Source organism: Propioniciclava sp. (assembly GCF_029977985.1).
Taxonomy (GTDB): domain Bacteria; phylum Actinomycetota; class Actinomycetes; order Propionibacteriales; family Propionibacteriaceae; genus Propioniciclava.
On sequence record NZ_JARKOT010000015.1, the window covers coordinates 1 to 56,753 of the forward strand.

Genomic DNA, 56,753 nt, shown 5'->3' on the forward strand with positions numbered 1-56,753 from the left:
CGGCGACATGGACCAGTTGCCGAGCGAGTCCCTCGTCCGGGCGAGCGACACGACGATGATCGTCACGGACGGTGTCCTGCATCCCCAAACCCGGGAACTGGACCCGCGCATCTGGGCCCGGGGAAGCAGCGGCTTCGACAGGTTCCCGGTCGCCTTGGCCGACACCGCGTATCGCGATCTCGAACGGCTCGAGTACACGCACACCCCCGAGGCAGGGCCTTTGTCGAGCAACGTCTTCACGTTCGACGTCGTCGGCAAATACGACCCGTCGCTGATCGGTCGCACCAACAGCCTCGGCGAGGTGCCCCTGGACACCTATCGGGCGCCCGACGTGCGTGCCGCGGATGCGGCTACCGAGGAGGCGCTCGGCGACGAGGTGCTGCGTTCGGACCTGAATCCGGCGGGCTACCTGCAGAATCCGCCCGCCCTGTTGATCGCCCTGTCCGGTCTCGACTTCTTCACCCACGGGCGCTACACCGACATCAAGGACACACCGCCGTTGTCGAGCGTGCGGGTGCGGGTCGCGGACGTGACGGGCCCGGACGCCGCGAGCCGCGAGCGCATCCGGCTGGTGGCCGAACGCATCCAGGCGGCGACGGGGCTCGACGTCGACATCACGGTGGGCTCGTCGACGACCCGGCGCACCGTCGTGCTGCCGCCTTCGGCGCTCGGCGTGCCCGAGCTCAACCTCACCGAGGCGTGGACGGCCAAGGGCGTCGCCGTCGCCATCGTGGAGGCGTTCGACGTGAAGTCGATGGCGCTGTTCCTGCTCATCCTCGCCTCCTCCGCGCTCACCGTCGCGGTCGTGGCGCGGGCGTCCGTCGCGGCCCGGCGGCGGGAGTTGGGGGGTGCTGGCGGCGTCCGGCAGGCCGGGGCGGAGCATCACCGGGGCCCTCCTCACCGAGGCGGCGCTCATCGGCGGCGCCGCGGGGGTGCTCGGAGCGTTGGTGGCCTGGCCGCTCACGGGCGTGCTCGGCGTGGCGTTCGACCCGGTCCGGGCGGCGTTGGCCATCCCGGTCGCCGTGGTGCTCACCGTCCTGGCGAGCCTGGCGGCGGCCCTGTCGGCCGGCCGTCTCACCCCGGTCGCCGCGCTGGCGCCGGCCGTGCTCGGGGGGCGCCGCGCGTTGTTGCGGGTCGGTGGCCCGGTGCGCCTCGGCCTCGTCACGATCGGACGCCGCCCCGGCCGGTTGGCCGCCGGCGTGGCCGGGGTGGCGCTGGGCGTCGGCTCACTGTTCTTCCTGCTCGTGCTCAGCCAGCTGTTCCAGGGCGCCGTGGTCGGCACGCTTCTGGGCGATGCGATCGCCGTGCAGGTGCGGACGCCCGACCTCGTCGCCGGCGTGCTGCTCGCGGTGCTGGGCCTGATCGCGGTGGGTGTGATCCTGTTCCTCGGCCTCACCGAGGACGCCCCCAGTTACGCCTCCCTCACCGCGTCCGGGTGGCGACCGGGCATGCTCGCCGCGGCTGTCGTCACCCAGGCGCTCGTGATCGCCGTGCTGGGCGGGCTGGTGGGCATCGCCGTGGCGCTCGTGCCCATCGGGGTCCGCACCGGTGGGCTGCCCGCCGACTGGTGGGGGCTGGCTCTGGCGATCCTCGCAGGCACGTGCGGGGCAGGCGTCCTCGTGGCGCTTCTGCCCGCGCTCGGCCTCCAGCGCCTGCCCGTGGCCCAGCTGTTGTCGGGGGAGTGAGGCGCGCTCAGGGCAGGCGGGCGGCGACGATGACGCCGTCGCGCACCTCGGCCACGAGGCGCTGGCCGACGCGCAGGGAGCGCAGGGTGGCGTCCACCGCGCCGGCGGGCAGGACCAACGCCCGCCCGTGGTCGTCCACCACCCGCCAGCCGTCCGCCACCGGCGGGCCGACGGTGATGCCGCGCCGCTCGGCGCCGGGCGCAGTTGGTGTTCCTTCCACGAGCCGTGAGCCTAACGTCAGCGGGGCTCGCTAACCTGAGAGGGCACTTCGTCCGGAAGGGAACCCACATGCCCGAGGCCACGCGCACGCGCGTCGCAATCATCTTCGGGGGCGTCAGCTCCGAGCACGACGTCTCCTGCCTGACCGCCGGTGGGGTCACCCGGGCGATCGACGCGGACCGCTTCGGGGTCGTGGGCATCGGTATCACGCCGAGCGGCCGGTGGGTCCAGGTGTCGACCGACGACATGGCGGCCATGGAGGTTGCCGGCGGTGTTCTGCCGCGGCTCGACGAGAGCCGCCCGACGGCGCTGCTCGTGCCGACGGAGCACGGCGGGCGTGTCGCCACGCTCGACGGCGACCGGCTCGTTGATGCCCGGGACTTCGATGTGGTCTTCGCGCTGTTGCACGGACCCTTCGGTGAGGACGGCACCATCCAGGGTCTGTTCGAGATGCACGGGCTGCGCTACGTCGGGTCGGGTGTGGCGGCGTCCGCGAACGGCATGGACAAGGACCTCATGAAGGCTGCCCTCCAGTCCGCCGGGCTGCCCGTCTGCCCGTGGGTGAAGATCACGCAGCAGACGTGGGCCGAGGACGCCGATCGCCTCCAGCGCCGCATCGAGGACTCGCTCGCGTTCCCCGTCTACGTGAAGCCCGCCCGCGGCGGCTCGAGTGTGGGCATCTCACGGGCGGCGACGCCCGCCGACGTGGCTCCGGCTGTCGAGGAGGCCCTGCGCTGGGATCCGAAGGTGATCGTCGAGGAGGGCTTCGTCGGCGCGCGCGAGATCGAGCTCGCGGTGCTCGACCGTCTCGACGGCCCCCCGCGGGTGTCGCTTCCCGGCGAGATCCGCATGCACACCGAGGATGCCTTCTACGACTACGAGGCGAAGTACACCCCCGACGGCCAGGTCGACCTCGACATTCCGGCCCACGTGTCCGACACGCTGCTGGCGCGCGTCCAGAAGATCGCCGCGCGCACGTTCCGCGCGTTGGGTTCGGAGGGTCTCGCCCGGGTGGATCTGTTCGTGACGCCCGACGAAGAGGTCTTCGTCAACGAGCTCAACACGATGCCCGGCTTCACCTACCTGTCGATGTACCCGAAGCTGTGGGAGGCGTCCGGCCTGTCCTACCCCGACCTCATCGCCGAGCTGATCGAGTTGGCCGTCCACCGGCCGACCGGGCTGCGCTGATGGCGGCTCGCACGGTCGCAGACCTCGGGGAGTTCGGCCTGATCAGCGTGATCACGGCCGGCTTGCGGGGGTCGGACGCCGTCGGCGTGGGCCCCGGCGACGACGCCGCCGTGTTCACCCCGTCCGGAGACGTGGCGGTGAGCACGGACGCGATGGTGGAGGACGTCCACTTCAAGCGGGTCTGGTCGGGTCCCCACGATGTCGGACGCCGCGCCGCCGGTTCGGCGCTGGCCGACCTTGAGGCCCTGGGCGCTCGCCCGGTGGGCGTCGTGGTCGCGCTCACCTGCCCGGCCGACACCCCTGCCGACTGGGCGACCGAGTTCGCCCGGGGCGTCGAGGAGGAGTGCGGACTCGCCGGGGCGGTGCTCCTGGGCGGCGACATCACCCGGGGGGACAAGATCGTGGTGGCCGTCACCGTTCTCGGCGATCTCCAGGGCCGGACGCCGCTGCTCCGCTCGGGTGCGCGCCCGGGCGACGTGGTGGCCGCCGTGGGCCGCTTCGGGATGGCTGCGGCGGGGCTGGCCGTGTTGGCGCGGGGCTTCCGGTCGCCCGGCGCCGTCGTGCGGGCGCAGCGGGTGCCCGAGGTGCCGTACGGCCAAGGAATCGTGGCGCACGACGCGGGGGCGACGAGCCTCATCGACTGCTCCGACGGACCCCTTGCCGACCTCGGACACGTCGCGGCGGCGTCCGGTGTGCGGATCGACCTCGACAGCGCGGCCTTCGACGTCAACGAGGCCCAGAAGACCGTCGCCGCGGCGATCGGTGGGGGAGACCCGCTCACCTACATCCTCACCGGCGGCGAGGACCACGCCCTCCTCGGCACCTTCCCGCCCGGTACCGTGCCCCCGGGGTGGACCGTCATCGGCCGCGTCCTCCCGTCGGTCGAGCCTGAGTTGGTCGAGCCTGTCGAGACCCTGGTCACCGTCGACGGCGCCCCGTGGGCGGGTTCGGACGCGCCGGGGTGGCGTCACTTCTGACGACGGGGAGCGTTTGCGCCATCGGGATGCCCCGAAGATGTGGCAACTTCGCGGCCTGCTCATCCGTAGTGCATGTGACAATCCTGTGCAGGAGGTCACCCGCTCCCTCCGGTCCGGGTTCCAAGGAAGGAATCTGAGATGATCATCCGCCGTTCCGTCACCGTCTTGACCGGTCTCTCCCTCGCCGCGCTGACCCTGGCCGCCTGCGCCCAGTTGCCCAGCGCCACTACGTCCCCGTCCGGGACGACCCCCGCCACCACGCCGGCCTCCACGAGCCCGGCCTCCACCACCCCCACCACGTCCAGCCCCACCACGGCGGCATCCTCGCCCGGCATGACGCCGAGCGATGAGGCCAGCGTTCCGGGGCACCCGGAGTTCACCACGGTGCCAGCCGAGGACTTCCAGGCCGTCGAACTGGCCGGAGTCGGCGGCTGGGTGGCGCAGAATTCCGCCGGCACGGTGGCCTGTGGGGTGTTCTCCGCGCCGACCGGCACGGTGGCCGCCGGCTGCCAGTCGAAGTTCGAGGTGCCCCAGATGCTCGACTGCGGCAAGGATCCCGACTTCATGGCCCCGTTCATCACGTTCGACACCGCCGGCCAGGTCGTGTCCACGTGCGGCACCGAGGGTGTCTTCTGGCTGCCGAACACGAAGACCCTCGAGGACGGCCAGATGTTCGCCGCCAACGGCTACACGATCTTCGCCGAGGACGACGGCCTCGGCATGGTGCTCAACAGCAAGACGGTCGTGTTCCACCTCAACGAGTCCGAGGGCATCACTTACCCCGAGGCGTGACGCCCACCCCCAGGGCCCCGGCGTGGTCGCTCGACCGCGTCGGGAGCCCTTGTTAGGCTCCCGTCCATGGCGACCCGCGCGTCTTCCCCCACGCGGAGCCGATCGAACGCGTCTGGTTCGACGTCTTCTCGTGGCCGAAGCAACTCCAAGTCCAAGCGCACCCCGGCGAAGAAGTCCGGCGGTGGTGGTTTCGCTGCGTTCTTGGCGGCCGTCGGCCGCGGAGTCCGAGCCGTGTGGATGGGCCTCGCCCACCTGCTCGGCACGATGGTCCGCAGCCTCGGCTCCGGCGTGCGCTCGCTGGATCCCGAGCGGCGCCGCGACGGAACGGGCCTCGCGCTCGTCGCCCTCGGCGTCGTGATCGCGGCCGCCTTCTGGTTCATGCTGCCGGGCGCCTTCGGGGACGCCGTCCGCGTCGGTGTCGCCACCATCGTCGGCGCGGCGTCCGTCGTCGTGCCGCTCGCATGCTTCGCCCTCGCCTTCCGGACGCTGCGCGACCCCGAGGCCAACGGCCCGGCCGGACGCCAGCCCGTCGGCTGGTTGACCCTCGCCCTCGGCGTCCTCGGGCTCGTCTCCATCGCCAAGGACATCCCGTCGCCGACCGAGCCCGAGCGTCTGCAGGCCGCCGGCGGCGTGCTCGGTTTCATCTCCAGTTCGTTCCTGGCCGATCTGCTCACGGTGTGGGTGGCGATGCCGCTGCTCGTCCTCGTCAGCGTGTTCGGTCTGCTCGTGATCACCGGCATTCCGCTGCGCGAGTTCCCGGAGCGACTGGCCGCCCTCCGCGCACGGCTCCCGCAGCGTCCCGAACGGTCCGAACTCACCTACGGCGTGGACGAGGCCTACGACACCCCGCTGCTCGAAGAGCCCGACGAGGCCTACGACGTCGAGGACGCCGACGTGGTCCCCGGCGAAGTGGTGCCGGACGAGCCCAGGGCGCCGGTCACAGCAGGCAAGGCGCCGGGCGCGGTCACGGTCGACGAGCCGAAGGATCTCCAGCCGCCCGAACACTCCAACGAGCCGCTGCGCGCGGAGCAGTTGGTCCTCACGGGCGACGTCCAGTACGTCCTGCCGGAACCCGGCGTGCTCAAGGCGGGGACGGCACCCAAGGCGCGCACGGCGGCGTCCGATGCCATCGTGAGCAGCCTCGCGGAGGTGTTCGAGCAGTTCGGCATCGACGCGAAGGTGACCGGTTACACGCGCGGCCCGACGGTGACTCGCTACGAGGTCGAGTTGGGCACGGGGGTGAAGGTCGAGAAGGTGACGGCGCTGGGCCGCAACATCGCGTACGCGGTGGCGTCGGCGGACGTCCGCATCCTCAGCCCCATCCCGGGCAAGTCCGCGATCGGCGTCGAGATCCCGAACGCCGACAAGGAGATCGTGAGCCTCGGCGACGTGCTGCGCTCGAACCGGGCGCGCAACGACCACCACCCGATGACCGTGGGCCTCGGCAAGGATGTCGAGGGCGGCTACGTGCTCGCCAACATGGCGAAGATGCCCCACCTGCTCGTGGCCGGTGCGACCGGTTCGGGCAAGTCGAGCTTCGTGAACTCGATGATCACGAGCCTGCTCATGCGGTCGACGCCCGACGAGGTGCGCATGCTCCTCGTCGATCCGAAGCGCGTCGAGCTGACGCACTACGAGGGCATCCCGCACCTGGTCACGCCGATCATCACGAATCCGAAGAAGGCCGCCGAGGCGCTGCAGTGGGTGTGCCGCGAGATGGACGCCCGCTACGACGACCTCGCCGCCTTCGGGTTCCGCCACATCGACGACTTCAACAAGGCGGTCCGGTCCGGGGCGCTCAAGGTGCCGCCGGGCTCCGAGCGGGTGCTCGCCCCCTACCCGTACCTGCTCGTGATCGTCGACGAGCTGGCCGACCTCATGATGGTCGCCCCGCGCGACGTCGAGGACTCGATCGTCCGCATCACGCAGCTCGCCCGCGCGGCGGGCATCCACCTGGTGCTGGCCACGCAGCGGCCGTCCACCGACGTGGTCACCGGCCTGATCAAGGCCAACGTCCCGAGCCGGCTGGCGTTCGCCACGTCGTCGATGACCGACAGCCGCGTCATCCTCGACCAGCCGGGCGCCGAGAAGCTCGTCGGCCAGGGCGACGGTTTGTTCCTGCCGATGGGAGCCTCCAAGCCGGTCCGCGTGCAGGGCGCGTGGGTGACCGAGGCGGAGATCCGCCAGGTCGTGAAGCACGTCACCGAGCAGCTCGCCCCGCAGTACCGCGAGGACGTCGCGGCACCCCAGGAGTCGACGAAGGTCGCCGAGGACATCGGCGACGACCTCGAGCTCGTCCTCGAAGCGGCGCAACTCGTGGTCAACCTGCAGCTGGGGTCGACGTCGATGCTGCAGCGCAAGCTGCGCGTGGGCTTCGCCAAGGCCGGACGCCTCATGGACATCCTCGAGACCCGCGGCATCGTGGGCCCCTCGGAGGGCTCCAAGCCGCGCGAGGTCCTCGTGAAGCCGGATGACCTCGACGAGGTCCTCGCGAACCTCGCCGAGGGCTGAGTTCGCCCCGGCCGGAGGCGCTGGGCGGGAGATGCCGTTTCGGCATGTCACGCTCAAGGGGGTGTTCTTGCCGTGACACTTCCGGACGCCTCCTCTGCCCGGCCTGGCGCGCCACGGCGCGGACCGGCGCGGGTCATGGGTGAGGGACGCCTCGGCTAGCCTTGGCGGGTGACCCAGACCCGCGTCCACATCGTCTCCCTCGGCTGCGCACGCAACGAGGTCGACTCCGACGAGTTGGCCGGACGCCTCGAGGCCGGCGGGTTCGCCCTCGTCGAGGAGCCGGCGGACGCCGAGGCGATCGTCGTGAACACGTGCGGCTTCATCGAGTCAGCGAAGAAGGACTCCATTGACACGGTGCTCGCCGCCGCCGACCTCAAGGGATCGGGGCCCACCCAACGCGTGGTGGCTGTCGGCTGCCTCGCCGAGCGCTACGGCCGCGAGCTCGCCGAGGCCCTCCCCGAGGCGGACGCGGTGCTCGGGTTCGACTCCTACGCCGACATCGACCAGCGGCTCCGCCTCATCATGGCCGGCGCCCACGTCGAGGCGCACACGCCCACCGACCGCCGCCGGCTGCTGCCGCTCGCACCGGCAGCGCGGCGAGCGGCGGCGTCCGACATCTCCGTGCCGGGCCTCGGCGGCCCGCGCCCGGTGCGCCGCCGGCTGCACGGCGGGCCGTCGGCGCCGGTGAAGATCGCCTCGGGCTGTGACCGGCGCTGCGCGTTCTGCGCCATCCCGAGCTTCCGGGGCTCGTTCCTCAGCCGGCCGGTCGAGGACGTGGTGGCCGAGGTGCGCGCGCTGGTTGAGACCGGCGTGAAGGAGGCGTTCCTCGTGAGCGAGAACACCTCCTCCTACGGCAAGGACCTGGGCGAGTTGGCCGCGCTCGAGCGCCTGCTGCGCGAGCTCGACCGGGTCGACGGCCTCGTGTGGATCCGCGTGAGTTACCTGCAGCCGGCCGAGATCCGCCCCGGCCTGGTGGAGACCATGTGCTCGCTCGACAAGGTCGTTCCCTACTTCGACCTGTCGTTCCAGCACGCCGCGCCGGCGGTCCTGCGGCGCATGCGCCGCTTCGGCGACCCCGACTCGTTCCTCGCCCTGCTCGACCGCATCCGGCATCTCAGGCCGGAGGCGGGCGTCCGGAGCAACGTGATCGTCGGCTTCCCCGGCGAGACGGACGCCGACGTGGACGTCCTCGTCGACTTCGTCGAGGCGGCCCGGCTGGACGCCCTCGGCGTCTTCGCCTACTCCGACGAGGAGGGCACCGAGGCGGCAGGCCTCGCCGGTCACGTGGACACCGACGCGATCGCCGCCCGCTTCGAGCGGGTCAACGACCTCGCCGTCGAGCTCGTCGACGCCTGCGCCGCCGAGCGCGTGGGGGAGCGGGTGCAGATCCTCGTCGAGGCCCACGAGGGTGGGGACGCAGTCGGTCGCTCCGCCCACCAGGGGCCGGAGGTGGACGGGTCGACGTACCTGCAGGACGCCGCCGCGCGTCTGTCGGTGGGCGATCTCGTGTGGGGTAGGGTCGTCGCGTCGGACGGTGTCGACCTCGTCGCTGTGGAGGAGGGTGCGTTGTGACCACGGGCGCCGGGGCCGCCAAGCCCAGCAATTGGAACGTGCCAAACATCCTCACGGGCCTGCGGCTCGTGATGGTGCCCCTGTTCGGCTGGGTGTTGCTCGCGTTCCCCACCGACCCGGTGATGCGGTGGCTCTCGACGGCGATCTTCGTCATCGCGATCGCGACCGACGCGGTGGACGGCAAGATCGCCCGCAAGTACAACCTCGTCACCGACTTCGGCAAGCTGTGGGACCCGATCGCCGACAAGGCCATCACCGGCATGGCGTTCATCGGGCTCAGCATCCTGGGCGAACTGCCGTGGTGGATCACCCTCATCATCCTCGTGCGCGAGTGGGGCATCACGGCCCTGCGGTGGGCGATCATCAAGTACGGCGTGATGGCCGCCAACCGGGGCGGCAAGTTGAAGACGGTCATGCAGTCCGTGGCGATCATCATGTTCCTCCCCGGGCTGGCGTTCCTGCCCGTGTGGTGGGGCTGGATCGCGTGGGCAGCGATGATCGTGGCGTTCGTGCTGACCGTCGTGACCGGGCTCGACTACCTGCGTGAGGCCGCGAAGCTGCGGGCCCGCTACTTGGCCGAACACCCGGGGGAGGACCGATGAGCGACCTCGCTGAACGGGTCATCACCGTGATGACCGAACGGACCCTGAGCCTCGCCACCGCCGAGTCCCTCACCGGGGGCCTCATCGGGGCCACGCTGACGGGCGTGCCGGGGGCGTCCCGGACCTATCTGGGTGGCACCATCGCCTACGCCAGCCGCCTGAAGACCGACCTGCTGGGCGTGTCGGACGAGCTGATCGACCGCGTGAGCGTCATCAGCGAGGAGGTCGCCCTCGCCATGGCGGTCGGCCTGCAGGAACGCACGGACGCCGACTGGGTGGTCGCCGTGACGGGCGTGGCGGGGCCGACGCCGCAGGACGGGCACGAGGCGGGCGAGGTGTACGTGTGCGTCCGCGGGCCGGTGATCCCGTCGCTGGAGCCGGTCACGCGCGTGGAGCGCTACCAGTTCGAGGGTGACCGGGCGGCGATTCGCACGCAGACAGTCGACGCCGCGCTCAAACTGCTCCTCGGCGCCCTCGCCCCCGTGTAGGGTCGGGAACAACATCGGGCCGGCGGGCGTTGGGGCATGCGCTGGCATCCGGAATCGAGAGGGGGGGCCGTGGCTGTGCTCATGCGCGAGATGCTGGGCGAGACGCTGCGCGAGCTGCGCATGTCGTCGGCGAAGACCCTCCGCGAGGTCTCCGGTGAGGCCCGGGTGTCGTTGGGTTACCTGAGCGAGGTCGAGCGCGGCCAGAAGGAGGCGTCCAGCGAACTGCTGAACGCCATCTGCGGCGCGCTCGACGTGCCGCTGGCCGACGTGCTGCGTCTCGTCAGCGACCGCGTCGAGGCCCACGCCACCGTCACCCCGCTGCCGTTGCGGACGCCGCAGGCTGCGGCCTGAACGCGTGCGCGAAACCGAACTCTGGCGCCGTCTCGAGGCGCACCTGGGGCGCGCGTACGCCCGCCAGTGGGCCGAACACACCGCCTTGCCCGACCTCGGTGGGCGCACCGTCGTGGAGGGTCTTGCCGCCGGGCTCGGTGCACAGTCGGTCTGGCGCGCGGCGTGGGCCTTCCTGGACCTGCCGGCCTCCGAGCGCTGAGTGCCCGGACCCTTTCACGAGGTGACCGGTTCGCGACACGCGGGCGTGTCGGTTGGGCTTCGAACACGTGTTCGGTACTGTGGGTCACGTCCACACGGACAGGGTCGCGAATCCAGACCGGCGTCAACACGATGACGGATTGTCGGAGCCGATGCCTAATGTGAACGGTGACACGGGAGCTGGCTCCCACGAGGTCCACGCGGTGGGCGGAACGAAGGAGACGACGATGGCGGTTGCGGATCGCGAGAAGGCCCTCGAGGCGGCGCTGGCGCAGATCGAGAAGGCGCACGGCAAGGGTTCGGTGATGCGGCTGGGCGAGGAGACCCGGCAGCCGATCGAGGTGATTCCCACGGGGTCGATCACGCTCGACGTGGCGCTCGGCATCGGCGGCCTGCCGCGTGGCCGCGTGGTGGAGATCTACGGTCCGGAATCCTCGGGGAAGACCACGGTGGCCCTGCACGCCATCGCCAACGCCCAGGCGGCGGGCGGCATCTGCGCGTTCATCGACGCCGAGCACGCGCTCGATCCCGAGTACGCGGCCAAGCTGGGGGTCGACACGGACGCCCTCCTCGTCAGCCAGCCCGACAACGGCGAGCAGGCGCTCGAGATCGCCGACATGCTGGTGCGTTCCGGCGCCCTGGCCCTGATCGTCATCGACTCGGTGGCCGCGCTCACCCCGCGCGCCGAGATCGAGGGTGAGATGGGCGACAGCCACGTGGGTCTGCAGGCCCGCCTCATGAGTCAGGCGCTCCGCAAGATGACAGGCGCGCTCTCCGGTGCGGGCACCACGGCCATCTTCATCAACCAGCTGCGCGAGAAGATCGGCGTGATGTTCGGCTCGCCCGAGACCACCACCGGTGGCCGCGCGCTCAAGTTCTACAGCTCGGTCCGGCTCGACGTGCGCCGCATCGAGACGCTCAAGGACGGCACCGAGATGGTCGGCAACCGCACGCGCGTCAAGGTCGTGAAGAACAAGGTGGCGCCGCCGTTCAAGCAGGCCGAGTTCGACATCCTTTACGGTCACGGCATCAGCCGTGAGGGCAGCCTGATCGATCTGGGCGTCGACGAAGGCATCATCCGCAAGGCGGGCGCCTGGTTCACCTACGAGGGCGATCAGCTCGGCCAGGGCAAGGAGAACGCCCGAAACTACCTCAAGCGCAACCCCGAGGTGGCCAACGAGATCGAACAGCGCATCAAGACCAAGCTCGGCATCGGCGTGAAGGCCGACGGCGCGGCGGCCGATCCCACCGAGGTGCCTGAGGGCATCGATCCGGTCACCGGCGAGGTGGTCTTCTGACGCCCACGGTGTCCGGGCGCCGCCGGGCCGGCCGCGAGGAGCCGGAAGGCCTGCTCGACGACCAGCCCGAGGCCGACCAGGAGTCCGTGGCGCGCGAGATCGCGCTGCGCCTTCTGGAGGTCAGGGCCCGGTCGCGGGCGGAACTGGCGCAGGCCATGGCCCGCAAGGGCGTGCCAGGGGAGGTGGCCGAGGGCGTCCTCGACCGCTTCACCGAGGTAGGGCTCATCGACGACGCCCAGTTCGCGAGCCTGTGGGTGGAGGGGCAGCAGCGCCGCATGAAGTCGACGCGGGCCCTCAAGCAGGAGTTGCGCGCGAAAGGCGTCGACACCGAGGTGATCGACGAGGCGCTGGCCGGCACCGACGACGACTCCGATCATGCGGCCGCGCTCGCGCTGGCGCAGAAGAAGGTGCGCTCCATGGGCAACCTCGAGCCGCACGTCCGCTACCGCCGCCTCGCCGGCGCTCTGGCTCGGCGCGGGTTCTCACCCGGCCTGTGTCATCGCGTGGTGAGCGAGGTTGTCGAGGGGATCGACGATACCCGGGAATCCGGCGTCGTCAGCCCTGGGTGACGTCCTCAGCGATCTCGGCGGAGTCCTTGTGGGACAGGTCGTGCTCACCCGCATCGGGCACGGGATCGACGGCGTCATCCGGCTCGGCCGTGGGCTCGGTGCCGCCCTGCCCGTGGAGGGGACGCCGCCCGGTGAGGTCGTCGATCTCGGCGGGGTGGTGCAGCGAGGGGTCCTCGGCGGCCTGTTCCATGGTGGGTTCGGCGCGCTGGTCGAAGTGCGCGGCGCCCGGGAGGTCGGTCATGGTGGTCTCCTGTCGGTTGGCCTCCACCCTCGCGGGGCCAGGCGCTTCTCGCAAGGGCTTTCGTCGCGATGTCGCTCCCGCTCGTGCGGCCGGTAGACTCGCCCGTCGACATGACTACGCACGCCACGCCTCGCACGTACGAGGTCATCACCTACGGGTGTCAGATGAACGTCCACGACTCCGAGCGCATCTCGGGGCTGCTCGAGGATGCGGGCTATGTGCGCGCGCCTGAGGCGTCCCGCGGCGACATCGTGGTCTTCAACACGTGCGCCGTGCGTGAGAACGCCGACAACCGTCTCTACGGCAATCTCGGCCACCTGCGGCCCGAGAAGGTGGCGAACCCGGCGATGCAGATCGCCGTGGGGGGGTGCATGGCGCAGAAGGACCGCGAGACGGTCGTCGCCCGCGCCCCGTGGGTCGATGTGGTCTTCGGCACCCACAACATCGGCTCCCTGCCGGTGCTGCTCGAGCGCGCCCGCATCGAGCAGGCATCCCAGGTCGAGATCGAAGAGGCGCTGACCCGGTTCCCGTCCACGCTGCCCACACGCCGCGAATCGCCGTACGCCGCCTGGGTCAGCATCTCGGTCGGCTGCAACAACACGTGCACGTTCTGCATCGTGCCGCAGTTGCGCGGCAAGGAGGCCGACCGGCGTCCGGGCGACATCCTCGCCGAGGTGCGGGCGCTCGTCGCCGACGGCGTCCAGGAGATCACCCTGCTCGGCCAGAACGTCAACAGCTACGGCGTCGAGTTCGGCGACCGGTTCGCCTTCGGCAAGCTCCTGCGTGCGTGCGGTGAGGTGGACGGGCTCGAGCGCGTCCGGTTCACCTCGCCCCACCCGGCGGCGTTCACCGACGACGTCATCGCCGCCATGGCCGAGACGCCGAACGTGATGCCCAGCCTGCACATGCCGTTGCAGTCCGGGTCGGACGCCGTCCTGCGGGCCATGCGCCGCTCCTACCGCAGCGAGCGGTTCCTCGGCATCCTCGACCGGGTGCGCGCCGCCATGCCGGAGGCCGCCATCACCACCGACATCATCGTCGGCTTCCCCGGAGAGACCGATGCCGACTTCGAGGACACCTTGAGCGTCGTGCGCGCCAGCCGGTTCGCCGCCGCGTTCACCTTCCAGTACTCGATCCGCGCCGGCACACCTGCGGCCACCATGCCGAACCAGGTGCCGAAGGAGGTCGTCCAGGAGCGGTACGAGCGCCTCGTCGAGCTCGTCGCCGACATCGCCTGGTCGGAGAACAGGCGCTTCGAGGGCCGGGCCGTCGAGGTCTTGTTCGCCGACGGGGAGGGCCGCAAGGACGCCGCGACGAACCGCCTGTCCGGACGCGCCCGCGACAACCGGCTTGTCCACGTGACCATTCCCGAAGGCATGGAGCGTCCGCGCCCCGGCGATCTGGCTGAGGTCGAGATCACCCACGCGGCGCCGCACCACCTGAACGCCGACGGCGCGGTGACCAACGTGCGGCGGACAGCCGGCGGGGACGCCTGGGCCCGCTGGCACGAGGCCGGTCCGGAGAACAAGCCGTCGGTGGGGCTGGGCATGCCGCGGCGGAACAGCACTCAGGGCCGCCCCGAAGGGCGACCCTGAGCGAGATGGATCTGCGTCTTGGACGGAATCAAGCAGCGCCTGGATCCGTGGGCTCGGCGGGCGCCTCGTTCGGCGCACCGACCTGGTCCTTCAGGAACTCCTGAGCCTGGTCAACCTGCCCGGCGTACTGGCCACCGGTCTTGCTGTCGACGAAGTCTCCAGCCTGGTCGACTCCAGCCTCCACCTTCGCCTCGTTGGCGTCGGCGGCGCCCTTGATGTCGTCGAAGATGCCCATGAGGCCTCCTTTCTCCCGTCCGGTGCCGGCCCTGCTTGTTCCCGGCATGAAACACCGTACGCGTGCTCTGCGGAATCCGGAAGCCCCCTGAGACACAATGGACCGGTGCCCGCCACGCCACCGTCGCTGCCCGTCGTCGCCCTCAACGGGCCCACGGCGAGCGGTAAATCGAGCCTCGCCGTCGACGTCGCCCTCCTCCTGGCCGCCGCGGGGCAGCCGGCGGAGATCGTCAACGCCGATTCGATGCTGGTCTACCGCGGCATGGACGTCGGCACGGCCAAGCCCAGCGCGGACGAACGCCGCGGCGTCCCGCACCACCTCGTCGACATCCTCGCCGTGACGCAGACGGCGACCGTTGCCGACTTCCAGGCCAGGGCACGCGCGGCGATCGACGAGTGTCGCGGCCGAGGCGTCGTTCCGATCGTCGTCGGCGGATCGGCGCTCTACATGCGGGCCATCCTCGACGTCTTCGAGTTCCCCGGCACGGACGCCGACGTGCGGGCTCGCTGGGAGGCGCGGCTGGCCGAGGTCGGGCCGGAGGCGCTCCATGCGGAGTTGGCCCGCCGCAGCCCGGCGGCCGCAGAGATCCACCCCGGCAACGGGCGGCGCACCGTCCGCGCGCTGGAGGTGCTCGAGCTCACGGGGGACCACCAGCCCCATCTGCCCGCGTGGACGTACGCGGTCGACGGCGTCCAGTCCTGGGGGCTCGAACTGCCGCGCGACGTCATGGACGCCCGCATCGCCGAGCGCGTCGACGCCATGTGGGCGGGCAGCCTCGTGGACGAGGTGCGTGGCCTCATCGGGCAGGGCTTGCGGGAAGGCCGCACGGCCGCGCGCGCCATCGGCTACGCACAGGTGCTCGCCTACCTCGACGGGCAGTGCACCGCCGGCGAGGCCCGGGAGGAGATCGTCCGGCGCACCCGGCGCTTCGCCCGCAAGCAACTCGGCTGGTTCCGCCGCGACGGCCGCATCACGTGGCTCACCGCCGGCGACCCCCGCAACGCAGCGACCATCGCCGACGGCGTCCTTGCTGGCCGTGTGCAACCATGAACGGGTGCTTCACTTCGCCAAGGGCCACGGGACCCGCAACGATTTCGTGCTGCTCACCGACCCCGATGACGCCCTCGATCTGACGCCCCAGCTCGTCTCGTTCCTCTGCGATCGTCGCGGCGGGATCGGCGGCGATGGCGTCCTGCGCGTCGTGCGCGGGGCCCACGTCGAGGGCTGGGGTGGTGACCCGGAGGTCTGGTTCATGGACTACCGCAACGCCGACGGGTCGATCGCCGAGATGTGCGGCAACGGCGTGCGCGTCTTCGCGCGCCACCTCGTCGACGAGGGCCTCGTCGAACCGGAGACCCGGACCATCCCGATCGGCACCCGCGCCGGGCTGCGCGAGGCCGAACTGCTCGACGACGGCCGCGTCCGGGTCTGGATGGGCCGGCCCGAGTTGACCGCCGGCACGCACCCGACGGTCGCGATGGATGAGACCGACTGGGCGGCATACCAGGTGAACGTCGGCAACCCGCACGCCGTCATCCCGCTCGGACAGGAGCACGACCTGCTGGCCCTCGACCTCACCGGCTCGCCGTCGGTCGATCCGGTCGATTACCCCGACGGGGTCAACGTCGAGTTCGTCGAGCAGGTGAGCGAGCGGCACGTGCGCATGCGCGTGTGGGAACGCGGGGTCGGTGAGACCGAGTCGTGCGGCACCGGGACCGTCGCGGTGGCGGTCGCGATGGCCGAACACGAGGGCGTCGCCACCGAGCCCACCACCTGGACCATCGACGTGCCCGGCGGCACGGTCGAGGTGGAACTGCGCGACGGCCAGGCGTGGCTCACCGGCCCGGCGGTGATCGTGGCCCGGGGCGATGTGGCGGTGCCCGAACCCCGCTGACGAGGGGCGCTGGGGCCCGACCACTATGCTGGACGGGTACGCCACGATCTGTGGCCAGCAGGAGGATGAGTGACCAACGACGCGATCGACCCCGAAGAGCTCGACTACGACGGGGATCAACTCGACCTCGCCGAACGCCTCTCCCTGCGCCGCGTGGCGGGCATGTCGACCCAGCTGGCCGACATCACCGAGGTCGAGTACCGCGAACTCCAACTGGAGCGCGTGGTGCTCGTGGGCGTGTGGACTTCCGGCACCCAGGCCGACAGCGACAACGCCATGGCCGAGCTGAAGCTCCTCGCCGAGACGGCGGGCTCGGAGGTGCTCGACGGTCTGGTCCAGCGCCGCAGCCACCCCGATCCGGCCACGTACATCGGCCGCGGTAAGGTGGACGAGGTGCGCGAGGTGGTGCTCGCCACGGGCGCCGACACGGTCATCTGTGACGGCGAACTCGAGCCCGCCCAGCTGCGCAACCTCGAGGACCGCATCGGCGTGAAGGTCATCGACCGCACCGGCCTGATCCTCGACATCTTCGCCACCCACGCCAAGTCGGTCGAGGGCAAGGCGCAGGTCGAACTCGCCCAGCTGCAGTACCTGCGCCAGCGTCTCCGCGGCTGGGGCGGCAACCTGTCCCGCCAGGCTGGTGGCCGTGCGGCGGCCGGCGCCGGCATCGGTGGCCGCGGCCCCGGCGAGACCAAGATCGAGACCGACCGGCGCCGCATCGGCAGCCGCATCGCCCAACTGCGCAAACGCCTGCGGGAACTGGACGCCGTCCGGGACACCAAGCGTGCCGAGCGGCGCCGCAACCAGATCCCGTCGGTGGCGATCGTCGGCTACACCAATGCGGGGAAGTCATCGCTGCTCAACCGGCTCACGGGTGCGGGCGTGCTCGTTGAGGACGCCCTGTTCGCGACGCTCGACCCGACCACCCGGCGCAGCCAGACCGCCGACGGTCGCGTCTTCACCCTCACCGACACGGTCGGGTTCGTCCGGCACCTGCCGCACGACCTCGTCGAGGCCTTCCGCTCGACGCTGGAGGAATCCACCGAGGCCGACCTGCTCCTCCACGTCGTCGACGCCTCCGACCCCGACCCGGCCGGCCAGATCGACGCCGTGCGCGCCGTCCTGAACGAGATCGGCGCCCACGACATCCCCGAGCAGATCGTCTTCAACAAGACCGACCTCGCCGACCCGGACGCCCTCGTGCCGCTGCGCACCCTCGCCCCGGACGCGCTGTTCGTCTCCGCACGCACCGGCGCGCACCTCGATGCGCTGTGCGCCCGCGTGGAGGAACGCCTGCCGCGGCCGGCCGTGGAGGTGCGCGTGCTCATCCCGTACGCCCGCCACGACCTGGTCGACCGCATCCACAGGGAGGGCGAGATCACGACCACCGAGCACACGGCCGACGGCACGGCCGTCGTGGCACGGGTGAACGACGACCTGGCCGGCGAACTGGCCCCCTTCGTGAGCCAGCGCGCCTGAATCCGGTGCCGGTGCGCCACTACGATGAAACCATGCGTTACAGCAGCCTCGTCCTGATCGGAAACGCCAAGGAAGGCACGATCGGCGCCTACAGCCTCGACGGCGACGCACTCGTCCACATCGTCGACTCCGCCGTCGGTGCCGGGTGCAGTACGTTCGCCGTGGATTCGGTCCGCGACCTCGTCTACTCTGCCACCAAGGAGCCGGAGCCGGCCATCGTCACCCTGCGGCTCGACCGCGAGACCGGTGCGCTGAGCGAGGTGTCCCGGGCGGTCGTCCCCCACAACCTCGCCTACCTCGCCCTCACCCGCGACGGCGCGCTGCTGCTCGCGGCGTCCTACCACGGCGGCTGGGGTGCCAGCTGGCCGGTCAGCGACGGGGTGCTCGGTGAGCGCAGCGCCCCGATCGAGCACGCGAACATCCACTGCGTGGCCGCGGACGCCGCCGGTCACTTCGCCTACTTCGTGTCCCTCGGCGACGATCTCGTCGCCCAGTGCCGCATCGAGGAGGACGGCTCCCTGACGCCGCTGGACGAACCCGCCGCCCACGTGGCCCCCGGCTCGGGCGCCCGGCACCTCATCCTTTCCGCCGACGAGCGTTCCGCCTACCTCATGACCGAGTTCACGGGCATGGCGATCCGCTTCGACCGCAATCCGTTCACCGGCATGCTCGAGGTGGCCGAGTCGGTGAAGGCCTACGACACGACCCGCGGTCTCACCCACAGCGCGTTCGGCGCCGACCCTCAGGCGGGGCACCTCGTCTGGGGCGCCGACCTGCACCTCACGCACGACGGCCGCTACCTCGTGTGCTCCGAACGGACCGAGTCGACGCTCGCTGCGGTCGGCCTCGACGGGGACGGACGGCTGACCCAGGTGGTCGCAGTCACCGACACCGAGGCGCAGCCGCGCGGGTTCAGTGCCACGCCGGACGGCGCGCGGCTCGTCGTGGTCGGCGAGGGCTCCGGCCACGCCGCCCTGCACGCGATCGCTTACGACGGCACGTTCACCGTCCTCGATCGCGTCCCCACGGGCGCTGGCCCCAACTGGGTGCGCTTCGCCTGAGCGTCGTTGTCCACAGGCCCCCGGTGTCCTACGGACGCGGGGGCCTTGGCGTCCCCTAGTCTGGCCGGATGACCGCCCCGCACGCGACCACCGAGGCCATCCTCGCTGCGTCCGTGGCGCGCATCGGCGGAGCGACGCGCGAGGGTCAACACCGCATGGCCCGAGCCGTCGCGAGCGCCCTCGCCGACGGCGAGCACCTGCTCATCCAGGCGGGGACGGGCACGGGCAAGTCGCTCGGTTACCTCGCACCGGCGCTCGCACACCTGCACGCGCACCCCAGTGAGCGCATCGTCATCGCCACGGCCACGCTTGCCCTGCAGGCCCAGCTCGCCCACGCCGACATCCCGGCGGCCGTGGCGTCCGCGGAGCAGGTGACGGGGGAGCGCATCACGCACGCCGTCCTCAAGGGTCGCACCAACTACGCGTGCCTCCACCGTGTCATCGAGGGCGTGGGGGAGGAGGCGCAGGCCAGCCTGCTCAGCGGCGCGGAGACGGCCGACAGCCTGCGGGCGGCCCCGCGCGCCGACGCCGCGTCCGTCCTCGGCGCGGAGGTGCTTGCCCTGCGCGAGTGGGCGCGCGATCAACTGGACGTCGAGGGTGCCGGCGACCGCGACGACGCCCCCAGCCACACGGCGGCCGCGTGGGCCCAGGTGTCGGTGCCGGTGCGCGAATGCCTGGGCGCGGCCAACTGCCCGTTCGGCGACGTCTGTTTCGTCGAGAAGTCGCGGGAGGTCGCGCGCGGCAGCCAGCTCGTCGTCACCAACCACGCCCTGCTCGCCATCGACGCCATGCACGGCCACACGGCCCTGCCCGAGCACGACCGCCTCATCATCGACGAGGCGCACGAGCTGGTCGCCCGGGTGACCGGGGCGGCCTCGCACGAGCTCAGCCCCCAGCAGGTCGAGCGGGTTGCGCGTCGGTGCCTCGCCCACCTCGATGACGACCTCGCCGTCGAGTTCCTCGACCTCGCCGACCAGTTGCAGGGCGCCCTCGACGCCGCCGAGCCCGAGCGCATCACCGACCCGGACGCCTCCGTGTTCGCCGTCCTTGCACGCCTGCGCGAGGTGAGCCGCAGCGTCGCCGGCACCCTCGCCAAGGCAGAAGACCCCGACGTGAAGCAGGCGGGCGCGGCGGCCAAGGAGATCCTCGACGTGGCCGAGGCGATGGCTGCGCTGCGGCCGACCGACGTGCTGTGGGTCAGCGAGCGCGAGCGGGCCGGGCGGTGGCTCGTGGTCGCGCCCCTCGATGTGGCCCCGCTGCTCCGCGACCGGGTCCTCACCGGCACCCCCACCGTCCTCACGTCGGCGACGCTCAAGCTGGGCGGCGAGTTCGAGGGCGTCGCCCGCACGGTGGGCCTGTGGGCCACCGAACGGGTGCCCGATGGCGGCGAGGCGCCCGACGAGCCGACCGGCCTGCCCTGGCGCGCCCTCGATGTGGGCTCGCCCTTCGACTACGCCCGTCAAGGAATCTGCTACATCGCCCGGCATCTGCCCAACCCGTCGCGCGACGGGATCGGCCCCGAAGCCCTCGCCGAGATCGCCGAGCTCGTGTGGGCGGCCGGCGGCCGGACGCTCGGCCTGTTCGCCTCCCAGCGCAACGCCGAGGCGGCCGCCCGCCACTGCCGCGCCGAGCTGCCGAAGCAGACGATCCTCTGCCAGGGAGACGCGCAGCTCTCCGAGCTGACGCGGCGTTTCATCGCCGAGCCGCAGACGAGCCTGTTCGGCACGCTGAGCCTGTGGCAGGGCGTGGACGTGCCGGGGGAGACCTGCCAGCTCGTCATCATCGACAAGATCCCGTTCCCGCGCCCCGACGAGCCCCTCATGCGCGCCCGTCAGCAGGCGGCGCAGGAGGCGGGCGGTAACGGCTTCATGGCCGTCGCCGCCCAGCACGCCGCGTTGTTGCTGGCCCAGGGCAGCGGACGCCTCATCCGCCGCACCACCGACAAGGGGGTGGTGGCCATCCTCGACCCGCGGCTCCGCACGGCGCGCTACGGCAGCTTCCTGCGCGCCTCCATGCCCGGTTTCTGGCAGACGACCGACCGCGAGGTCGCCATCGCCGCGCTCCGCCGGCTGGCGGCCGACTGAGGCTCACTCGCCCAGGGCGAGCGCCGCGGCGGGGGGCACGCGGGAGGCCCGCTGGGAGGGCACGATGGACGCCGCCCAGCCGGCCAGCAGCGCCACGCCCGCGACGGCAGCGAGGCGCAGGCCCGGCCAGACCCACACGAGGCCGGCGTCCTGGCCGAGGAGGACCATCACGCCCGCATAGCCGTAGACCGTGCCGAGCGCGATCCCCGTCACGACGGCGACCAGCGCCAGCACCACGGCCTCCCAGCCGATCGAGGCCCGCAGCTGCCGCCGGGTGAGACCCATCGCCCTCAGGAGCCCGGACTCCTGCCGGCGTTCCAGCACGGACAGGCCGAGCGTGTTGCCGATCCCGACGAGGGCGATCGCCACCGCCACCCCGAGAAGAGCGAGCACCACGGCCAGGATGCCGTCGACCATGCTGCTGATCTCCGCGCGCCCCGCGGAGCTCGACACGACGTCGACGGCGCCCCCGGCCGAGGCCGCGTCCGCGACCTGCTCGGGCGCCGCCACGGGGTCGACGCCGTCGACGAGCCGGACGCCGAGGGAGCGGCGGGCGTCCGGGTCGAGGGCGTGCGCGGTGGGCGCGGTCACGACCGCGGCCATCGCCCCGGGGGTCACCCGCACCGTGAGGTCGAGGGCGCGGTCGCCGACGATGAGCCGCACGGAGTCTCCGTCGGCGAACCCGTACGAGCCGTCGAGCAGCACGCGGCTGTCGTCCAGCCCGTCGATCAGGTCGGGCACGCGGAGGGTAGCGGCGGCGTCCGGTTCCATCCCGAGCACCGCCAGGCTCGCGACGCTGCCGGTGGGGGCGTCCAGCGTCGCGTCGACCCACCAACGCGTCGTGGACGCCGCCACCGCCGGGTGGGCGGCGATGAGGGCGGCCTGGGCGTCGCTGAGACGGCTGCTCCCGGCACCGAAGTACTCGGCGTCGATGGGGTACTGCCGGTCGAGCTCAGTCAGGATCGAGGCCTGGCCGACGGCGGCACCGACCGTCATCATGGTGACCAGCGTGACGCCCACGAGCAAGGCGCCGCCGGTGGCCGCCGCCCGGGAGGGGTTGCGGACGGCGTTGTCGACCGCGAGCGCGCCGGGCACGCCGCCCACGCGGGCGAGGGGGCGTCCCAACGCCCGGCCGAGGCCCGGCACGAGCACCCGGCCCAGCGCGAGGAGGCCGACGAGACTCGCGAGCCCACCGGTCATGCCGACGAGCAGCGCGGCGGTGGAGGAGGCGCCGACCAGCGCGAGGGCGACGCCACCGGCCAGCAGCGCGAACCCGCCCAGGGTGAGCGTCAGGCCGAGGACCGGCACGCGCCGCGGCCCGGACTCCGACACCGGCGCCGGCGGCCGCAGGGCGGCGAGGGGAGGCACGCGGGTGGCCGCGCGGGCGGGCACCACCGCCGCCAGCAGGGTGACAGCCACCCCCGCGACCAGGGGCAGGGCGAGGTCGCGCGGTGTGATGCCGAACTCGGTCAGCCCGAAGGTGGTGGCCGCCGCGGCGAGACGGACGCCGACGGCGGCGATCCCGATCCCGAGGGCGACGCCCCCGAGGGAAGCGACGAGGCCGAGCACCGCCGCCTCGGCGAGGACCGTGCGCAGCACCTGGCCCCGCGTGGCGCCGACGGTGCGCAGGAGGGCGAGTTGCCGCGTCCGCTGGGCGGTGAGGATGGAGAACGTGTTGGTGATGACGAGGGCGGACACCATCAGGGCGACCGCCCCGAAGGCGAGCAGCAGGGCGGCCAGCTGGCGCGTACCGCGGGTGTAGTCCTCGAGCCGGACCGTGGTCTCCTCCTCGGCCGTGCGCACCAGCACCGGCTTGCCGGCGAGGGCGTCCGAGGCACGCAGGGTGGCGGCGAGCGCGGCGGGGTCGGCGCCGCCGCTGACATACAGGTCGGTGTACCCGGCGTAGCCGGTGTAGGCGGCCAGGTCGGCGTCGGCGGCGAACAGCAGCGGCAACGAGGAGATGCTCGTCACGTCGGGGCCCACCGCGAGCACGCCCACGATGATCGCGCTGAGGGCACCCTCCGGCGCGTCCACGGTGAGCGTGTCGCCCACGCCGAGCCGGTGGGTGGCCTCGAAGGCATCGTTGACGGCGACCTCGCCCGGGGCCTGTGGGAGTCGCCCGGCAAGGACGCGCGTGTCGGCGTCCGGGACGCTCAGCCCGTAGGCGGGCGCATGCCGGCGACCGAGGTCGAGCGTGACGTACCCCTGGCTGGCCGCGCGGACGCCGGTGACGCCCGGCGTGGCGCGGAGCGCGGCGACCGTGTCCGCCACCAGCGGCGGCTCGGCCGGCTCGGCGCCGGCCGTGGTGTCGGGGGAGATCACGACCGCGGCGTCCCGGAGGGAACCGGCGACGGCGCGCCGGACGGAGGCGTCTAGCGAGCTCGTGGCCAGCAGCGTCGTGGTGACGAAGGCGACCCCGAGCACGATGGCGAGGGCGGAGGAGGCGAGCCGCCGCGGCGTGGAGAGCAACATGCAGATCACCGCCGCTCGTCGGCCACGACGCGGCCGTCAGCGAGACGCACGACCCGGTCAGCCCAGCGGGCGGCGTCGGGGTCGTGGGTGACCATCACGATGCTCTGGCCCAGATCGTCGACGCTGCGGCGCAGGAAGCCGAGCAACTGGTCGGACGCGGCGGAGTCGAGCGCGCCCGTGGGCTCGTCGGCGAAGATGACGCGCGGGCGGGTGATAACGGCACGGGCGGCGGCGACGCGCTGCTGCTGGCCCCCGGAGAGCTCGCCCGGGCGGTGGCCGAGCCGGTCGGTGAGGCCGAGCGTGTCGACGACGTGATCGAACCAGTCCCGGTCGACGCGCCGCCCGGCGAGCTTGAGCGGCAGGCAGATGTTGGCCCGCGCGTCGAGGGTGGGCAGCAGGTTGAACGACTGGAAGATGAAGCCGACCCGGTCGCGGCGCAGCAGGGTCAGGGCGCGGTCGTCGAGGGCGGTGATCTCGGTCTCGCCGATCCAGGAGCGGCCGGCGGTGGCGGCGTCCAACCCGGCGGTGAGGTGCATCAGCGTGGACTTGCCGGAGCCCGACGGGCCCATGACGGCGGTGAGCTCGCGCTCGCCGAAGGCGACGGTCACGCCGTCGAGGGCACGGACGAGGGCCTCACCCGACCCGTAGGACTTGGTGAGGCCCTCGGTGCGGACGACTCCGGCGGTGGCGACGGTGGTGGACATCGGGCTCCTCAGTGCTGCGTTCGGGGACTTCTCGAACGTAACGAGAGGGGCACCGCGTGCGGATCGCTTCACAGGCCCGCTGCGTCCTGCGCCCGCGGACGCAACCGTCCGCCCGCGGGCTGAGGCGTCAGACCCTCCTCAGGACGGCGGTGACCTTGCCGAGGATGATCGCCTCGTTGCCGTCGATGGGGGAGTAGGCCTCGTTGTGCGGCATCAGCCACACCTGGCCCGGGGTGCGATTGAACGTCTTGACCGTGGCCTCGCCGTCGATCAGCGCGGCGACGATGTCGCCGTTGTTCGCGTCGGGCTGCTGGCGCACGACCACGTAGTCGCCCTCGCAGATAGCGGCGTCGATCATCGAGTCTCCCCTCACCTGCAGGAGGAAGAGCGTGCCCTCGCCCACGAGATCGCGGGGCAGGGGCAGCACCTCCTCGATGCGCTGTTCGGCGAGGATGGGTCCGCCGGCTGCGATGCGACCCACGAGCGGCACGTGCACGGCGGGGGACGTGTGCACGTCGGGATCGAGTCCCTCCAGCCCCGCCGTCGCGGACGCCGCGAACTCCTGCTCCTCCTCGCCCGGCATGCGCACCATGAGCGCGCGCGGGCGCTTCGGGTCGCGCACGATGAAGCCCTTGGTCTCCAGCACCTTCAGCTGGTGCGTGACCGATGAGGGGGACGCCAGCCCCACGGCCTCGCCCATCTCGCGGATGGTCGGGGGGAAGCCACGCGCCTCGACGGCCTCGCGGATCGTGTGCAGGATGAGGCGCTGTCGGAGCGTCAGCCCGTGCTCGTCGGCCGGACCATCGGGCAGCGGGCGGATCTTGCTGATCTCGGCCAGATCGGCCTCCGTGGGGCGGCCGCGATGGGTCTGCTTGGGAATCTCCTTGCGCGGGCGTCCGCGACCGGACGGTTTCTGCGTTGTCGCCATGACATCACCGTAGCCTCGGTGCTCTGGTCATTCAAACACCTGTTCGAGCGTGTCGCAGGCATGCTGCGGCACCCCTTGGCAGAAATGTCGGAGGCGGCTGGTGGAGTGTCCGTGTGGAACGCAGCACGACCGAACACGCGCCCGATCGATGCTTGAAAACGTATGCATGTTCGGTTCATACTGATCGAACAGGCGTTCGAACGCCTACCTGGGAAGGAGTCATCATGACCGCACAGCTTCTGGATCGTCCCCTCGCCCGCCTGGCGTCCGGCACCATCCCCACCCGGAGCGTGCCCGTCCGTCACGGCGAGCCGGTCGCGCCCGCCCGACGCCCCTCGCGGCAGCCCTCTGCCGCCGGCCGAGACCTCGGTCGGTCCGCGACCGTGCGCTCGTGCGGGGGCGTTGGGGCGGGTGCGGCATCGGTGCGCGCCGTGACCGGCGAGTCCCGGTTGTACTGGACGCGGCGAGGCTTCGCCGTCATGGTGAGCCTGGTCCTCCTCGTCGTCGCCGTCATGCTGGCCACGGTGGTGGGCGCGTTCCTGTCAGTGAGCAATGAGCCTCTGGACGCCGCGGGCGCGGCCGCCGCGGTGGTGCCGGCGGTCCCCGCCGGGTAGCGGGCTTGCCGCGCCGCGCGCAGGGGCTTGCATTGGGGGACGCCGCCTCCTAACCTCTACATGTAGTAGTTACACCGTTGTGTTTCGTCCACAGGTTGTGGTTGTCGCACACAGGGTGTACACCGCGGTTCCACAACGTCGTCCACAGCGGTGACGGTGGGACACAGAGGATGAGGGCCACAGGAGAGGGGGAGCACGATGCACTGCCCGTACTGCCGGTACACCGACTCCCGAGTCCTCGATTCCCGCGTGGCCGAGGACGGCAGCTCGATCCGGCGTCGGCGCGAGTGCCGTTCCTGCAACCGCCGGTTCACGACGTTGGAGCAGATGCAACTCGTCGTCGTGAAACGCTCCGGCGTGGTCGAGCCGTTCTCCCGCGAGAAGGTCGTCAGCGGCGTCCGGAAGGCCTGCAAGGGTCGCCCGGTCACCGAGGCGCAGCTGGCCAAGCTGGGCCAGCGCGTCGAGGAGTCGCTGCGGGCCGGCGGCCAGGCCGAGATCCCGGCCGACGAGGTCGGGGTCGCGATCCTCGGTCCGCTGCGTGAGCTCGACGCCGTCGCCTACCTGCGGTTCGCGTCGGTGTACCAGCACTACCAGTCGGTCGACGACTTCGAGGCGGAGATCACCCGCCTGCGGGAGACCGTCGGCGAGCCGGTGCGGCGGGGGGCGTCCGTTCCGGAACCAACGCCCGAACAGCTGTTCTGAACCACCGTCGGCGCGCGGCACGCGCCACCACCACACCCAGGAGGAGAAGGGCAACCATGACCGAGACCAAGACGGCGCCACGCAAGGCGTCTTCCAAGGCCAACCGCGGTCTCACGATCGAGCGCATCTACACCACCGAGGGCGTGCACCCGTACGACGAGGTGACGTGGGAGAAGCGCGACGTGGTCCAGACCAACTGGAAGACCGGCGAGCACGTCTTCGAGCAACGCGGTGTGGAGTTCCCCGACTTCTGGAGCCTGAACGCCTCCACGATCGTGACCACCAAGTACTTCCGCGGGGCGCTCGGCACCCACGCGCGTGAGAAGTCGCTCAAGCAGCTCATCGACCGCGTCGTCGGCAAGTACCGCACCGCCGGCGAGGAGAACGGCTACTTCGCCACCACGCAGGACGCCGACATCTTCGGCGACGAGCTCGCCTGGATGCTCCTTCACCAGGTGTTCAGCTTCAACTCCCCGGTGTGGTTCAACGTGGGCACGGCCAGCCCGCAGCAGGTGAGCGCGTGCTTCATCCTCAGCGTCGACGACTCGATGGAGTCGATCCTCAACTGGTACAAGGAGGAGGGCTTCATCTTCAAGGGCGGCTCCGGTGCCGGCCTCAACCTGTCGCGCATCCGGTCGAGCAAGGAGCTGCTGTCCTCCGGCGGCACCGCGTCCGGCCCGGTCTCCTTCATGCGGGGCGCGGACGCCTCGGCGGGCACCATCAAGTCGGGTGGCGCCACGCGCCGGGCCGCGAAGATGGTCGTGCTCGACGTCGACCACCCCGACATCGAGGAGTTCATCGACACGAAGGCGCGCGAGGAGGACAAGATCCGCGCCCTCCGCGACGCAGGCTTCGACATGGACCTCGGTGGTGCCGACATCGTCAGCGTCCAGTACCAGAACGCGAACAACTCGGTGCGCGTCAACGACGAGTTCATGAAGGCCGTCGAGGACGGCACGGCGTTCGGGCTGCGCGCCCGCATGACCGGCGAGGTCATCGAGGAGGTCGACGCCCGCGCGCTGTTCAACAAGATGGCCAAGGCCGCCTGGGAGTGCGCCGACCCGGGCATCCAGTACGACGACACGATCAACGCCTGGCACACGAACCCCGAGGCGGGCCGCATCACGGCGTCCAACCCGTGCTCGGAGTACATGAGCCTCGACAACAGCTCCTGCAACTTGGCGAGCCTCAACCTGCTCAAGTTCCTGCGCGACGACGACACCTTCGACACCGAGAAGTTCGTCCAGGCGTGCGAGCTGATCATCACCGCGATGGACATCTCGATCACCTTCGCCGATTTCCCGACCGAGGCGATCACGCAGACCACGAAGGATTACCGCCAGCTCGGCATCGGCTACGCCAACCTGGGCGCCCTGTTGATGGCGATGGGCCGCGGCTACGACTCCGCGGGTGGCCGCAGCCTCGCCGCGGCGATCACGTCGCTCATGACCGCGGCGGCCTACCGCCGCTCGGCCGAGTTGGCCGCCGTGGTCGGCACGTACGCCGGCTACCAGCGCAATGCGGCCGCGCACCAGAAGGTGATGCGGAAGCACCAGACCGCCAACGACGACCTGCGCATCGTCGAGGCCGCCGACCGCCCGGTCCACGCCGCGGCGACCGACGAGTGGGCCAAGGTTGTCGAGCTGGGCGCCAAGAACGGTTTCCGCAACGCGCAGGCGTCGCTGCTGGCCCCGACCGGCACGATCGGCTTCATGATGGACTGCGACACGACGGGCATCGAGCCCGACTTCTCGCTGGTGAAGTTCAAAAAGCTCGTCGGCGGCGGGTCGATGCAGATCGTCAACCAGACGATCACGCGCTCGCTCCGGAAGCTGGGCTACGCCGAGGAGACGATCGAGGCGATCGTCGCGCACATCTCCGAGCACGGTCACGTGGTGGGCGCGCCTGGCCTGAAGACCGAGCATTACGAGGTCTTCGACACGGCGATGGGCGAGCGCGCGATCCGGCCCATGGGTCACGTGCGCATGATGGCCGCCGTGCAGCCCTTCCTGTCGGGCGCGATCAGCAAGACGGTCAACCTGCCCGAGTCGGCGACCGTCGAGGACATCGCGCACGTCTACATGGAGGGCTGGAAGCTCGGTCTGAAGGCGCTGGCCGTCTACCGCGACAACTGCAAGGTCGGCCAGCCGCTGTCGGACGCCAAGAAGAAGACCGAGGTGAAGGAAGAGGCCAAGCCGCAGCCGGAGGTGCGGGTCGAGTACCGGCCGCGCCGCCAGCGTCTGCCCAAGCAGCGCCTCTCGCGCACCACGTCCTTCACGGTGGGCGGCGCCGAGGGGTACATGACCAGCTCGGAGTACGAGGACGGCCGCCTCGGCGAGCTGTTCCTCAAGCTCGGCAAGCAGGGCTCCACCTTGGCGGGTGTGATGGACGCCTTCTCGATCGCGATCTCGATCGCGCTCCAGTACGGCGTGCCGCTGGAGACCTACGTGCAGAAGTTCACGAACCTGAAGTTCGAGCCGGCCGGCATGACCGACGACCCCGATCTGCGCATGGCTCAGTCGATCATCGACTACGTGTTCAAGCGCCTCGCGCTCGACTACCTGAGTTTCGACGAGCGCGCCGAGCTCGGCATCTACACGGCGGTCGAGCGGGCGCGGTACGTGGAGACGGGCTCGTACCTGTCGGAGGAGGACGAGGCGCTTCTGATCGACTCCGAGTCGCTGAAGAACGACGCGGTTGACGACATGCGGTTCGACGAGTCCGGCCCGAACCAGCCGACCCTCGTCTCGGCCACGCCCGACCTGTCCGAGGCGCACACCACGGCAGAACTGATGGAGAAGGTCACCGGCCACGCCGTTGACGCGCCGCTGTGCTTCACGTGTGGCACGAAGATGCGGCCCTCGGGCAGCTGCTACGTCTGCGAGGGCTGCGGCTCGACCAGCGGCTGCAGCTGATCGTCCGCGACGGCACCCCGACCACGGGCCCCCGGTGAGCTTGATTCCCCGGGGGTCCGTGCCGTCCGTGCGACCCGCCTGGCCGGGTGTACGGTGAGGACGTGAGCAACCACCTCCAGGCGCCGACGATGTCGGCCCGACCGGTTCCGGGCAGGGTGGCGCTGTTAGCGGCGTCTGCGGCCTATGGGGCCCTCGTCGTCCTGCAGGCGGTGACGCTGCCGCAGAGCGTGCCCGCCCACGTGGGGCCGGACGGGACGGCAGACCGGTGGGAGCCTCTCGCCGCTCACCTCGTCACCGCCACTCTCGTCGGCCTCGCCACGGCGCTGATGTTCTGGTTCCTCCCCGCCCTGATGGGTCGCTTCCCGTCCGATCTCGTCAACCTGCCGCACAAGGAGTACTGGCTGCGGCCCGAGAACCTCCCCGCAACCCGGGCCCGCCTCGCGAACCAGATGGGCTGGTTCGGTGCCGCAGTGCTCGTCTTCATCGGGTACGGCATCTGGACCGTCGGCCAGGTCGCCTTGGGGACGCCCCCGCCGGCGGCCGTCTTCTGGGTGCTGTTCGCCCTCGTCCTCGCCGGGTGCGTCGCGTTCGCCGTGTGGTCCTATCGCGGCACCGCGTGGCGTCCGCCGGCGGACTAGCTCTCGGGCCGGACGCCGTCGGCGTCAGCCAGGCGCAGGGCGGCGGAAGCGGCGAGGGCGAAGAGGTTGTCCCGCACGTGGGCGGCGGTCTGCCAGTCGCGGTTGTCCCACGTCTGCCCCGACAGGTCGTCGCCGCAGTACACCACCTGCGCGTAGGGCACGCCTCGGAAACGGGCCGCCGCCGCGAGCGAGGCCGCCTCCATCTCCACGGTCAGGCAGCCCTCATCGCGTCGAAACGCGATCTTGGCGGGCGTCTCGCGGTAGGGGGCGTCGGTGGTCCACGTGGGGCCGGTGACGTGCGGCACCCGGTGGTCGGCGAGGGTTGCCTCGAGGACGCCACGGGCGGCGGCGTCCAGCTCGACCCAGCGCGAGGCGGGCAGGTAGTGCAGCGACGTACCCTCGTCGCGCAGCGCGGCTGACACGACGACCAGGTGCCCGAGCGTCTGCTCGGGGTGCAGCGATCCGGCGCCTCCGCACGCCACGAACGCGGAGCAGCCACGGGCGATCGTCTCCTCCAGCAGCCCGACCGCGAGCGGCCCGCCCACGCCGGAGTGGAGCACCGCCAGGCGCTGGCCCTCGTGCTCGGTCTCCAGCAGCACGTGCGGACCGTCCTCCCACTGGTTCTCGTCGATGACGCGGGCGCCGGCGGCCAGCAGGCGCTGCACCACGTCGCCGAAGAACGTGATCACGCACGCCGCGGGCACGTCGGCTCGCGGCACGGCCGCGCTGGGCTCGATGAGCGCCGGTGTGCTCGGGTCGAACTCGAGCAGCGGCGTCGGGTCATCGATCACGCGTCCATCCTGCCTTCCATCTCAGCTGAGGTCCGGCTCGGGGGCGTCGGGATCGATCTCGCGCAGCAGGCCGACGACGAGTTCCTCCAACTCGTCCAGCGCTGGCCCCTGACCGGCGAACGTCAGCAGCCGCGACGGTCGCTGCCCGCCGGTGCCGCGCAGGACGCCCCCCGCCTCCTCGAGGATCACCCAGCCGGCGGCGATGTCCCACGCGTTCACGCCGGCCTCGTAGTAGCAGTCCAGCCGACCGCGAGCCACGTGGCACAGATCCAGGGCGGCCACGCCCATCCGTCGGATATCGCGCACGCGCGGCAGCACCTGGGCCACCACCCGCCCTTGCTTGGCCCGCGATGGGGGGGCGTACCCGAAGCCCGTCCCGGTCAGGCAGCGGGCCAGCTCGGTGCGCGTGCCGACGGCCAGCGGCGTCCGGACACCGCCGGTCTCCACGAAGCTGCCGCCACCGCGGCGGGCCAGGTACAGCTCGTCGGCCACGGGGTTGAACACGGCGCCCGCCACGGGGTACCAGGCCCGCGCGGTGTGCGGGTCGCCGACGACCGCGGCCACCGACACCGCGTAGAAGCCCATGTCGTAGAGGTAATTGGCGGTGCCGTCGATGGGGTCCACGAGCCACCAGATGCCCGAGGTGCCCGGCACATCGGTGCCCTCCTCGCCGACCACCCCGTCCTCCGGACGCCGCCGCGCCAGCTCGGCGCGGGCCAGTGCCTCGCTCCGCGGGTCCATGATCGTGACCACGTCGGTCGAGGAGGTCTTGAAGTGGTCGGCCACCAGGTCGCGCGGCCGCTCGTCGGTGATCAGCCGCCCACAGGCGCGCGCCACGTCCATCGCCACACCCAGGAGTTCGTCCAGCAGCGGGCCGGGGAGGGCGGCGTCGTCAGGAGGAGTTTCCATGGCACCAGCGTGGCACGTCCGGCATTGTCACGGGTTGGTTACTGATCTGGATGAGGCTCGGCATCGGGGCGGGGGAGTGCAAAGATGCCCCATCACTTCTCATATCCGGGAGGAACACCACGTGATCACCACAGCCACGAAGCGTCTCGCGCTGGCGGCCGTTGCCGCTGCTCTGACGCTCAGCCTCGGCGCGTGCGCCAACAACTCGGCGACGCCGGCCACCGCTCCGGCGGGTACCGACACGGCCGCCGCCGGCGGCGTCCAGCTTGTCAACGAGGGCAAGCTGACCGTGTGCACGCACCTGGCCTACAAGCCGTTCCAGTTCACCGATGACGCCGGCAAGATCGTCGGCTTCGACGTCGACCTGATGGATCTCGTCGCCAAGGACCTCGGCGTCACCCAGGAGATCGTCGACATCGAGTTCGGCCAGATCACCTCCGGCGCGGTCTTCGCGTCCAAGCGCTGTGACGCCGGTGCCGCGGCCATCACCATCACCGACGCCCGCAAGGAGTCGGCGCGGTTCTCCGACGGCTACTTCGCGGCCACCCAGGCGCTGCTGGTCCGCAAGGACTCGGGCATCGCGAACGTCGACGGCCTCCAGGGCAAGGTCCTGGCCGCGCAGTCCGACACGACGGGCCTCGACTGGGCGAACGAGAACGCCGGCAAGTACGGCTACGAGGTGCGCGTGTTCGACGACATGCCGACCGGCTCGAACGCCGTGCTCGGCGGCGTGGTGGCGGCGTCCATCAACGACAACGGTGTGCTCTACGACTACGCCAAGGACAACCCCGACACGCAGGTCGTGCAGGAGTTCCAGACGGGCGAGGAGTACGGCTTCAACGTCGGGTCCGACAACGAGGCCCTGCAGACCGAGATCAACAAGGTGCTGACGGCGGCCAAGGCCGACGGACGCTACAACGACATCTACAAGAAGTGGTTCGGAGTGGACGCCCCCACCTCGTGACCTCCACGCCGACGGCGTCCGGCCGGACTCAGCCCGACCGGGCGCCGTCGCTGTCCGTCAGCATGCCCGTTTCGGGAGCAGGAGAACCATGACCACCACCACCGCCGTGCGCAGGGCGAAGACCTCTCCCCGCAAGCGCGCGCAACGCATCCGGATCGTCCAGTACGTCGTGCTGGCGGCCCTCGTCGTTCTCGCCATCGCCCGCATCGACGGGGGCCAGGTGCAACGGGTCTTCCTCCGGTCCGATCTCATCGCCCAGACCGTCACCACCGGCCTGGGCAACGCGTTGCTGAACACGATCTACTACACCGCGGGGGCGTTCCTGTTCGGCCTTGCCATCGGCACCGTGCTGGCGCTCATGCGGTTGTCGCAGGTGGCGCCCTACCGTTGGTTGGCCAGCATCTACATCGAGTTCTTCCGCGGCGTCCCCGCCCTGATCGTGCTGTTGGCGTTCGGGTCGATCTCGATCGCTTTCCCGGGTCTCGTGTTGCCGTTCGACCCGTACGGCACGGTGTGGACGGCGCTCGGCATGGTGAGCGGCGCCTACATGGCCGAGACGATCCGGGCCGGCATCCAGGCGGTGCCGAAGGGGCAGATCGAGGCGGCGCGGTCGCTCGGCATGCCGCCCGGCATGGCGATGAGGAAGATCGTGTTGCCGCAGGCGTTCCGCATCATCACGCCGCCGCTCACGAACGAACTGGTCCTGCTCACCAAGGACTCCTCGCTCGTCTACGTGCTCGGCCTCATGGCGCCCGCCTTCGAGCTCACCAAGTTCGGCCGGACCCTCATGAACAGCACCGGCAACCTCACCCCGCTGGTCGTGGCGGGCTTCTCGTACCTCATCATCACCCTCCCGCTGACGTTCCTCGTCCGCCGCATGGAGGCCCGACAGAAGAAGGCCCGGTGACGCCATGACGACGACCCCGACGAAAATCCCCACGGGCAACCGTGAGGACGAGATCCAGATCTACGACCTGCACAAGAGCTTCGGCGACCTGGAGGTCCTCAAGGGCATCTCGACGGTCGTCCACCGCGGCGAGGTGGTGTGCGTCATCGGGCCGTCCGGCTCGGGCAAGTCGACGCTGCTGCGCTGCGTGAACCTTCTCGAGGAGCCCACGCGGGGCCGCATCTTCATCCTCAACGAGGAGATCACCGATCCGGACGCCGACGTCGACTTCATCCGCACCCAGATGGGCATGGTCTTCCAGCAGTTCAACCTCTTCCCGCACCTGACGGTGCTCGAGAACTGCACGATCGGCCAGACGCAGGTGAAGAAGGTCCCGAAGGACCGCGCGGAGAAGATCGCCCGCGAGAACCTCACCAAGGTGGGGTTGGGCGACCGGACGGACGCCTACCCGGCCCAGTTGTCGGGCGGCATGCAGCAGCGCGTGGCTATCGCGCGGGCGCTCAGCATGGATGTTGAGATGATCCTGTTCGACGAGCCGACCTCGGCGCTCGACCCCGAACTCGTCGGCGACGTGCTGGCCGTCATGCGCGATCTGGCCACCGAGGGCATGACGATGATGGTCGTCACCCACGAGATGGCGTTCGCCCGCGAGGTGGCCGACCGGGTCATCTTCATGGACGGCGGTGTGATCGTCGAGGAGGGTCACCCGAGCCAGGTCATCGGCAATCCGCAGGAGGAGCGCACCCGCACCTTCCTCCAGCGGGTGCTCGACCCGACCCACTCGAACCCCGGCGCCGAGGACGCGGCCCACGCCCGCCGTCATGGCGACGAAGAGGAAGCCGACGAGGGTCACCTGCCCGATCCGGCGCTCCGGACGGACGCCCCACCGCGGGGTCGCCTGTTCTAGCCCGCGCGGTTCCGCCGCTTGTCGGAGCCACCTAGGCTGGCCGCAGCCCTCATCCGGAGGGTCCGGCAGCGAAGGAGTGCCCATGAGTGAGAACCGAGCCAGCGACGACGTGACGGTCACGACCGACCCCGAGGAGGTCGAGCGCGTGCAGAAGATCATGGGCGACATCAACATCGCCATGCTCACCACCGTCGACGCCGGCGCGACCGACGGCACTCTTGTCAGCCGACCCCTGTCCACGCAGGTGGCCGAAGACGACGGCGACGTGCTCTTCCTGGTGCGCAAGAGCAGCAACGTGGTGCGCGACATTCAGGCACACCCGCAGGTGAACGTGGCCTACACGTCGAGGTCGGCCTGGGTCTCGTTGTCGGGCGAGGCCACCGTCATTGAGGACCGTGCGCTCATCGAGCAGCTCTGGAGCACCGGGGCGTCCATGTTCATGGAGGGCGGCCCCGAGAACCCCGACAACGTCGTGCTCAAGGTGCACGGCGACACCGCCCACGTGTGGGGCGGCGACTCGGCGGTAGGCACGTTCGTGAAGGTGCTGCGGACGATCACCCGCACCGGCGACGACTCAGCCGCCGGTTCGACGGTCGTCGACCTGCCCTGATCCGGCCGACGCGGGGGCCGGGACGGCGACGCGTCCGGCCCGGCTCTCGCGGACGCGCCACGTGACGAACCCGGCGAACCCCGCCACGAGCAGGACGCCGAGGGTGACGGTGAGCGCGGGGGAGCGCTGCCACAACAGCGCCAGCGCCTCGAACCCGAAGAAGCCCGCGGCCCCGTAGACGATCGCCCAGGCCACGCACCCGAGGGCCACCGCGGGCAGGTAGCGGCGCAGCGGCATCCGGATGCCGCCCGCAGCCAGGTTGACGAGCGTCTGCACCCCGATCGTCAGGAACGACAAGGCCACGACCGGCGCGCCCCACCGGTTCAGCCGGTCGACGGCCCGGGTGTAGCCGGGGGAGCGCATGAGGCGTTGGATGCGGGTGGACTCGGCGCCGCGCGCGGCGAGCCGGCCGAGCCAATAGGTGCCGTTGGCGCGGGCCATCACGATAACCCACAGGGCCACGACGATGACCTCGAGCGGCGCGTCCCACGTCCTCGGATCCACCGCCCGCCTCCCGTCGCCCCACGCGGCGCCCGCGGCCGCAAGGTCCCCTATTCTGCCACGGGCCCCGGACGCCGCCGCGTGTCGGCGGCGCGGCGCATGAGCCAGGCGCCGCCGAACAGGCTCGCCAGGGCCAGGACCGACGCCGGAGCCGCCGGGTGCAGGACGGTCCCCGACAGCCACACCCCGGTCGTCCCGGCCATGAGCAGCGCGAAGGCGGCCACCGCCGTCCTGGTGTCCTGCTGCGCGCCGAGCGGCGGGATGAGCCGGAACTCGAGGCGTCCGATGAGCGGCACCAGGGCCACCACGGTGGCCAGGCCGCACGCCGCCACGACGAGCTGATTGAGCAGCACGCCGGACGCCGCCGGCCACAGGTAGACCAGACCCACGAGGGCGAGCCCGGCCAGCCCGATGCAGAAGATGTGCCACAGGTAGGTCGTGACCATGAGGGCGTTGGCGACGGCGAGGTTGCGCTCGACCCGCGGCGTCAGGTGGGCCAGCACGCCCGAGCGCTCGACCAGCCCCAGCAGGCCGCACTGGGCGAGCGCCAGCGTGGCCATGGCGAGTGTCGGGGGCTGGATGTTGGCGATGGGCAGGTCGGCGAACCCGACCGACGTCGGCGGGTAGCCCGCCCCGAACACCAGGGCCGCCGTGGCGCCGGCGCCCCCGGCCAGCGCGAGCCACGGCGTCCAGAGCGGGCCGCGGCGGAACCAGCCGCGCTCGTAGGCGATGCCGAGCTGGTGGACGAACGGCCACACGAGCAGCATGTTGAGGTTGCGGCCGAAGTCGCTGCCCACCGAGAAAGACCACGCATCGACGACCACGGCACCGGCCAGGAGCACGGCCATCGGCAGCGCCCCGTGGCGGTCGTGCAGGCGCACCATGAGCGGCGCGACGGCGATGATGACGAGGTACACCGACACGAACCAGAGCAGCTGCATGAGTTGGCGCGAGAGGGTCACCGCTGCGTCCACGTGACCGGCCCAGGCCGCGGCGCTCGCCTCGAACGTGCAGAAGCCGACGAAGACGAGCAGCGGCCCCACGAGGCGCCGGCCGCGGCTGGCGAGGAAGTGGCCGAGGCTGGCGCCCTCGCGGGTCATCCGGTCGAGGGTGAGCGCGTGCCCGAAGCCGCCGGCCACGAAGAACAGCGGCATGATCATGAGCACCCAGGTGAGCGGGTAGAGGTAGGTGGGGGCCGCCCACGGGATGATCGCGGGGGCCCCGTCGACGATCCGCACCTGGTAGAGCAGGCCGTGGAAGATGACCACGACCGCGACCGAGGCCGCACGCGCGACGTCGATCACGTGGTTGCGTCGGCGGCCGGGCGCCGGGGTGGTCGTCATTAAACGCGAAGCCTACGCCGATCTAGGCTGGGCGGGTGCAAGCGGCGATCACGGGCATCTCGACCATCTGGGTCGTGATCGGCGTGGGCTGGCTGGTCGCGCACGTGGGGCTGGTCAACCAGCGGGGCCGGCGGCTGGTGTCGATGCTGGCGTTCATTGTCGCGTCCCCGCCGCTGCTCTTCGGGCTGGTGGCGCGCGCGTCCCTCGACCACGTCTTCGCGGCCACGGCCGTGGTGTCCGTTATCGCGATCGGCGTGATGGTGGCGCTGTACCTCGCGCTGGCGCGGCTGTTCTTCCGGCCCGATCTGAGCGGTCTGGTCATCGGCGCGATGGCGTCGGCCTACACGAACGCGGGCAACTTCGGCCTGCCCGTGGCGATGGCGCTGCTGGGCGACGCGACGTGGGTGGCGCCGATCATGCTGGTGCAGGTCGGCGTCCTGCAGCCCATCTGCCTCGCGCTGCTCGACGTGGACGCCGCCCGCACCGAGGGCGTCCGGCTGTCGCCGGGGCGCTACCTGTCGTTGCCGGTGCGCAACCCGATCACGGTGGGCATCCTGCTCGGGCTGGCGGTGAACCTGCTGGGCGTGCCGGTGCCCGCGTTCGTCCTGCAGCCCGTGGACATGCTGGGCGCGATGGCGGTGCCGCTCATGCTGCTGGCGTTCGGCGTCTCGTTGCGGCTCGATCCGAAGCCGGGCGTGGGCGATCACAGCGCCCAGGTGTGGGTGACGGTGGTGCTCAAGCTCATCGTCCACCCGCTGGTGGCGTGGGCGATCGGGCGGTACGGGTTCGGCCTGGGCGGGCACGAGCTGTACGCCGTGGTGATCCTGGGCGCACTGCCGGCGGCACAGAACATGTTCGTCATCGCCACGCGTTATGGCCGCAGCGAACTGCTGGCGCGCGATTCGGTGTTCTGGACGACGATCGGTTCGGTCGGCACGCTGCTGGTCGCCGCCGCCCTGCTCGGGTGAGGGCATCGGGGCCCTTTCCGGTAGAGTCGGGGCCGTGACGCCTGTGGGCCATCTGCTTCCCATCACTGCCGACGACTGCTCGCTGCTGCTCGCCGAGCGGACGATCGGTCGCGTCGCGTGGGCGTCGTCGCAGGGCATGGTCGTGCTGCCCGTCACCTACGTCCCCACCGACGGCCTCATCGTGTTCCGCGTGGCCGAGGACACCCTGCCCGCCGAGCTCGCCGACGGCCACGAGGTGGCGTTCGAGGTCGACGACATCGACGAGGAGACCGGCACCGGTTGGTCGGTGCTCGTCCGCGGTCGTGCCCGCGCCCACGAAGGACGCCCCACCGAACTGCCCCAGCCGTGGGCGCCCGGCGAGCGCCCGGTGCTCGTCGCGATCGAACCCACCGCCGTCACCGGCCGGTCGGTGTCCGCGGCCTGGAAGCCGCGCGGCTGAGCCCGCCCGCGGCGTCCCTAGACTGGCGCGCATGCGCTACCCCGAGACCCGCCAGGACGCCTGCGTCGAAACCCTGCACGGGCGTGAGATCGCCGACCCCTACCGCTGGCTCGAGGACGCCGACGCGCCCGAGGTCGCCGCGTGGGTCACGGAGCAGCGGGACTTCGCCGAGGGCGTCCTCGCCGACCTGCCCGGCCGGGCCTGGTTCACCGAGCTCCTCGCGCGAATCGTCGCCCGGCCGCGGGCCGGCATGCCGTTCGTCCGGGGGGAACGCTTCTTCCTCAGCCGTAACGACGGCACCACCGCCCAGGACGTCTGGTACACCGCCGACACCCTTGAGGAACTCGAGCGCGGCGGCAGCGTCGTCCTCGACCCCAACACGTGGTCGAGCGACGGCACGGCGTCACTGAGCACGTTCTCCGTCGCCAAGGACGGCTCGCTGCTCGCCTACGCCGCCAGCGAGGGCGGCTCGGACTGGCAGAAGTTCCGGGTGAAGGACCTGACCACCGGCACCGACCTCGACGACGCGGTGGTGGGCAAGTTCAGCTCGCCCGCGTGGCTGCCCGACCACCGCTCGTTCCTTTACACCACCTTCGACGAGGCCGCGGACGCCCGCGGCACCGCCACGGCCGGGCTGCAGGGCGGGCGGCTCATGATCCACCGGCTCGACGGCGACGACGAGGAGTTGCTGCGCTTCGGGGAGGGGCCCATGACGCTCGCCTTCGGGCAGGTGTCGGACGACCTGGCCTGGCTCATCGTGACGATCGTGCGCGGCACCGAGAACCGCAACCGCCTCTGGGCCTATCCCCTCACCACGGCGAACGGGCGCACCGAGCTCGGCGAACCCGTCAAGGTCGTCGACACGCCCGACGCGGAGTACGGCTTCGTCCGCACCGACGGCGCGCAGCTCTACCTGACGACCGATCTGGAGGCGCCCCACGGGCGCGTCGTGCGCGTCGACCTCGGCTGGGCGGCGCGCGGCGACGTCGAGTTCGCCGAGGTCGTGCCCGAGGCCGCCGCCACGCTCAGCGCCGTCGAGGCGGCCGGCGACGGACTGCTGCTGGCCTACCTCGACGACGCCGAGCCCGTCGTCGTCTGGACGCGGCTCGACGGCACGGCCGGCGTCGAGCTCGACCTGCCGGCCGGCGCCCTCGTCGGCCTGGACGGCTCGCCCGACCGGAGGACCGCGTTCGTCGGCCTCTCCACCCTGGACGCCCCCACCGCGGCCTTCCGGATCGAACTTCCAGACGACCCGGACGCCGACCCGCGCGTCGAGCGCCTGGAGCTCGCTGGGGCGTCCGCGTCGTTCGCGCCCGCCTTCACGGTCACGCGCGAGCGGGCCACAAGCGCCGACGGCACTCAGGTGCCCTACTTCCTGGTCGTCCCCGACGACGACGCGAGCGGGCCTCGACCGACCCTGCTGTACGGCTACGGGGGCTTCAAGATCCCGGTCGCGGCCGACTACCGGCCCGGCTGGTCGGCCTGGCTGGCGGCCGGGGGAGCGCTCGCCATCGCGAACCTGCGCGGCGGCGGCGAGTTCGGCACCACGTGGTACGACCAGGGCCGCGGCCCGCACAAGCAGAACGTGTTCGACGACGCCGTGGCGGTGGCCGAGCACCTCGTGGCGACGGGGGTGACGGCGTCCGACCGGTTGGCCGTGCACGGGCGGTCGAACGGCGGGCTGCTCGTCGGGGCGCTGGTGACCCAGCGGCCCGACCTGTTCGCCGCCGCCCTGCCCACCGTGGGCGTCCTCGACCTGCTGCGCTTCCACAAGTTCACCGGCGGGGCCGCCTGGACGTCGGACTACGGCGACCCCGACGTGGCCGCCGACTTCGAGGTCGCGCTGGCCTATTCGCCGCTGCACAACGTGCGCGACGGCGTCACCTACCCGGCGACGCTCATCGCCACGGCCGACCACGATGACCGGGTCGTGCCGCTGCACAGCTTCAAGTTCGGGGCGGCCCTGCAGGCCGCCCAGGGCGGCGAGGCGCCCGTGATCGTGCGCATCGAGTCCTCGGTGGGGCACGGCGCCGGCAAGTCGCTGGCGATGATCGCCGCGGAGTGGGCCGACCTGCTCGCTTTCGCCGCCCACCACACCGGCCTCACGGTTCCCGCCGCAACGTGAGGGGCGCGGGCCGCGTGGTGGAGGCATGAGAATCGTCCTCGCCGTCTTCGCCGCCCTCGCGTTGGTCGGCTGCTCGACCGGGCAGACGGTGCCGGCTGTCCCCGCCTCCAGCCCGGTCGTCGACTGCGCCGCCTTCCCTGAGGAGCCCGACCTGCCGGACGTCCTCGCCGAGGGCATCGCGCAGGTGCGGCTGTGCCAGGAGCCCGGCAACGAACTGGCGCTCGTGGCGCCCCCCGATGCGCTCGTCGTGGACGCCGACGCGGTCGCCCGGGCGTACAACGCGCTGGAGGTGGCGGAGCTGGCCACGCTGGCCTGTCCCGAGGACTTCGGGCCGGCCTACCGACTGGCCGTGGCGTACCCCGACGGCACGGTCGTCACCCTCCGCGGCGAGCAGTACGGCTGCAGCCTCGTGGGCAACCGTCTGGGCAGCGACGCCGTGCTCACCGCCTTCGGCGACGCGCTGTGGGCCCAGCGGACCACCCAGCCGGCGACCCCCGTCGAGCCGCCGGATGATCTGTGCCGCGGCGAGGCTTCGTGGCTGGTGCCCGACCTCGCCGACACCGTCCGCGGGGTCGCGTGCCTGCCCGACGCCGCCGGTCAGCTGCAGCAGCGCCCCTTCAGCGAGGAGGACTGGGCCACGCTGGCCGCGGACGCCGCCGCCCACCCCCGCACGCCCACGCCGCTGCCGCCGGACGCCGTCTGCGACGCGCTCGCCCTGCCCACGCTCGTCGGGGTGGCGGCCACCGGCGAGGTGGTGTGGGTGCCGGCGAGCTGCGCCGCCTACGAGTGGGGTCCGGGCCGGGGGGCCACCCACGGTTGGGAGCCCACTGGCGCCGCGCGGACGCTGCTGGAGGGCCTGGTCTGAACCGGGCCGCGGCTAGCATGGTGCGGTCATGCCAGCCGATCTGCGTCTCGAGTTCGACCCCGCGCTGCCCATCAGCGCCGCGGTCGACGAGATCCGCGACCTGATCGAGCGTCACCAGGTGGTCGTGGTGGCGGGCGCGACCGGCTCGGGCAAGACCACGCAGCTGCCCAAGATCGCCCTGCTGGCCGGGCGGCGCCGCATCGGCCACACCCAGCCGCGGCGCATCGCCGCGCGGACCGTCGCCGAGCGGATCGCCGAGGAGATGAACACCCCGCTCGGCGAGGCGGTCGGCTACCAGGTGCGGTTCACCCGTCAGGCGGGCCGCAGCACCGCGGTGAAACTCATGACCGACGGCATCCTGCTCGCCGAGATCGGCCACGACCGCGACCTGCGTGCCTACGACACGATCATCATCGACGAGGCCCACGAGCGCTCGTTGAACATCGACTTCCTGCTCGGCTACCTCAAGCAGTTGCTGCCCCGGCGGCCCGACCTCAAAGTGCTCGTCACCTCGGCCACCATCGACACCGCGCGCTTCGCAGCCCACTTCGGTGACGCGCCCGTGGTCGAGGTCTCCGGGCGCACCTATCCGGTCGAGACGGTCTACCAGCCCCTGGAGGAGTCCGAGGAGTTGGTCGACGGCATCACCCGTGCCGTCAGGCAGCTGCACGCCCTGGGCGAGGGCGACATCCTCGTGTTCTGCTCGGGGGAGCGGGAGATCCGCGACGCGGCCGAGGCCATCGGCGCCATGAAGCTGCGCGACACCGACGTTCTGCCGCTCTACGCCCGGCTGTCGGCCGCCGAACAGCACCGGGTGTTCACGCCGCACACGGGCACGCGGGTGGTGTTGGCGACGAACGTCGCCGAGACCTCGCTGACGGTGCCCGGCATCAGGTTCGTCGTCGATCCGGGGTACGCGCGTATCTCGCGCTACTCGGCCCGGACCAAGGTGCAACGCCTGCCCATCGAGCCCATCTCGCAGGCTTCGGCCAATCAGCGGGCCGGCCGGTGCGGACGCCTCGGGCCCGGCATCGCGATCCGCCTGTACTCCGAGGAGGACTTCGCCTCCCGCCCGGAGTTCACCGAGCCCGAGATCCTGCGGACCAACCTCGCCAGTGTCATCCTCCAGATGGCTGACGCGCGCCTCGGCCCGATCGAGGACTTCCCGTTCGTCGAACCGCCCGATCGCGGGCAGGTGCGCGACGGCGTCCGGCTGCTGCGCGAGCTGGGTGCCATCACCGAGCCGGACGCGGCGGGCGCCTATGCGCTCACGAAGACCGGGCGCCTCCTCGCCCGACTGCCCGTCGACCCCCGGCTGGGGCGCATGCTCGTCGAGGCCGGACGCCGCGGCGTCGCGTGGGACGTCCTGCCGGTCGTGGCCGCGCTGGCCATCCCGGACGTCCGGGAGCGGCCGACCGACAAGCAGGGCGAGGCGGACGCCTGCCACAAGCGGTTCTGGGTGGCGGGGGAGGCGAGCTCCGACCGGGACGCCAGCGACATCGCCGCGCTGTGGCGGCTGTGGGAGTACCTGCGCGACCAGCGACGCGAGCTTTCGGGCAGCGCCTTCCGGCGGCTGTGCCGCGACGAGTACCTCAACTTCCTGCGCATCCGCGAGTGGCAGGACCTCGTCAGCCAGCTGCGCGAGATCGCGGGCGAGCTCGCGCTCGACCGCCGCGGGCCGAAGACGCACGCCGAGGTGAAGAGCAGGGTCTCCTCCGGCGGGACGGGCACGGAGCCCGACTGGGACAACGTCCACATCAGCGTCCTCGCCGGGCTGCTGAGCCACGTGGGCCTGCTGGACGAACGCCAGCGCGGCAGCCAGCGGCACCAGCGTGGGCGGCGTCCGCTGGCGGAGTACCTCGGCGCGCGGGGGGCGCGCTTCGCGATCCAGCCGGGCTCGGCCGCGGCGAAGACGCCCCCGCCGCTCGTCATGGCGGTCGAACTCGTGGAGACCTCCCGCCTGTGGGCGCGCACCGTGGCCCCCATCCGGGCGGAGTGGGTCGAGCAGGTCGGTCAGCACCTGCTCAAGCGCACGTACTCGGAGCCGCGCTGGTCGGCCAAGGGCGGGCAGGCGGTCGCCACCGAGACCGTCCACCTGCTCGGCGTGCCGATCATCGCCGACCGCCAGGTCGGCTACGCCCGCATCAACCCCGTCGTGGCAAGGGCGGTCTTCCTCCGGTCGGCCCTCGTCGAGGGCGACTGGCACACCCGCCACCACTTTTTCGCCCGCAACGAGCAAGTCCGGGCGGAGGCGTCCGAGCTGGAGGAGCGCACCCGCCGCCGCGACATCGTCGTCGACGACGACGCCATCTTCGACTTCTACGACGAGCGCATCCCCGCCGAGATCGCGTCGGTGGCGGCGTTCGACCGTTGGTGGCGCGACCAGCGTCAGACCGACGCCCGCTTCCTGGACCTGAGCCTCGACGATCTGGTGGACGACCCGGGTGCCGTCGACGCCGACGCCTACCCCGACACCTGGACCGTCGGCCCCGCGGCCCTGCCCGTCTCGTACAACTTCGACCCTGGCTCCGGCACCGACGGCGTCTCGGTCGAGATCGACGTGTCGGTGCTCAACCAGGTGGACGCCGCACCCTTCACCTGGCAGGTGCCCGGCCTGCGCGAGGAACTGGCGACCGAGATGATCCGGTCGCTGCCGAAGGCCGTCCGCACGCGGTTCGTGCCCGCCCCCGACTGGGGACGGCGGGCCCTGCGCTGGCTCGACGAACACCCCACCGCCGAGCCCTTCGACGTCGCCCTGGCCCGCGCTCTGACAGGCCTCTCGGGCGAGGTGGTCGATCCGGCCCACTTCAACACCGGCGTCCTGCCCGATCACCTGGGGGTGCGCTACGTCATCACCGACGGCCGCCGCACCCTCGGCGCCGGCAAGGACTTCGGCGAGTTGCGCGAGCAGTTCGCGCCGCGCCTGGCGCGGCGGCTGAACGCGGCGGCGTCCGACCTCGCCCACCCGGGCGCGGCGAACTGGCAGTTCGGCACGCTGCCGCGCGAGTCGGTGATCGATCGCGACCCGACGCCGCTCGTGGGCTACCCGGCGCTGGTCGACCAGGGCCAGACGGTCGGCGTCCGCATCGCCGACACCGAGCCCAAGGCGCGCCGCTGGCACGCACTCGGGCTGCGCCGTCTCGTCGTCCTCACGACGCCCGACCCCGCCCGCTCGGTCTTCGCGCGGCTCTCGAACGCCGACAAGGTGGCGCTCGCCGCGGGCCCCTACGTGAACCTCAACGCGGCCCTCGCCGACTGCCGGCTCAAGGCGACCGGTGATCTGGTCGTCGCCACGACGGGCGACCCGATCGACGTCCGTGACGAGGCCGCCTTCGCCCGCTGCCGGGACACCGTCCGCGCCGACGTCGCCGATCGCATGCAGTCGGTGGTGCGCACCGCGGCGCGCGCGCTCGGCCGCCACGCCGAGGTGCGCCGCACGCTCGAGGGGCTGCCGGCCTCCGAGGCGCGCGCAGACATCGAGGCCCAGCTCGACAACCTCGTGTTCGACGGCTTCGTCTCCGCGACGCCCGAGCCCCACTTCGGACGCCTCGAGCGCTACCTGCACGCGGCCGAGGTGCGCCTGGCCGGGCTGCGGACGAACCCGGCCCGCGACCGGCTCAACCTCGACGTCATCGCCGAGTTGGAGGAGGCCTACGCGCGGGTGTGCGAGCGCTACCCGGTGGGGGAGCTGCCGCCCGCGGCGTCCGACGTGGGCTGGCTGCTCGAGGAGTTGCGGGTGAGCCTGTTCGCCCAGTCGCTCGGCACGGCGCAACCGGTGTCGGCGAAACGTGTCCGGTCGGCCCTGGCGTCGTTGGGGTGAGCCGGAGCGTCGGCGGGGACGGCTAGAGTGGCGCGCATGCTGGATCCGAGGCAGCTGTACACCATCGACCCCGGAGTGCGCGCGAGCCTGGCGGGGGAGCGGCCCGTGCTGGTCCACCTGTTGGAGGGCTACGTCGACGCCGGCCAGGTGGCCCGCCAGCTGGCCGGGCACCTGCGCGACTCGCTCGAGTCGGTGGTGCTCGCCGACTTCGATCACGACCAGCTGCACGACTACCGCTCACGGCGTCCGCCCATGGTGTTCGACACGAACACGTGGGTGTCGCTGGAGGACTACGCGCTGCAGCTCTTCAAGGTGAAGGACGCCTCCGGTCGCGTTTTCCTGCTGCTCACCGGCCCGGAGCCGGACACCCAGTGGAACCGGGCGTGCGCGGCGATCCTCGACCTGGCGGGCGAACTGGGCGTGGAGCAGGTGGTGACGGGCCAAGGCGTGCCGATGGGTGTGCCGCACACGCGGCCGGTGCTGGTCACGAGCCACGCGACCGATCCCGAGCTCGTGACCGACAACCCCGTGTGGATCGATCGCGTCACCGTTCCGGGCAGTTTCGCTGGCATGCTCGAGTTCCGCGCCGGGCAGCGCGGCATTCTGGGCCGGGGGTTCGTCGCGCATGTGCCCCACTACCTCGCGCCGGGCACGTACGCCCCGGCCGCGCTGGCGGTGCTGGAGCGGCTCCGCGATGCCTCGGGGCTCGATGTGCCGCCCGGTGAACTGGCGAGTTTGTCGTTGCAGACGCTCACCCAGCTGGAGGCGGAGGTGGCCGGCGACAACGAGCTCGGCCCGCTCGTCGAGCAACTCGAGCGGCAGTACGACGAGCTCGAGGCGTCCGGCCGGGCATCGGTGCCGACGCCCGATGAGATCGGGGCGGCGGTCGAGCGCTTCCTCGCCCAGCAGGACGACGAGGGCGAGGGCCCCGATGCAGCACGTTGACGAGTTGCTCGACCTGTTGCACCTGGACGCCGCCGGTGCCGACCACTACGTGGGCCAGCACCCGGAAACGCTCATGCAGCGCACCTTCGGCGGCCAGGTCATGGCGCAGGCGTTGGCGGCCGTGTACGAAACGGTGGACGCCGCCAGAGTGGCGCACTCGCTGAAGGGCTACTTCCTGCGGCCGGGCTCCACGGACGCCCCCATCGACTACTTCGTCGAACGGACGCGCGACGGCGGCACCTTTTCGACCCGTCGCATCCAGGCGGTGCAGCGCGGCAAGGAGATCTTCTTGATGACCGCCTCGCTCAAGGTGCCGGAGGAGGGGCTGGAGCACACCGAGCGACCGGCGGTGGAGCCGCTGCCGCCCGACGAGTGCCCACCGCTGGCCCAGGTGCTGGGGGAGCGCAGCCGCCGGGCAGCGGAGATGTGGGAGCGCGAATGGGCGGCCGTGGAGGCCCGGTTCGTGCCCACCCAGCCGGTCGCACGCGGCGGGGCGCGCATGCAGGCGTGGATCCGCAGCCACGGCGATCTACCCGACGACCCGCGCGTGCACCAGATGGTGCTGGCCTACGCCTCCGACCTGACCCTGCTGGGGGTGACCACCGTGCCGCACCCGTACACGTTCGGCCAGCCGCAGCTTCAGATGGCCACCGTGGATCACTCCATGTGGTTCCACCGTCCCCTTCGGGCCGACCAATGGGTGCTGTACGACCAGAGCTCGCCGAACGCCGCCAACGGCCTGGGCTTCGCCACGGGCCGCCTCTACGACGAGCAGGGCGTGCTGGGGGCCTCGACCTCCCAGGAGGGCCTCATCCGCATCGTCGGGTCCTGACGCGCTCGTCGCACACATGAGGGGCCGGGCTCCGGGCCCGGCCCCTCTGGTTGGGGTGCCGAATGTGGGTGCTTCAGGCGGCCAACGTGTGGTCGCGAAGCTTGGCGATGGCCTGGCGTTCGATCTGGCGGACCCGCTCGGCGGTGATGCCCCAGACCTGCGCGATGTCGGCGAGCTTGGCCTGCCGGCCGTCCAGGAGCCCGTAGCGGCGGCGCACGACGTCGGCCGAGCGCTCGTCGAGGCGCTCCAGCATGGCGTCGAGGCGGCTGCGCTCCTCGGCGTCCAGGACCATCTCGTCCGGCCCCGGCGAGGTGTCGCGGGCGAGCAGGTCGCCGAGGGCGGTGTCGCCGTCCTCCTCGACCGGTGCATCCAGCGATACGTGCTCGCGGGCGAGGCGGAGCAGTTCGACGACGCGCTCTTCGTCGAGGTCGAGCTGGGCTGCGATCTCGGCGACCTCCGGCTCGCGGCCCAACTGCCGCTCGAGGTCACGACGCGTGGCGGACACCTGGTTGATCTGCTCGGCGACGTGCACGGGCAGGCGCACGATCCGGCCCTGCTGGGCGATGCCGCGGCTGATGGACTGGCGCACCCACCACGTGGCGTAGGTGGAGAACTTGAAGCCCTTGGTGTAGTCGAACTTCTCGACGGCCCGGATGAGGCCCGTGTTGCCCTCCTGGACCAGGTCGAGCAGCGGCATCTGGGAGCGCCCGTACTTGCGGGCGACCGAGACGACGAGCCGCAGGTTGGCGGTCACGAAGCGGCGCATCGCCTGCTCGCCCTCGTTGACGAGGGTGCGGAGTTCGTCGTCGGACGCCTTCGCGGCCTTGCGGCCGCCGCGCTCCTTGGTGGTCACGGTGCCGGCCAGGATGGCTTCGGCGTACAGGCCCGCCTCGATCAGCCGGGCGAGGTGAACCTCCTCCTCTGCGGTCAGGAGCGGCGTCTTCGCGATGCCGTCGAGGTACAGGCCGACGGAATCCTTGCCGTCGATGCCCTCGTTGGCACGGGCACGGGGGGAGCTCGAGATCATGTAGCGGTTCCTCTCTCTCGTCAGGAAAGTACAACGCACCTCGAGCCGGATTTGTTCGGTGGAACCCCCGAACGCCCCCTCAGGGCCCCCGCGGCAAGGCGAATAGAGACCGCAGTCGTACCTCCCCCTACTCCCGGAGGCGGCCCCGCTCGGGGTTGCTCTCAGCGGGTTCTCAGGCCGCTCCCACCTGGTCCATCAGCCACGCCAGCTGCCACGCGCGTTCGCGCCACGCCTTGTAGCGTCCGGAGACACCTCCGTGGCCGCCCGCCATTTCGGTGCGCAACAGGATCGGGTGCTCCTGCCCGTTGGTGGCGAAGTCCCGCAGCCGGGCGATCCACTTGGCGGGCTCGGTCACCTCCACCCGGGTGTCGTGGTAGCTCGTCGTCGCCAGGATGGCCGGGTAGGCCTGAGCAGCCACGTTCTCGTACGGCGCGTAGGTCTTCATGTAGCCGTAGACGGCGGGGTCGTGGAGCGGGTCGCCCCACTCCTCCCATTCCATGACGGTGAGGGGCAGGTCCGGATTGAGGATGGTCGTCACGGGATCCACGAACGGGACCGCCGCGTGGATCGCACGGAAGGCGTCCGGCGCGCTGTTGGCGACCGCACCCATGAGCAGGCCGCCGGCCGATCCGCCTTCGGCGGCGAGCCGGCCGGGAGCCACGTACCCCTGGGCGGCGAGCTCGCGTGCGCAGGCGACGAAGTCGGTGAACGTGTTGGCCTTGTGCAGTTCCTTGCCCGCCTCGTACCACGGACGCCCCAACTCCCCACCGCCGCGCACGTGTGCGATGGCGAACACCAGACCGCGGTCGAGCAGGCTGATGCGGCTCACGGCGAAGTGGGGGTCGATGGGGATCTCGTAGCTGCCGTAGCCGTAGAGGAGTCCCGGGGCGGTCCCGTCGACGGGCGTGTCGGAGCGACGCACGAGCGAGATGGGCACCCGGGTGCCGTCGTGGGCGGTCGCCCACAGGCGTTCGGCGACGTAGCGCGTCCGGTCGTAGGGCCCGTGTTCGGGGTGGTCGAGCACCGGCATCTCCTTGAGCAGCCGCCTCTCGCCGGTGTCGAGGCGGTACTCCCACACCGACGGCGGGGCGGTCAGCGACTCGTAGCCGAAGCGGATGCGGTCGGTGTCGGAGTCGGGCGCGTCCTCCGCGGCGACGTCGTAGATCTCCTCGTCGAAGGTGACCTCCGTCGCCGCCCCGAGTTCGCCGCCCGGCAGCCGGTCGAAGACCCGGACGCCCGGCAGCCCGTCCGTCCGGTGCGAGAGGACGACCGCGCGGTCGTAGACGGACACGCCGAGGAGGCGCGTCGCCGGATCGTGCGGCAGGACGGTCTCCCACGCGGAGGCGTCCGTGGCGTCCAGGGTCGCGCGGCTGAGCATGAACTGGGGTGCGTCGTCGTTGTGGACGATCCAGAGGGCGTCGGGGCCGACCTCGACGGCGTACTCGACACCCTGGCGGCGCGGGGCGACGCACCGGGGCGCGGCAGTCGGCTGGTCGGCGGGGATGAGGTGGGTCTCGCTGGTGACCTTGCTGCCGAGCTCGACGATGACCCAGCGGTCGTCGCGGGAGGTGCCCAGCCCCATCCAGAAGCGCTCGTCGGGCTCGGTGAGGACGAGTGCGTCGGACGCCGCATCGCCGATCCGGTGCCGCCACACCTCGTGGGGGCGCCAGGCGGCGTCCAGACGCGTGTAGAAGAGCCAGTCGTCGCCGGCCCACGAACCGCCGGCACCCACGCCCCGGACCGGCCCGTCGATGATCGCGCCGGTGGCCAGGTCGAGGACGTAGAGGTCGTAGCGCTCGTCGCCGGTGAGGTCGACGGAGTAGGCGAGGCGGCGTCCGTCGGGGGAGACCTCCGACCAGCCGAGGGCGGTGTACGCGTGGCCCTCGGCGATGAGGTTCACGTCGAGCAGCACCTGCTCGTCGGCGTGCGGTTCGGTCACGTCGGGAACGTCGTCCCGCGAGGTCGCCGGCAGGCGGCACGAGCGGGAGTAGTTCTGGCCTTCGGTCGTGCGCGTGTAGTACCAGTAGGCGGTGCCGTCGGAGTGCTTCACGTGCAGGGGTACGGACAGGTCGGTCTGCTTGGTGCGCGCGGCGATGTCGCCGTAGAGCTCCTCCCGAAGGGCGTCGAGATGGGCGGTCGCGGCGTCCGCCCAGGCGTTCTCGGCCTCCAGGTAGGCCACGAAGTCCGGGTCGGTCTTGTCGGCCATCCAGTGGTAGGGGTCGGCGACCGCGTCGCCGTGCACCTCCCGGACGTAGGGGCGTTGCGGCGCGTCGGGTGCGGTCAGCGGCGAATCAGGCACGGCCGACAGCGTAGCCCGGGCCCCCATTTGGGTGGGGGGGCGGCGACGTGTCAAAATGGTCGGTGCGCCAGCCGTTGACAAGTCCCGGACGGCGCACGCCCAGACAGAGGATGAACGGAGGGGCCCCGGTGACTCCACGCTCCACGACCGCACCGTCCAACACCACCGCATCCCGCAAGGCCGCCGGCACCGCGAAAGCACCCCGCACGCGGGGCAAGGCCGCGGCCGCGGACGGCGAGGCCCTCGAGACTGAGGGGACGCCGGCGCGCAGCGGGTCGGGAGCGAGGAAGCCGGCCGCACGCGGCACCGCCCCCGCCGAGCCGGAGCCCTCGGTTGCTGACGACGACGGCGCGGACGTCGAAGCGGAACTGGAGGACGTCGAGCCGGAAGAGCTCGTCGACGAGGACATCGACATGGCCGACGAGGATGACGCCGACGAAACGCCGACCGTCGCCGAGGTGCTCAGCCCCGAGCGCATCAAGGACGTCAAGTTCGCACGTGAGGGCGACGATGTGGTGCTGACCGTGGGCGGGAAGAAGCGCAGCCTGGACGAGGTCGACGAGAATGCGTTCGACCAGACCGAGGCGGCCAAGGACGAGAAGGAGATCGCCGAGGACGAAGGCTTCGTCGTCTCCGACACCGACGACACCGACGAGCCTGAGCAGCAGGTCATGGCGGCGGGCGCGACCGCGGACCCCGTCAAGGACTATCTGAAGCAGATCGGCAAGGTGGCGCTGCTGAACGCCGAGCAGGAGGTCACGCTCGCCAAGCGCATCGAGGCCGGCCTGTTCGCCGACGAGTCGATCACCGACGGTCGCGTCAAGACGCTCGACGTCGAGGACTTCGAGTGGATCGCCGAGGATGGGCGTCGCGCCAAGAACCACCTGCTCGAGGCGAACCTGCGCCTTGTGGTGAGCCTCGCCAAGCGGTACACGGGCCGCGGGATGCTCTTCCTGGACCTGATCCAGGAGGGCAACCTGGGCCTCATCCGTGCGGTCGAGAAGTTCGACTACACGAAGGGCTACAAGTTCTCGACGTACGCGACGTGGTGGATCAAGCAGGCCATCACCCGCGCGATGGCCGATCAGGCGCGCACGATCCGCATCCCGGTGCACATGGTGGAGGTCATCAACAAGCTGGCGCGTGTCCAGCGGCAGATGCTGCAGGACCTCGGCCGCGAACCCACTCCGGAGGAGCTTGCCAAGGAGCTCGACATGACGCCCGAGAAGGTCGTCGAGGTGCAGAAGTACGGCCGCGAGCCCATCTCGCTGCACACTCCGCTGGGCGAGGACGGCGACTCCGAGTTCGGCGACCTCATCGAGGACTCCGAGGCCGTCGTGCCCGCCGAGGCCGTGAACTTCACGCTGCTGCAGGAGCAGTTGCACGACGTGCTCGACACGTTGAGCGAACGGGAGGCAGGCGTCGTGAGCATGCGGTTCGGCCTCACCGACGGCCAGCCGAAGACGCTCGATGAGATCGGCAAGGTCTACGGCGTCACGCGCGAGCGCATCCGCCAGATCGAGTCCAAGACCATGAGCAAGCTGCGGCACCCGTCGCGCTCGCAAGTGCTCCGCGACTACCTGGACTGATGCACCCACGGATTCGGCCAGCGACCGTCCTCGACCTCGAGGCGGCGCTGGCGATGAAGGACGCGGCGTGGCGAGAGACCTACGGGGGTCTGGTCCCCGACGAGGTGCTCGCCGGGCTGGATGCGCGGCGTCCGGCTGCCGTGCAGCGGTGGGAGCAACGGCTGCTCGACGGCGCCTACCTGTGGCTCGCGCTGGACGGCGACGACGTGGTGGGGGTCGCCTCGGCTGGACCGCGCCACGACGACGATGACGTGGACGTGCTCCTGGAGCTCCAGATGCTCTATCTGCTCGATCGCGTGAAGGGCACCGGTCTCGCGCAGGTGCTGCTGACCACGACGCTCGGGGACGTGGACGCGTACCTCTGGGTGCTCGCGGGCAACGAACGGGCGATCGCCTTCTACCGCAAGCAGGGGTTCGAGCCCGACGGTGCCACGAAGTCGGTGGCCGGCATGCCGGGAGAGGTCCGTGAGCTCCGCATGGTGCGGACGTCGTGGGCGGGCTGAGCCAGCTCAGCGGCGGCCGCGGCCGGGTGAGGGGCGGCGTCCGGCGCCGGCCCTGCGGGGCGTGTTCTGCCTGCGCGGCGCAGCCTTGGGCTGTGCCGTGGAGCGGGAGCTGTTCACCGTCCGCCCCCGGACGATGCCGATGAACTCCTGGAGCAACTCGCCGTCCGCTTCGGGACGGAACGCCAGCGCGATGCCGGTGGTGGGGGCGTCCGTGACGGGGACGACCACGAAGTCACGCCGGCTGTGGGAGCGTGCGACCGACATGGGCACGAGAAGCACGGCATCGCCGAAGACGGCCTCCAGGAGGGTGGCGTCGGTCACCTCGGATCGGATGTCCTCACCCTCGAGGTCGGCCAGGGTGAGCTCGTCGTACAGGGCGATCCCGTGGTCCTTGGACGCCCACGCGACGGTGACCTCCTCGTAGAGGCGGATCACGCGCAGCCCGGTCGTGTCCAGCGGCAGGCGCACGAAGCAGGCGTCCACGCTGCCCTCGTCGAGCACCCGTCGCTGGTCGGCGTCGGCGACCGCCACCACCTCGAGCGCCACGCCGGGGAAGCGCGCCTCCCACCGCCCGCGCCAGGTGGTGAGGGTGACGCCGAAGACCTGCCCGATGCGCAGCACCTCAGCCACGCAACACCTCCTCGAACGCCGCCAGGGCGTCCGCGGAGAAGAGGACGAAGCGCACGTCGTCGACGCCCGGGGCGGGGTTGGCCGAGACGGCGGCGACTGCGATGCGCGCGACCTCGCGGACGTCCCAGCCGTAGACGCCGGCGCTGACCGCGGGGAAGGCGAGGGACGCCGCGCCGAGCCCGGCGGCCACCTCCAGCGACCGCGTGAAGCAGGACACCAGCAGGGCCGGATCGGTCTGGCCGGCGTGGCGGTTCGGGCCGACGGTGTGGACGACCCAGCGGCAGGGGAGGTCGAACGCCTCGGTGGCGACGGCGTCCCCGACCGGCAGTCCGTCCGGCAGGGTGGTGGCGCGTAGCTCGCGGCACGCCGCCAGCAGGCGGGGTCCGGCGGCGCGGTGAATGGCCCCGTCGACGCCGCCCCCGCCCAGCAGCGAGCTGTTGGCGGCGTTGACGATCGCGTCGACGCGCTCGTGGGTCAGGTCGCCCCGGTGGGCGGTGATGCTGCGCATGGGCCCATCCTGCCCCGAGGGCCGGGAATGCGGCAGGGGTGCGCCACGTTGGTCTGACATGCTCTGCGTGCCGTTGTCCGTGCTCGACCTGTCACCCGTCCGCGCCGGCGGCACGACCTCGGACGCCTTCACCGACACCTTCGCACTCGCCGGGGCCGCCGACGACCTGGGCCTGGCGCGGTACTGGGTGGCCGAACACCACAACATGCCCGCGGTCGCCGCGACGACCCCGCCGGTCGTCATCGCGGCCGTCGCGGCGCGCACGCAACGCATCCGCGTGGGCTCGGGCGGAGTCATGCTGCCCAACCACAGTCCCTACGTCGTGGCCGAGCAGTTCGCCGCGCTGGAGGCGATCCACCCCGGGCGCATCGATCTCGGCATCGGCCGCGCCCCGGGCGCCGATCAGGTGACCGCGTGGGCCCTGCGCCGCACGCAGGAGGGCCTCGGGCACGAGGAGTTCGACGAGCACCTCCGCCTGCTGCGGGCCTGGCTGAGCCCGACGGGCGTCCGCACCGGCATGGGCACGACGCTCACGGCCACGCCCGCGGCGTCCAGTTACCCCGAGATCTGGCTGCTCGGCAGCTCGGACTACTCCGCGCGCCTGGCCGGACGCCTCGGCCTGCGGTACTGCTACGCCGCCCACTTCGGTCAGCTCGACCCGGCCGGCGTCCTCGCCCTGTACCGCGAAGCCTTCGTCGCGTCGGCCGAACTGGACGCCCCGTACGCGATGGTGTGCACCTCGGTCATCACTGCACCGACGGACGCCGAGGCACAGTACCTGGCCGGCCCGTCACGGGTGATGTGGGCCAGCCTGCGCACCGGACGCCTCGGCCCGGTGGTCTCGCCCGAGGAGGCGGAGCGTCAGCTCGCCGGTCAGGACGTGGTGGGCGGCACCAAGCTCGTGGGCACGCCGGACGCCGTCCGTGCGGGACTGGAGGCACTGGTTGCCGACACGGGGGCCGCGGAGCTCATGGTGACCTCCACCGCGTACGACGTCGCGACGCGCATCGCGACGCTGTGCGACCTGGCCGGCTGAGGCGCGGGGTCACCCGCAGACGCGAGAGCCCGGCACCCAACGGTGCCGGGCTCGCGAGTCTGGGGACGACGGGCTCAGGCGAGCTTGGCCGTTTCGTCGTGGATGTTGAGGGCGACCTGCTTGAGCTTGTCGCTGTGGGCGCGGCCGTGGTGGGCGCAGAACAGGAGCTCCCCACCGGAGGCCAAGGTGACCCGGTAGTAGGCCTGGGCGCCGCAGCGGTCGCAACGGTCGGCTGCGGTGAGTCCGTCCAGCACAGTGGTGGTCATCGGCCTTCCTTTCTCGGCGGTCGTTCGGACACCTGATGCAACGCAGACGCCCGACGGGTTGTTCCCGATGCTGCCAAGCTACCCGGCGAGCCCCCGGAAGACAGGCCCCGCCACACGATCGCAACACGAACGTGTCCTCGGCGGAACTGTCGGAGCACGCCGGTAACCTCCCTTGGGTGACCAGCACCCAAGCCAAGCCGTCGGCGAAGACCACCGAGCCACGCGAATACTCCGCGCGCCACCTGCTCGTGCTGGAGGGCCTCGAGGCGGTCCGCAAGCGCCCGGCCATGTACATCGGCTCCACCGACACGCGCGGCCTCATGCACTGCATGTGGGAGATCATCGACAACGCGGTCGACGAGGCGCTGGCCGGGTTCGGCAAGAAGATCGTGGTGACGCTGCACCGCGACGGATCGGTCCAGGTCGACGACGTCGGCCGCGGCATGCCGGTCGACATCGAGCCGCGAACCGGCTTGTCCGGCGTCGAGGTGATCTTCACGAAGCTCCACGCGGGCGGCAAGTTCGGCGGCGGGTCCTACAACGCCACCGGCGGCCTGCACGGCGTGGGGGCGTCCGTCGTCAACGCGCTCAGCTCACGCCTCGACGTCGAGGTCGACCGCAACGGCTCCACGTGGGCCATGTCGTTCCGCCGCGGCGTCCCGGGCGTGTTCGCAGGTGAGGGGCCCGACGCCCCGTTCACGCCCGACAACGCGCTGTGCAAGGTGAAGCGCGTCGCCAAGACGGTCACCGGCACCCGCATCCGGTACTGGCCGGACCGGCAGATCTTCCTGGCCGACGCCAAACTGTCCGGCACCCAGCTCGCCCAGCGGGCCCGCCAGACCGCGTTCCTCGTGCCCGGGCTCGAGATCTCGATCGACGACCGGCGCGTGCCGGGCGAGGAACACGTCGACACCCACCTGCACTCCGGCGGCATCTCGGAGTTCGCCGACTTCCTCTCCGAGGGGGCTGCGGTCACCGATGTCCTGCGTCTCGGCGGGCACGACCGTTTCACCGAGACGGTGCCGATGCTGGACGCCGAGGGTGCGATGACGCCGACCGACGTGGAGCGCGACCTCGAGGTCGACATCGCCCTGCGTTGGAGCGACACCTACGACACGAAGGTCGCTTCGTTCGTCAACATCATCGCCACGCCCAAGGGCGGCACCCACGTGCTGGGCTTCGAACGCGGCCTCGTGCGGGCGTTCGGCAAGGCGCTGGACGGTACGCGTCTGCTCAAGGCCGGCGAGGAGGTGCTCAAGGAGGACATCCTCGAGGGTCTCACCGCCGTGGTGACGGTCAGGCTGGCCGAGCCGCAGTTCGAGGGCCAGACGAAGGAGGTGTTGGGGACGCCCCCGGTCACCCGGCTCGTCGCCCGGATCGTGGAAGCCGAACTGCTCGGGTTCCTGACCACCTCGAAGCCCTCCCAGCGGCCGCAGGCCCGTGCGGTGCTCGAGAAAGCGGTGGGGGCGTCCCGCACCCGCGTGGCCGCGCGCGCCCACAAGGAGAACCAGCGCCGCAAGAACGCCCTGGAGTCGAGCACCCTGCCGGCCAAGCTGGCCGACTGCCGCAGCACGGACGCCGACCGCACCGAGCTGTTCATTGTCGAGGGCGATTCGGCCATGGGCACCGCCAAGATGGCCCGTAACTCCGAGTTCCAGGCGCTCTTGCCCATCCGCGGAAAGATCCTCAACGTCCAGAAGGCGTCGGTGGGCGACATGCTCAAGAACGCCGAGTGTGCGGCGATCATCCAGGTGGTGGGCGCCGGCTCGGGGCGCACGTTCGAGCTGGACGCCGCCCGCTACGGCAAGATCATCTTCATGGCCGACGCCGACTCCGACGGCGCCCACATCCGCACCCTGTTGACCACGCTGTTCTTCACCTACATGCGTCCGCTGATCGAGGCCGGAAAGGTGTACACGGCCGTCCCGCCACTGCACCGCTTCGAGCTGACCCACCC

At 71.4% G+C, this 56,753-nt stretch carries 53 protein-coding genes and 1 pseudogene (1 of these 54 running past the window's edge); 37 read left to right on the top strand and 17 right to left on the bottom strand.

Annotated elements, in window-relative coordinates; genetic code table 11:
* Together Q1K57_RS01310 and Q1K57_RS01315 are read right to left on the bottom strand one after the other, a co-directional pair.
* The coding region (locus Q1K57_RS01310; RefSeq protein WP_300078068.1) for a hypothetical protein at window positions 1–466 on the bottom strand (466 nt) is incomplete at its 3' end.
* Between the two features lie 5 nt (window positions 467–471).
* On the bottom strand, window positions 472–774 hold the full coding sequence (locus tag Q1K57_RS01315) for a hypothetical protein (protein WP_300078071.1): 303 nt from the start codon (window positions 772–774) through the stop codon (window positions 472–474).
* 74 nt (window positions 775–848) lie between these two features.
* Between Q1K57_RS01315 and Q1K57_RS01320 the strand changes: the two genes are divergently transcribed.
* Window positions 849–1,685, top strand: coding sequence for a hypothetical protein (locus Q1K57_RS01320; RefSeq protein WP_300078074.1), 837 nt, complete (start codon window positions 849–851; stop codon window positions 1,683–1,685).
* Window positions 1,686–1,692: 7 nt separating this feature from the next.
* Here Q1K57_RS01320 and Q1K57_RS01325 read toward each other — a convergent pair whose 3' ends face one another.
* Window positions 1,693–1,905, bottom strand: coding sequence for a hypothetical protein (locus tag Q1K57_RS01325; protein WP_300078076.1), 213 nt, complete (start codon window positions 1,903–1,905; stop codon window positions 1,693–1,695).
* 68 nt (window positions 1,906–1,973) lie between these two features.
* Between Q1K57_RS01325 and Q1K57_RS01330 the strand changes: the two genes are divergently transcribed.
* From Q1K57_RS01330 to Q1K57_RS01380, 11 genes are all read left to right on the top strand, one after another.
* Window positions 1,974–3,092, top strand: a complete 1,119-nt coding sequence (locus Q1K57_RS01330; protein WP_300078079.1) for a D-alanine--D-alanine ligase family protein — start codon at window positions 1,974–1,976, stop codon at window positions 3,090–3,092.
* Complete coding sequence (locus Q1K57_RS01335; protein ID WP_300078082.1) at window positions 3,092–4,069, top strand: thiamine-phosphate kinase; 978 nt, start codon at window positions 3,092–3,094, stop codon at window positions 4,067–4,069. The genes Q1K57_RS01330 and Q1K57_RS01335 overlap by 1 nt, the downstream gene beginning before the upstream one ends.
* A gap of 138 nt (window positions 4,070–4,207) precedes the next feature.
* Window positions 4,208–4,861 (top strand): hypothetical protein, encoded by a 654-nt coding sequence (locus Q1K57_RS01340; RefSeq protein WP_300078085.1) that lies wholly within the window; start codon window positions 4,208–4,210, stop codon window positions 4,859–4,861.
* 66 nt (window positions 4,862–4,927) lie between these two features.
* Window positions 4,928–7,372: a DNA translocase FtsK gene (locus Q1K57_RS01345; protein ID WP_300078088.1), complete on the top strand. Its 2,445-nt coding sequence runs from the start codon at window positions 4,928–4,930 to the stop codon at window positions 7,370–7,372.
* 168 nt (window positions 7,373–7,540) lie between these two features.
* Window positions 7,541–8,944 (top strand): 30S ribosomal protein S12 methylthiotransferase RimO, encoded by a 1,404-nt coding sequence (gene rimO, locus Q1K57_RS01350; RefSeq protein WP_300078091.1) that lies wholly within the window; start codon window positions 7,541–7,543, stop codon window positions 8,942–8,944.
* Window positions 8,941–9,546 carry a CDP-diacylglycerol--glycerol-3-phosphate 3-phosphatidyltransferase gene (pgsA, locus tag Q1K57_RS01355; RefSeq protein WP_300078095.1) on the top strand — a complete coding sequence of 202 codons (606 nt, stop codon included), beginning with the start codon at window positions 8,941–8,943 and terminating at the stop codon, window positions 9,544–9,546. The genes rimO and pgsA overlap by 4 nt, the downstream gene beginning before the upstream one ends.
* Window positions 9,543–10,034 carry a CinA family protein gene (locus tag Q1K57_RS01360; RefSeq protein WP_300078098.1) on the top strand — a complete coding sequence of 164 codons (492 nt, stop codon included), beginning with the start codon at window positions 9,543–9,545 and terminating at the stop codon, window positions 10,032–10,034. Before pgsA ends, Q1K57_RS01360 begins: the two co-directional genes overlap by 4 nt.
* Before the next feature lie 81 nt (window positions 10,035–10,115).
* Window positions 10,116–10,385, top strand: coding sequence for a helix-turn-helix transcriptional regulator (locus Q1K57_RS01365; protein WP_300078261.1), 270 nt, complete (start codon window positions 10,116–10,118; stop codon window positions 10,383–10,385).
* Window positions 10,386–10,389: 4 nt separating this feature from the next.
* Complete coding sequence (locus tag Q1K57_RS01370; RefSeq protein WP_300078100.1) at window positions 10,390–10,584, top strand: DUF3046 domain-containing protein; 195 nt, start codon at window positions 10,390–10,392, stop codon at window positions 10,582–10,584.
* 226 nt (window positions 10,585–10,810) lie between these two features.
* Window positions 10,811–11,881: a recombinase RecA gene (gene recA / locus Q1K57_RS01375; protein WP_300078103.1), complete on the top strand. Its 1,071-nt coding sequence runs from the start codon at window positions 10,811–10,813 to the stop codon at window positions 11,879–11,881.
* 8 nt (window positions 11,882–11,889) lie between these two features.
* Entirely contained in the window at window positions 11,890–12,450 is a 561-nt protein-coding gene (locus Q1K57_RS01380) for a regulatory protein RecX (RefSeq protein WP_300078106.1), read from the top strand.
* Here Q1K57_RS01380 and Q1K57_RS01385 read toward each other — a convergent pair.
* Complete coding sequence (locus tag Q1K57_RS01385) at window positions 12,437–12,691, bottom strand: hypothetical protein (RefSeq protein WP_300078109.1); 255 nt, start codon at window positions 12,689–12,691, stop codon at window positions 12,437–12,439. The genes Q1K57_RS01380 and Q1K57_RS01385 overlap by 14 nt on opposite strands.
* A gap of 110 nt (window positions 12,692–12,801) precedes the next feature.
* Between Q1K57_RS01385 and miaB the strand changes: the two genes are divergently transcribed.
* Window positions 12,802–14,286 carry a tRNA (N6-isopentenyl adenosine(37)-C2)-methylthiotransferase MiaB gene (gene miaB, locus Q1K57_RS01390; RefSeq protein ID WP_300078112.1) on the top strand — a complete coding sequence of 495 codons (1,485 nt, stop codon included), beginning with the start codon at window positions 12,802–12,804 and terminating at the stop codon, window positions 14,284–14,286.
* Between the two features lie 28 nt (window positions 14,287–14,314).
* Here the strand turns inward: miaB and Q1K57_RS01395 are convergent, their stop codons facing one another.
* Window positions 14,315–14,521 carry an antitoxin gene (locus tag Q1K57_RS01395; RefSeq protein WP_300078115.1) on the bottom strand — a complete coding sequence of 69 codons (207 nt, stop codon included), beginning with the start codon at window positions 14,519–14,521 and terminating at the stop codon, window positions 14,315–14,317.
* 105 nt (window positions 14,522–14,626) lie between these two features.
* Here Q1K57_RS01395 and miaA point away from each other — a divergent pair, with 105 nt between their 5' ends.
* The 5 genes from miaA to Q1K57_RS01420 all read left to right on the top strand — a co-directional run bounded on the left by miaA (window position 14,627) and on the right by Q1K57_RS01420 (window position 21,039).
* Window positions 14,627–15,571 (top strand): tRNA (adenosine(37)-N6)-dimethylallyltransferase MiaA, encoded by a 945-nt coding sequence (gene miaA, locus Q1K57_RS01400; protein ID WP_300078118.1) that lies wholly within the window; start codon window positions 14,627–14,629, stop codon window positions 15,569–15,571.
* Window positions 15,572–15,575: 4 nt separating this feature from the next.
* On the top strand, window positions 15,576–16,415 hold the full coding sequence (dapF, locus tag Q1K57_RS01405; RefSeq protein ID WP_300078121.1) for a diaminopimelate epimerase: 840 nt from the start codon (window positions 15,576–15,578) through the stop codon (window positions 16,413–16,415).
* Window positions 16,416–16,484: 69 nt separating this feature from the next.
* Window positions 16,485–17,894, top strand: coding sequence for a GTPase HflX (hflX, locus tag Q1K57_RS01410; RefSeq protein WP_300078124.1), 1,410 nt, complete (start codon window positions 16,485–16,487; stop codon window positions 17,892–17,894).
* Between the two features lie 32 nt (window positions 17,895–17,926).
* Window positions 17,927–18,955 carry a beta-propeller fold lactonase family protein gene (locus Q1K57_RS01415; RefSeq protein ID WP_300078128.1) on the top strand — a complete coding sequence of 343 codons (1,029 nt, stop codon included), beginning with the start codon at window positions 17,927–17,929 and terminating at the stop codon, window positions 18,953–18,955.
* A 68-nt stretch (window positions 18,956–19,023) separates the two neighbouring features.
* Window positions 19,024–21,039, top strand: coding sequence for an ATP-dependent DNA helicase (locus Q1K57_RS01420; RefSeq protein ID WP_300078131.1), 2,016 nt, complete (start codon window positions 19,024–19,026; stop codon window positions 21,037–21,039).
* A gap of 3 nt (window positions 21,040–21,042) precedes the next feature.
* On the opposite strand, the gene Q1K57_RS01425 is transcribed toward Q1K57_RS01420, so the two are convergent.
* The 3 genes from Q1K57_RS01425 to lexA all read right to left on the bottom strand — a co-directional run bounded on the left by Q1K57_RS01425 (window position 21,043) and on the right by lexA (window position 25,143).
* On the bottom strand, window positions 21,043–23,511 hold the full coding sequence (locus Q1K57_RS01425) for an FtsX-like permease family protein (protein ID WP_300078134.1): 2,469 nt from the start codon (window positions 23,509–23,511) through the stop codon (window positions 21,043–21,045).
* Between the two features lie 5 nt (window positions 23,512–23,516).
* Window positions 23,517–24,215: an ABC transporter ATP-binding protein gene (locus Q1K57_RS01430; protein WP_300078137.1), complete on the bottom strand. Its 699-nt coding sequence runs from the start codon at window positions 24,213–24,215 to the stop codon at window positions 23,517–23,519.
* A gap of 127 nt (window positions 24,216–24,342) precedes the next feature.
* Window positions 24,343–25,143 (bottom strand): transcriptional repressor LexA, encoded by an 801-nt coding sequence (gene lexA / locus Q1K57_RS01435; RefSeq protein WP_300078140.1) that lies wholly within the window; start codon window positions 25,141–25,143, stop codon window positions 24,343–24,345.
* Between the two features lie 224 nt (window positions 25,144–25,367).
* Between lexA and Q1K57_RS01440 the strand changes: the two genes are divergently transcribed.
* The 4 genes from Q1K57_RS01440 to Q1K57_RS01455 all read left to right on the top strand — a co-directional run bounded on the left by Q1K57_RS01440 (window position 25,368) and on the right by Q1K57_RS01455 (window position 30,012).
* Window positions 25,368–25,757, top strand: a complete 390-nt coding sequence (locus Q1K57_RS01440; RefSeq protein ID WP_300078142.1) for a hypothetical protein — start codon at window positions 25,368–25,370, stop codon at window positions 25,755–25,757.
* Between the two features lie 198 nt (window positions 25,758–25,955).
* Window positions 25,956–26,459, top strand: a complete 504-nt coding sequence (gene nrdR / locus Q1K57_RS01445; protein WP_300078145.1) for a transcriptional regulator NrdR — start codon at window positions 25,956–25,958, stop codon at window positions 26,457–26,459.
* Between the two features lie 56 nt (window positions 26,460–26,515).
* On the top strand, window positions 26,516–29,374 hold the full coding sequence (locus Q1K57_RS01450) for a vitamin B12-dependent ribonucleotide reductase (protein ID WP_300078147.1): 2,859 nt from the start codon (window positions 26,516–26,518) through the stop codon (window positions 29,372–29,374).
* A gap of 101 nt (window positions 29,375–29,475) precedes the next feature.
* Window positions 29,476–30,012, top strand: a complete 537-nt coding sequence (locus Q1K57_RS01455; RefSeq protein ID WP_300078150.1) for a hypothetical protein — start codon at window positions 29,476–29,478, stop codon at window positions 30,010–30,012.
* Here the strand turns inward: Q1K57_RS01455 and Q1K57_RS01460 are convergent.
* Window positions 30,009–30,803 carry a nucleoside phosphorylase gene (locus Q1K57_RS01460; RefSeq protein ID WP_300078153.1) on the bottom strand — a complete coding sequence of 265 codons (795 nt, stop codon included), beginning with the start codon at window positions 30,801–30,803 and terminating at the stop codon, window positions 30,009–30,011. The two genes, Q1K57_RS01455 and Q1K57_RS01460, sit on opposite strands and share 4 nt — an antisense overlap.
* A 21-nt stretch (window positions 30,804–30,824) precedes the next feature.
* Window positions 30,825–31,712 carry an inositol monophosphatase family protein gene (locus Q1K57_RS01465; protein WP_300078156.1) on the bottom strand — a complete coding sequence of 296 codons (888 nt, stop codon included), beginning with the start codon at window positions 31,710–31,712 and terminating at the stop codon, window positions 30,825–30,827.
* A 121-nt stretch (window positions 31,713–31,833) separates the two neighbouring features.
* On the opposite strand from Q1K57_RS01465, the gene Q1K57_RS01470 reads away from it, so the two are divergent.
* From Q1K57_RS01470 to Q1K57_RS01485, 4 genes and pseudogenes are all read left to right on the top strand, one after another.
* The gene (locus Q1K57_RS01470) at window positions 31,834–32,676 is read left to right on the top strand and encodes an ABC transporter substrate-binding protein (protein WP_300078158.1); all 843 of its coding nucleotides are present in this window, start codon (window positions 31,834–31,836) and stop codon (window positions 32,674–32,676) included.
* Window positions 32,677–32,764: 88 nt separating this feature from the next.
* The gene (locus tag Q1K57_RS01475; RefSeq protein WP_300078161.1) at window positions 32,765–33,583 is read left to right on the top strand and encodes an amino acid ABC transporter permease; all 819 of its coding nucleotides are present in this window, start codon (window positions 32,765–32,767) and stop codon (window positions 33,581–33,583) included.
* A 4-nt stretch (window positions 33,584–33,587) separates the two neighbouring features.
* Window positions 33,588–34,358: pseudogene (locus Q1K57_RS01480) on the top strand (amino acid ABC transporter ATP-binding protein); the annotation flags it as partial.
* A gap of 214 nt (window positions 34,359–34,572) precedes the next feature.
* Window positions 34,573–35,100: a pyridoxamine 5'-phosphate oxidase family protein gene (locus tag Q1K57_RS01485; RefSeq protein WP_300078164.1), complete on the top strand. Its 528-nt coding sequence runs from the start codon at window positions 34,573–34,575 to the stop codon at window positions 35,098–35,100.
* On the opposite strand, the gene Q1K57_RS01490 is transcribed toward Q1K57_RS01485, so the two are convergent.
* Entirely contained in the window at window positions 35,065–35,604 is a 540-nt protein-coding gene (locus tag Q1K57_RS01490) for a VTT domain-containing protein (RefSeq protein ID WP_300078167.1), read from the bottom strand. The genes Q1K57_RS01485 and Q1K57_RS01490 overlap by 36 nt on opposite strands.
* 47 nt (window positions 35,605–35,651) lie before the next feature.
* Window positions 35,652–36,944 (bottom strand): acyltransferase family protein, encoded by a 1,293-nt coding sequence (locus Q1K57_RS01495; RefSeq protein ID WP_300078170.1) that lies wholly within the window; start codon window positions 36,942–36,944, stop codon window positions 35,652–35,654.
* Between the two features lie 35 nt (window positions 36,945–36,979).
* Here Q1K57_RS01495 and Q1K57_RS01500 point away from each other — a divergent pair, with 35 nt between their 5' ends.
* Genes Q1K57_RS01500 through Q1K57_RS01530 form a run of 7 tightly spaced genes read left to right on the top strand, consistent with a single transcriptional unit; the run spans window position 36,980 to window position 46,938 of the window.
* Window positions 36,980–37,912, top strand: a complete 933-nt coding sequence (locus Q1K57_RS01500; protein ID WP_300078173.1) for an AEC family transporter — start codon at window positions 36,980–36,982, stop codon at window positions 37,910–37,912.
* A gap of 34 nt (window positions 37,913–37,946) precedes the next feature.
* Window positions 37,947–38,351, top strand: a complete 405-nt coding sequence (locus tag Q1K57_RS01505; RefSeq protein WP_300078176.1) for a pyridoxamine 5'-phosphate oxidase family protein — start codon at window positions 37,947–37,949, stop codon at window positions 38,349–38,351.
* Between the two features lie 31 nt (window positions 38,352–38,382).
* The gene (locus Q1K57_RS01510) at window positions 38,383–40,476 is read left to right on the top strand and encodes a prolyl oligopeptidase family serine peptidase (protein WP_300078179.1); all 2,094 of its coding nucleotides are present in this window, start codon (window positions 38,383–38,385) and stop codon (window positions 40,474–40,476) included.
* A 25-nt stretch (window positions 40,477–40,501) separates the two neighbouring features.
* Complete coding sequence (locus tag Q1K57_RS01515) at window positions 40,502–41,341, top strand: hypothetical protein (RefSeq protein ID WP_300078181.1); 840 nt, start codon at window positions 40,502–40,504, stop codon at window positions 41,339–41,341.
* A 28-nt stretch (window positions 41,342–41,369) separates the two neighbouring features.
* Window positions 41,370–45,161 carry an ATP-dependent RNA helicase HrpA gene (gene hrpA, locus Q1K57_RS01520; RefSeq protein WP_300078184.1) on the top strand — a complete coding sequence of 1,264 codons (3,792 nt, stop codon included), beginning with the start codon at window positions 41,370–41,372 and terminating at the stop codon, window positions 45,159–45,161.
* A 36-nt stretch (window positions 45,162–45,197) separates the two neighbouring features.
* Window positions 45,198–46,106, top strand: coding sequence for a PAC2 family protein (locus Q1K57_RS01525; protein ID WP_300078187.1), 909 nt, complete (start codon window positions 45,198–45,200; stop codon window positions 46,104–46,106).
* Entirely contained in the window at window positions 46,093–46,938 is an 846-nt protein-coding gene (locus tag Q1K57_RS01530; RefSeq protein WP_300078190.1) for an acyl-CoA thioesterase II, read from the top strand. The genes Q1K57_RS01525 and Q1K57_RS01530 overlap by 14 nt, the downstream gene beginning before the upstream one ends.
* A 73-nt stretch (window positions 46,939–47,011) precedes the next feature.
* Here the strand turns inward: Q1K57_RS01530 and Q1K57_RS01535 are convergent, their stop codons facing one another.
* Window positions 47,012–47,965, bottom strand: a complete 954-nt coding sequence (locus Q1K57_RS01535) for a sigma-70 family RNA polymerase sigma factor (protein ID WP_300078193.1) — start codon at window positions 47,963–47,965, stop codon at window positions 47,012–47,014.
* A gap of 172 nt (window positions 47,966–48,137) precedes the next feature.
* Window positions 48,138–50,264 (bottom strand): S9 family peptidase, encoded by a 2,127-nt coding sequence (locus tag Q1K57_RS01540; protein WP_300078196.1) that lies wholly within the window; start codon window positions 50,262–50,264, stop codon window positions 48,138–48,140.
* Between the two features lie 128 nt (window positions 50,265–50,392).
* On the opposite strand from Q1K57_RS01540, the gene Q1K57_RS01545 reads away from it, so the two are divergent.
* The gene (locus Q1K57_RS01545; protein WP_300078199.1) at window positions 50,393–51,853 is read left to right on the top strand and encodes an RNA polymerase sigma factor; all 1,461 of its coding nucleotides are present in this window, start codon (window positions 50,393–50,395) and stop codon (window positions 51,851–51,853) included.
* Entirely contained in the window at window positions 51,853–52,356 is a 504-nt protein-coding gene (locus Q1K57_RS01550) for a GNAT family N-acetyltransferase (protein ID WP_300078202.1), read from the top strand. The genes Q1K57_RS01545 and Q1K57_RS01550 overlap by 1 nt, the downstream gene beginning before the upstream one ends.
* 6 nt (window positions 52,357–52,362) lie before the next feature.
* Here the strand turns inward: Q1K57_RS01550 and Q1K57_RS01555 are convergent, their stop codons facing one another.
* On the bottom strand, window positions 52,363–52,986 hold the full coding sequence (locus Q1K57_RS01555) for a LysR substrate-binding domain-containing protein (RefSeq protein ID WP_300078204.1): 624 nt from the start codon (window positions 52,984–52,986) through the stop codon (window positions 52,363–52,365).
* Window positions 52,979–53,494: an O-acetyl-ADP-ribose deacetylase gene (locus Q1K57_RS01560; protein WP_300078206.1), complete on the bottom strand. Its 516-nt coding sequence runs from the start codon at window positions 53,492–53,494 to the stop codon at window positions 52,979–52,981. Before Q1K57_RS01560 ends, Q1K57_RS01555 begins: the two co-directional genes overlap by 8 nt.
* Before the next feature lie 67 nt (window positions 53,495–53,561).
* On the opposite strand from Q1K57_RS01560, the gene Q1K57_RS01565 reads away from it, so the two are divergent.
* A complete protein-coding gene (locus tag Q1K57_RS01565) occupies window positions 53,562–54,530 on the top strand; it encodes an LLM class flavin-dependent oxidoreductase (RefSeq protein ID WP_300078209.1) in 969 nt (322 codons plus the stop codon).
* A 74-nt stretch (window positions 54,531–54,604) separates the two neighbouring features.
* On the opposite strand, the gene Q1K57_RS01570 is transcribed toward Q1K57_RS01565, so the two are convergent.
* Complete coding sequence (locus Q1K57_RS01570; RefSeq protein ID WP_300078212.1) at window positions 54,605–54,796, bottom strand: hypothetical protein; 192 nt, start codon at window positions 54,794–54,796, stop codon at window positions 54,605–54,607.
* A gap of 176 nt (window positions 54,797–54,972) precedes the next feature.
* Between Q1K57_RS01570 and Q1K57_RS01575 the strand changes: the two genes are divergently transcribed.
* Window positions 54,973–56,753: the 5' portion of a DNA topoisomerase IV subunit B gene (locus Q1K57_RS01575; RefSeq protein ID WP_300078215.1), read on the top strand. 322 nt of this gene lie beyond the right edge of the window; the window shows 1,781 of its 2,103 coding nt (coding positions 1–1,781); its start codon is at window positions 54,973–54,975; the stop codon falls past the right edge of the window.

Bases quoted from the DNA above. Each gene is read 5' to 3' on its own strand.
- Q1K57_RS01315 (WP_300078071.1), bottom strand. From the start codon at position 774: ATGAGCAGGAACAGCGCCATCGACTTCACGTCGAACGCCTCCACGATG.
- Q1K57_RS01330 (WP_300078079.1), top strand. From the start codon at position 1,974: ATGCCCGAGGCCACGCGCACGCGCGTCGCAATCATCTTCGGGGGCGTC.
- Q1K57_RS01335 (WP_300078082.1), top strand. From the start codon at position 3,092: ATGGCGGCTCGCACGGTCGCAGACCTCGGGGAGTTCGGCCTGATCAGC.
- Q1K57_RS01340 (WP_300078085.1), top strand. From the start codon at position 4,208: ATGATCATCCGCCGTTCCGTCACCGTCTTGACCGGTCTCTCCCTCGCC.
- Q1K57_RS01345 (WP_300078088.1), top strand. From the start codon at position 4,928: ATGGCGACCCGCGCGTCTTCCCCCACGCGGAGCCGATCGAACGCGTCT.
- Q1K57_RS01360 (WP_300078098.1), top strand. From the start codon at position 9,543: ATGAGCGACCTCGCTGAACGGGTCATCACCGTGATGACCGAACGGACC.
- Q1K57_RS01365 (WP_300078261.1), top strand. From the start codon at position 10,116: ATGCGCGAGATGCTGGGCGAGACGCTGCGCGAGCTGCGCATGTCGTCG.
- recA (WP_300078103.1), top strand. From the start codon at position 10,811: ATGGCGGTTGCGGATCGCGAGAAGGCCCTCGAGGCGGCGCTGGCGCAG.
- Q1K57_RS01385 (WP_300078109.1), bottom strand. From the start codon at position 12,691: ATGACCGACCTCCCGGGCGCCGCGCACTTCGACCAGCGCGCCGAACCC.
- miaB (WP_300078112.1), top strand. From the start codon at position 12,802: ATGACTACGCACGCCACGCCTCGCACGTACGAGGTCATCACCTACGGG.
- Q1K57_RS01395 (WP_300078115.1), bottom strand. From the start codon at position 14,521: ATGGGCATCTTCGACGACATCAAGGGCGCCGCCGACGCCAACGAGGCG.
- Q1K57_RS01415 (WP_300078128.1), top strand. From the start codon at position 17,927: ATGCGTTACAGCAGCCTCGTCCTGATCGGAAACGCCAAGGAAGGCACG.
- Q1K57_RS01420 (WP_300078131.1), top strand. From the start codon at position 19,024: ATGACCGCCCCGCACGCGACCACCGAGGCCATCCTCGCTGCGTCCGTG.
- Q1K57_RS01425 (WP_300078134.1), bottom strand. From the start codon at position 23,511: ATGTTGCTCTCCACGCCGCGGCGGCTCGCCTCCTCCGCCCTCGCCATC.
- Q1K57_RS01430 (WP_300078137.1), bottom strand. From the start codon at position 24,215: ATGTCCACCACCGTCGCCACCGCCGGAGTCGTCCGCACCGAGGGCCTC.
- lexA (WP_300078140.1), bottom strand. From the start codon at position 25,143: ATGGCGACAACGCAGAAACCGTCCGGTCGCGGACGCCCGCGCAAGGAG.
- Q1K57_RS01440 (WP_300078142.1), top strand. From the start codon at position 25,368: ATGACCGCACAGCTTCTGGATCGTCCCCTCGCCCGCCTGGCGTCCGGC.
- nrdR (WP_300078145.1), top strand. From the start codon at position 25,956: ATGCACTGCCCGTACTGCCGGTACACCGACTCCCGAGTCCTCGATTCC.
- Q1K57_RS01450 (WP_300078147.1), top strand. From the start codon at position 26,516: ATGACCGAGACCAAGACGGCGCCACGCAAGGCGTCTTCCAAGGCCAAC.
- Q1K57_RS01465 (WP_300078156.1), bottom strand. From the start codon at position 31,712: ATGGAAACTCCTCCTGACGACGCCGCCCTCCCCGGCCCGCTGCTGGAC.
- Q1K57_RS01475 (WP_300078161.1), top strand. From the start codon at position 32,765: ATGACCACCACCACCGCCGTGCGCAGGGCGAAGACCTCTCCCCGCAAG.
- Q1K57_RS01485 (WP_300078164.1), top strand. From the start codon at position 34,573: ATGAGTGAGAACCGAGCCAGCGACGACGTGACGGTCACGACCGACCCC.
- Q1K57_RS01495 (WP_300078170.1), bottom strand. From the start codon at position 36,944: ATGACGACCACCCCGGCGCCCGGCCGCCGACGCAACCACGTGATCGAC.
- Q1K57_RS01510 (WP_300078179.1), top strand. From the start codon at position 38,383: ATGCGCTACCCCGAGACCCGCCAGGACGCCTGCGTCGAAACCCTGCAC.
- Q1K57_RS01515 (WP_300078181.1), top strand. From the start codon at position 40,502: ATGAGAATCGTCCTCGCCGTCTTCGCCGCCCTCGCGTTGGTCGGCTGC.
- hrpA (WP_300078184.1), top strand. From the start codon at position 41,370: ATGCCAGCCGATCTGCGTCTCGAGTTCGACCCCGCGCTGCCCATCAGC.
- Q1K57_RS01525 (WP_300078187.1), top strand. From the start codon at position 45,198: ATGCTGGATCCGAGGCAGCTGTACACCATCGACCCCGGAGTGCGCGCG.
- Q1K57_RS01530 (WP_300078190.1), top strand. From the start codon at position 46,093: ATGCAGCACGTTGACGAGTTGCTCGACCTGTTGCACCTGGACGCCGCC.
- Q1K57_RS01535 (WP_300078193.1), bottom strand. From the start codon at position 47,965: ATGATCTCGAGCTCCCCCCGTGCCCGTGCCAACGAGGGCATCGACGGC.
- Q1K57_RS01550 (WP_300078202.1), top strand. From the start codon at position 51,853: ATGCACCCACGGATTCGGCCAGCGACCGTCCTCGACCTCGAGGCGGCG.
- Q1K57_RS01560 (WP_300078206.1), bottom strand. From the start codon at position 53,494: ATGCGCAGCATCACCGCCCACCGGGGCGACCTGACCCACGAGCGCGTC.
- Q1K57_RS01570 (WP_300078212.1), bottom strand. From the start codon at position 54,796: ATGACCACCACTGTGCTGGACGGACTCACCGCAGCCGACCGTTGCGAC.